General features: G+C 65.7%; 55 protein-coding genes and 2 tRNA genes (1 of these 57 cut by a window edge). 19 read left to right on the plus strand and 38 right to left on the minus strand.

What is annotated here, in order from left to right; all coding sequences use genetic code 11:
- The first annotated feature begins 65 nt into the window (after positions 1–65).
- The 3 genes from DY467_RS18335 (at position 66) to DY467_RS18345 (ending at position 2,936) form a co-directional block, all read left to right on the plus strand.
- Positions 66–1,259, plus strand: a complete 1,194-nt coding sequence (locus DY467_RS18335) for a M48 family metallopeptidase (RefSeq protein ID WP_164638059.1) — start codon at positions 66–68, stop codon at positions 1,257–1,259.
- Positions 1,260–1,438: 179 nt separating this feature from the next.
- Positions 1,439–2,212 carry a P-loop NTPase family protein gene (locus DY467_RS18340; RefSeq protein ID WP_011160028.1) on the plus strand — a complete coding sequence of 258 codons (774 nt, stop codon included), beginning with the start codon at positions 1,439–1,441 and terminating at the stop codon, positions 2,210–2,212.
- A 58-nt stretch (positions 2,213–2,270) separates the two neighbouring features.
- The gene (locus DY467_RS18345) at positions 2,271–2,936 is read left to right on the plus strand and encodes a hypothetical protein (protein WP_107346060.1); all 666 of its coding nucleotides are present in this window, start codon (positions 2,271–2,273) and stop codon (positions 2,934–2,936) included.
- A 283-nt stretch (positions 2,937–3,219) separates the two neighbouring features.
- Here the strand turns inward: DY467_RS18345 and DY467_RS18350 are convergent, their stop codons facing one another.
- A complete protein-coding gene (locus DY467_RS18350) occupies positions 3,220–3,765 on the minus strand; it encodes an adenine phosphoribosyltransferase (protein ID WP_107346061.1) in 546 nt (181 codons plus the stop codon).
- Positions 3,766–3,918: 153 nt separating this feature from the next.
- Positions 3,919–6,078 carry an anthranilate synthase component I gene (locus DY467_RS18355; protein ID WP_164638061.1) on the minus strand — a complete coding sequence of 720 codons (2,160 nt, stop codon included), beginning with the start codon at positions 6,076–6,078 and terminating at the stop codon, positions 3,919–3,921.
- A 296-nt stretch (positions 6,079–6,374) separates the two neighbouring features.
- On the opposite strand from DY467_RS18355, the gene DY467_RS18360 reads away from it, so the two are divergent.
- The 3 genes from DY467_RS18360 to DY467_RS26245 all read left to right on the plus strand — a co-directional run bounded on the left by DY467_RS18360 (position 6,375) and on the right by DY467_RS26245 (position 7,270).
- Positions 6,375–6,569 carry a type II toxin-antitoxin system HicA family toxin gene (locus DY467_RS18360; protein WP_107346063.1) on the plus strand — a complete coding sequence of 65 codons (195 nt, stop codon included), beginning with the start codon at positions 6,375–6,377 and terminating at the stop codon, positions 6,567–6,569.
- Positions 6,569–6,775, plus strand: coding sequence for a type II toxin-antitoxin system HicB family antitoxin (locus tag DY467_RS18365; RefSeq protein ID WP_164638063.1), 207 nt, complete (start codon positions 6,569–6,571; stop codon positions 6,773–6,775). The genes DY467_RS18360 and DY467_RS18365 overlap by 1 nt, the downstream gene beginning before the upstream one ends.
- Before the next feature lie 318 nt (positions 6,776–7,093).
- On the plus strand, positions 7,094–7,270 hold the full coding sequence (locus DY467_RS26245) for a hypothetical protein (protein WP_199851773.1): 177 nt from the start codon (positions 7,094–7,096) through the stop codon (positions 7,268–7,270).
- Between the two features lie 37 nt (positions 7,271–7,307).
- On the opposite strand, the gene DY467_RS18370 is transcribed toward DY467_RS26245, so the two are convergent.
- The 10 genes from DY467_RS18370 to DY467_RS18415 form a co-directional block, all read right to left on the minus strand.
- On the minus strand, positions 7,308–7,526 hold the full coding sequence (locus tag DY467_RS18370; RefSeq protein ID WP_011160033.1) for an alkylphosphonate utilization protein: 219 nt from the start codon (positions 7,524–7,526) through the stop codon (positions 7,308–7,310).
- A 132-nt stretch (positions 7,527–7,658) separates the two neighbouring features.
- On the minus strand, positions 7,659–8,348 hold the full coding sequence (locus DY467_RS18375) for an OmpW/AlkL family protein (protein WP_164638065.1): 690 nt from the start codon (positions 8,346–8,348) through the stop codon (positions 7,659–7,661).
- Positions 8,349–8,580: 232 nt separating this feature from the next.
- Complete coding sequence (locus DY467_RS18380; RefSeq protein WP_164638067.1) at positions 8,581–8,841, minus strand: hypothetical protein; 261 nt, start codon at positions 8,839–8,841, stop codon at positions 8,581–8,583.
- 178 nt (positions 8,842–9,019) lie between these two features.
- Entirely contained in the window at positions 9,020–10,930 is a 1,911-nt protein-coding gene (locus DY467_RS18385; protein ID WP_164638069.1) for a propionyl-CoA synthetase, read from the minus strand.
- Between the two features lie 180 nt (positions 10,931–11,110).
- Positions 11,111–11,869, minus strand: coding sequence for a tetratricopeptide repeat protein (locus DY467_RS18390; RefSeq protein WP_164638071.1), 759 nt, complete (start codon positions 11,867–11,869; stop codon positions 11,111–11,113).
- Positions 11,870–12,068: 199 nt separating this feature from the next.
- Entirely contained in the window at positions 12,069–12,872 is an 804-nt protein-coding gene (locus tag DY467_RS18395; RefSeq protein ID WP_107346069.1) for an SDR family NAD(P)-dependent oxidoreductase, read from the minus strand.
- Between the two features lie 98 nt (positions 12,873–12,970).
- On the minus strand, positions 12,971–14,746 hold the full coding sequence (locus tag DY467_RS18400; RefSeq protein ID WP_164638073.1) for a B12-binding domain-containing radical SAM protein: 1,776 nt from the start codon (positions 14,744–14,746) through the stop codon (positions 12,971–12,973).
- Positions 14,747–14,886: 140 nt separating this feature from the next.
- A complete protein-coding gene (locus DY467_RS18405; protein ID WP_164638075.1) occupies positions 14,887–15,297 on the minus strand; it encodes a DUF1850 domain-containing protein in 411 nt (136 codons plus the stop codon).
- Positions 15,258–17,378, minus strand: a complete 2,121-nt coding sequence (locus DY467_RS18410) for a TRAP transporter permease (protein WP_164638077.1) — start codon at positions 17,376–17,378, stop codon at positions 15,258–15,260. Before DY467_RS18410 ends, DY467_RS18405 begins: the two co-directional genes overlap by 40 nt.
- 150 nt (positions 17,379–17,528) lie before the next feature.
- The gene (locus DY467_RS18415) at positions 17,529–18,476 is read right to left on the minus strand and encodes a TAXI family TRAP transporter solute-binding subunit (RefSeq protein WP_107346073.1); all 948 of its coding nucleotides are present in this window, start codon (positions 18,474–18,476) and stop codon (positions 17,529–17,531) included.
- Between the two features lie 155 nt (positions 18,477–18,631).
- Here DY467_RS18415 and DY467_RS18420 point away from each other — a divergent pair, with 155 nt between their 5' ends.
- Positions 18,632–19,897 (plus strand): MFS transporter, encoded by a 1,266-nt coding sequence (locus DY467_RS18420; protein WP_164638079.1) that lies wholly within the window; start codon positions 18,632–18,634, stop codon positions 19,895–19,897.
- A gap of 18 nt (positions 19,898–19,915) precedes the next feature.
- Here the strand turns inward: DY467_RS18420 and DY467_RS18425 are convergent, their stop codons facing one another.
- Positions 19,916–20,272, minus strand: a complete 357-nt coding sequence (locus tag DY467_RS18425; protein ID WP_349627658.1) for a response regulator — start codon at positions 20,270–20,272, stop codon at positions 19,916–19,918.
- 9 nt (positions 20,273–20,281) lie between these two features.
- Complete coding sequence (locus DY467_RS18430; protein ID WP_164638081.1) at positions 20,282–21,286, minus strand: HWE histidine kinase domain-containing protein; 1,005 nt, start codon at positions 21,284–21,286, stop codon at positions 20,282–20,284.
- A gap of 178 nt (positions 21,287–21,464) precedes the next feature.
- Between DY467_RS18430 and DY467_RS18435 the strand changes: the two genes are divergently transcribed.
- From DY467_RS18435 to DY467_RS18445, 3 genes are all read left to right on the plus strand, one after another.
- The gene (locus DY467_RS18435; RefSeq protein ID WP_205502529.1) at positions 21,465–23,069 is read left to right on the plus strand and encodes an alkaline phosphatase D family protein; all 1,605 of its coding nucleotides are present in this window, start codon (positions 21,465–21,467) and stop codon (positions 23,067–23,069) included.
- 136 nt (positions 23,070–23,205) lie between these two features.
- Positions 23,206–24,213, plus strand: a complete 1,008-nt coding sequence (locus tag DY467_RS18440) for a Bug family tripartite tricarboxylate transporter substrate binding protein (RefSeq protein WP_164638084.1) — start codon at positions 23,206–23,208, stop codon at positions 24,211–24,213.
- Positions 24,214–24,454: 241 nt separating this feature from the next.
- A complete protein-coding gene (locus DY467_RS18445) occupies positions 24,455–25,669 on the plus strand; it encodes an EAL domain-containing response regulator (protein WP_164638086.1) in 1,215 nt (404 codons plus the stop codon).
- A 13-nt stretch (positions 25,670–25,682) separates the two neighbouring features.
- On the opposite strand, the gene DY467_RS18450 is transcribed toward DY467_RS18445, so the two are convergent.
- Positions 25,683–26,141: a hypothetical protein gene (locus DY467_RS18450; RefSeq protein ID WP_246701578.1), complete on the minus strand. Its 459-nt coding sequence runs from the start codon at positions 26,139–26,141 to the stop codon at positions 25,683–25,685.
- Positions 26,142–26,414: 273 nt separating this feature from the next.
- Between DY467_RS18450 and DY467_RS18455 the strand changes: the two genes are divergently transcribed.
- A complete protein-coding gene (locus DY467_RS18455; RefSeq protein ID WP_164638088.1) occupies positions 26,415–26,714 on the plus strand; it encodes a hypothetical protein in 300 nt (99 codons plus the stop codon).
- A gap of 19 nt (positions 26,715–26,733) precedes the next feature.
- Here DY467_RS18455 and DY467_RS18460 read toward each other — a convergent pair whose 3' ends face one another.
- Positions 26,734–27,945, minus strand: coding sequence for a hypothetical protein (locus tag DY467_RS18460; protein WP_107346080.1), 1,212 nt, complete (start codon positions 27,943–27,945; stop codon positions 26,734–26,736).
- 131 nt (positions 27,946–28,076) lie between these two features.
- On the minus strand, positions 28,077–28,703 hold the full coding sequence (locus DY467_RS18465; protein ID WP_164638090.1) for an NUDIX hydrolase: 627 nt from the start codon (positions 28,701–28,703) through the stop codon (positions 28,077–28,079).
- Positions 28,704–28,782: 79 nt separating this feature from the next.
- Between DY467_RS18465 and DY467_RS18470 the strand changes: the two genes are divergently transcribed.
- Positions 28,783–29,208 (plus strand): PaaI family thioesterase, encoded by a 426-nt coding sequence (locus DY467_RS18470; protein ID WP_104512854.1) that lies wholly within the window; start codon positions 28,783–28,785, stop codon positions 29,206–29,208.
- 13 nt (positions 29,209–29,221) lie between these two features.
- On the opposite strand, the gene DY467_RS18475 is transcribed toward DY467_RS18470, so the two are convergent.
- Complete coding sequence (locus tag DY467_RS18475) at positions 29,222–29,968, minus strand: HAD-IA family hydrolase (protein WP_164638092.1); 747 nt, start codon at positions 29,966–29,968, stop codon at positions 29,222–29,224.
- Between the two features lie 115 nt (positions 29,969–30,083).
- On the opposite strand from DY467_RS18475, the gene DY467_RS18480 reads away from it, so the two are divergent.
- Complete coding sequence (locus tag DY467_RS18480) at positions 30,084–30,236, plus strand: hypothetical protein (RefSeq protein WP_159060705.1); 153 nt, start codon at positions 30,084–30,086, stop codon at positions 30,234–30,236.
- 6 nt (positions 30,237–30,242) lie between these two features.
- Here the strand turns inward: DY467_RS18480 and DY467_RS18485 are convergent, their stop codons facing one another.
- The 12 genes from DY467_RS18485 to DY467_RS18540 form a co-directional block, all read right to left on the minus strand.
- On the minus strand, positions 30,243–30,632 hold the full coding sequence (locus DY467_RS18485) for a response regulator (RefSeq protein ID WP_164638094.1): 390 nt from the start codon (positions 30,630–30,632) through the stop codon (positions 30,243–30,245).
- A gap of 259 nt (positions 30,633–30,891) precedes the next feature.
- The gene (locus DY467_RS18490; RefSeq protein ID WP_246701576.1) at positions 30,892–32,379 is read right to left on the minus strand and encodes a sensor histidine kinase; all 1,488 of its coding nucleotides are present in this window, start codon (positions 32,377–32,379) and stop codon (positions 30,892–30,894) included.
- A gap of 172 nt (positions 32,380–32,551) precedes the next feature.
- Positions 32,552–32,627: transfer RNA gene (locus tag DY467_RS18495), tRNA-Phe, on the minus strand.
- Positions 32,628–32,762: 135 nt separating this feature from the next.
- Positions 32,763–32,945, minus strand: a complete 183-nt coding sequence (gene yacG / locus DY467_RS18500; protein WP_164638098.1) for a DNA gyrase inhibitor YacG — start codon at positions 32,943–32,945, stop codon at positions 32,763–32,765.
- Positions 32,935–33,558 (minus strand): Maf-like protein, encoded by a 624-nt coding sequence (locus DY467_RS18505; RefSeq protein ID WP_012497704.1) that lies wholly within the window; start codon positions 33,556–33,558, stop codon positions 32,935–32,937. Before DY467_RS18505 ends, yacG begins: the two co-directional genes overlap by 11 nt.
- Before the next feature lie 96 nt (positions 33,559–33,654).
- Entirely contained in the window at positions 33,655–34,821 is a 1,167-nt protein-coding gene (locus tag DY467_RS18510; protein ID WP_164638100.1) for an AAA family ATPase, read from the minus strand.
- A gap of 328 nt (positions 34,822–35,149) precedes the next feature.
- On the minus strand, positions 35,150–35,617 hold the full coding sequence (locus tag DY467_RS18515) for an arsenate-mycothiol transferase ArsC (RefSeq protein ID WP_164638165.1): 468 nt from the start codon (positions 35,615–35,617) through the stop codon (positions 35,150–35,152).
- A gap of 58 nt (positions 35,618–35,675) precedes the next feature.
- Entirely contained in the window at positions 35,676–36,167 is a 492-nt protein-coding gene (locus DY467_RS18520; protein ID WP_011160062.1) for a UPF0262 family protein, read from the minus strand.
- On the minus strand, positions 36,164–37,459 hold the full coding sequence (gene hisD, locus DY467_RS18525; RefSeq protein WP_107346087.1) for a histidinol dehydrogenase: 1,296 nt from the start codon (positions 37,457–37,459) through the stop codon (positions 36,164–36,166). The genes DY467_RS18520 and hisD overlap by 4 nt, the downstream gene beginning before the upstream one ends.
- A gap of 124 nt (positions 37,460–37,583) precedes the next feature.
- Complete coding sequence (locus DY467_RS18530; RefSeq protein ID WP_164638102.1) at positions 37,584–38,039, minus strand: DUF2948 family protein; 456 nt, start codon at positions 38,037–38,039, stop codon at positions 37,584–37,586.
- A 19-nt stretch (positions 38,040–38,058) separates the two neighbouring features.
- Positions 38,059–39,348 carry a UDP-N-acetylglucosamine 1-carboxyvinyltransferase gene (gene murA, locus DY467_RS18535; protein WP_164573108.1) on the minus strand — a complete coding sequence of 430 codons (1,290 nt, stop codon included), beginning with the start codon at positions 39,346–39,348 and terminating at the stop codon, positions 38,059–38,061.
- A gap of 149 nt (positions 39,349–39,497) precedes the next feature.
- Positions 39,498–39,791 (minus strand): DUF3551 domain-containing protein, encoded by a 294-nt coding sequence (locus tag DY467_RS18540; protein WP_164638104.1) that lies wholly within the window; start codon positions 39,789–39,791, stop codon positions 39,498–39,500.
- Positions 39,792–40,030: 239 nt separating this feature from the next.
- Between DY467_RS18540 and DY467_RS18545 the strand changes: the two genes are divergently transcribed.
- The gene (locus DY467_RS18545) at positions 40,031–40,318 is read left to right on the plus strand and encodes a hypothetical protein (RefSeq protein WP_164573110.1); all 288 of its coding nucleotides are present in this window, start codon (positions 40,031–40,033) and stop codon (positions 40,316–40,318) included.
- Between the two features lie 63 nt (positions 40,319–40,381).
- Here the strand turns inward: DY467_RS18545 and DY467_RS18550 are convergent, their stop codons facing one another.
- Entirely contained in the window at positions 40,382–42,073 is a 1,692-nt protein-coding gene (locus DY467_RS18550; protein ID WP_164638106.1) for an FAD-dependent oxidoreductase, read from the minus strand.
- 31 nt (positions 42,074–42,104) lie between these two features.
- Positions 42,105–42,395: a hypothetical protein gene (locus DY467_RS18555; protein WP_246701577.1), complete on the minus strand. Its 291-nt coding sequence runs from the start codon at positions 42,393–42,395 to the stop codon at positions 42,105–42,107.
- On the opposite strand from DY467_RS18555, the gene DY467_RS18560 reads away from it, so the two are divergent.
- Both DY467_RS18560 and DY467_RS18565 read left to right on the plus strand, forming a co-directional pair.
- Positions 42,389–42,835 carry a nuclear transport factor 2 family protein gene (locus DY467_RS18560; RefSeq protein ID WP_164638108.1) on the plus strand — a complete coding sequence of 149 codons (447 nt, stop codon included), beginning with the start codon at positions 42,389–42,391 and terminating at the stop codon, positions 42,833–42,835. The two genes, DY467_RS18555 and DY467_RS18560, sit on opposite strands and share 7 nt — an antisense overlap.
- A gap of 186 nt (positions 42,836–43,021) precedes the next feature.
- Positions 43,022–43,096, plus strand: a tRNA-Thr gene (locus DY467_RS18565).
- 252 nt (positions 43,097–43,348) lie between these two features.
- Here DY467_RS18565 and DY467_RS18570 read toward each other — a convergent pair.
- Complete coding sequence (locus tag DY467_RS18570; protein WP_164638110.1) at positions 43,349–47,140, minus strand: hypothetical protein; 3,792 nt, start codon at positions 47,138–47,140, stop codon at positions 43,349–43,351.
- 462 nt (positions 47,141–47,602) lie between these two features.
- On the opposite strand from DY467_RS18570, the gene DY467_RS18575 reads away from it, so the two are divergent.
- Entirely contained in the window at positions 47,603–47,992 is a 390-nt protein-coding gene (locus DY467_RS18575) for a hypothetical protein (RefSeq protein WP_164638168.1), read from the plus strand.
- Positions 47,993–48,117: 125 nt separating this feature from the next.
- Positions 48,118–49,407 (plus strand): DUF2130 domain-containing protein, encoded by a 1,290-nt coding sequence (locus DY467_RS18580; protein ID WP_164638112.1) that lies wholly within the window; start codon positions 48,118–48,120, stop codon positions 49,405–49,407.
- Between the two features lie 36 nt (positions 49,408–49,443).
- Here the strand turns inward: DY467_RS18580 and DY467_RS18585 are convergent, their stop codons facing one another.
- From DY467_RS18585 to DY467_RS18605, 5 genes are read right to left on the minus strand one after another with little or no spacing between them, the layout of a single operon-like run.
- Positions 49,444–50,688, minus strand: coding sequence for an acetyl-CoA hydrolase/transferase family protein (locus DY467_RS18585; RefSeq protein ID WP_164638114.1), 1,245 nt, complete (start codon positions 50,686–50,688; stop codon positions 49,444–49,446).
- 25 nt (positions 50,689–50,713) lie between these two features.
- On the minus strand, positions 50,714–51,880 hold the full coding sequence (locus tag DY467_RS18590; protein ID WP_164572752.1) for an acyl-CoA dehydrogenase family protein: 1,167 nt from the start codon (positions 51,878–51,880) through the stop codon (positions 50,714–50,716).
- A 55-nt stretch (positions 51,881–51,935) separates the two neighbouring features.
- On the minus strand, positions 51,936–53,225 hold the full coding sequence (locus tag DY467_RS18595) for a TRAP transporter large permease (protein WP_164638116.1): 1,290 nt from the start codon (positions 53,223–53,225) through the stop codon (positions 51,936–51,938).
- Positions 53,226–53,236: 11 nt separating this feature from the next.
- The gene (locus tag DY467_RS18600; RefSeq protein WP_164638118.1) at positions 53,237–53,788 is read right to left on the minus strand and encodes a TRAP transporter small permease; all 552 of its coding nucleotides are present in this window, start codon (positions 53,786–53,788) and stop codon (positions 53,237–53,239) included.
- A gap of 32 nt (positions 53,789–53,820) precedes the next feature.
- Positions 53,821–54,846: a TRAP transporter substrate-binding protein gene (locus tag DY467_RS18605; RefSeq protein ID WP_164638120.1), complete on the minus strand. Its 1,026-nt coding sequence runs from the start codon at positions 54,844–54,846 to the stop codon at positions 53,821–53,823.
- A gap of 201 nt (positions 54,847–55,047) precedes the next feature.
- On the opposite strand from DY467_RS18605, the gene DY467_RS18610 reads away from it, so the two are divergent.
- A protein-coding gene (locus DY467_RS18610; protein ID WP_164638122.1) for a CaiB/BaiF CoA transferase family protein crosses the window boundary here: on the plus strand, positions 55,048–55,705 show its 5' portion. The gene runs 539 nt beyond the window's last position; 658 of the gene's 1,197 nt are visible here — the first part of the coding sequence; it begins with the start codon at positions 55,048–55,050; its stop codon lies beyond the right edge, outside the window.

Genomic DNA, 55,705 nt, shown 5'->3' on the forward strand with positions numbered 1-55,705 from the left:
CCCCGACCCCTCCCCGCAAGGGGGAGGGAGGTTCAGGCCGGCGCTGCGAGGATTGGACACCCATCATGGCCGCCTACGGTCTCTATACCCACATCGCCGCCAACAAGACCCGGTCGGTCGTGCTGCTGATCGGTCTGTTCGTGCTGGTGTATGTGCTGGTCTATGCCGGCGCGCTGATCGCCGAGGTGGTGATCGATGGCGAACGCACGGTGCCGGACTATCTGCGCGCCGCCACCGCTGACCTGATCAAGGCGGCGCCGTTCGCCACCATCGGCGCGGCGCTGTGGATCGTGATCGCCTATTTCTTCCACCAGAAGCTAATCGACGCCGTGACCGGCGGCCATACGGTGACGCGGGCCGAGCAGCCGCGGCTCTACAATCTGCTCGAGAACCTGTGCATCTCGCGCGGCATTCCGATGCCGAAGCTGAAGATCATGGACAGCGAAGCGCTGAACGCCTTCGCCAGCGGCCTCAATCCCAAGCAATACGCCGTCACGGTGACGTCGGGGCTGGTCGAGCGGCTCGACGATGCCGAACTCGAAGCGGTGCTGGCGCACGAGCTGACCCACATCAGGAACGGCGACGTGCAGTTGATGGTGATCGCGGTGATCATCGCCGGAGTCGTCGGGTTCTTCGGCGAGTTGATGTTCCGGCTGTTCTTCCAGGGCGGGGTACGGATCGGCGGCGGCTGGTCGGGCGGCGGCTCGTCGTCGTCCTCTTCCTCCTCGTCGTCGGGCGATCGCAAGAGCGGCGGCGGCGCGATCATCGTGGTGATCCTGGCGATCGTGCTGATCCTGCTGGCCTGGCTGCTGTCGCAGGTGGTGAAGCTGGCGCTGTCGCGGTCGCGCGAATTCCTCGCCGACGCCGGCTCGGTGGAACTGACCAAGAATCCGGATGCGATGATCTCCGCACTGCGCAAGATCGAGAACCGCGGCGAACTGCCCGGCGCGACCTCGGCGGTGATGGAGATGTGCGTCGACAATCCGCGCTCCGGCTTCTCCGATCTGTTCGCCACCCACCCTTCGGTCGAGGCCCGGGTCGACGCGCTGGTGAAGTTCGCCGGCGGACACTACCAGCCGCCGCTGCCCGCTTTGCCGGCGGAGCAGGATGACAATGACACCGCCGCCGAGCCTGAGGGTTCGACGGTCGATGGTGAAGCGCCAGCTTCCGCCGAGCCGACGCACGGACCTTGGAGCGACACGCCCGCGCCGGCGCCGAAACCATCGCTGCTGCGCGGGCCTTGGGGCCGGCGCGGCTGACCGCCCCAAATCAGCGGCACCGCCTCGCATCTGAACGATTTTGTTGAGGACCCGTCGGCGTCATTGCCCGACCGATTGAATTATCCCTTGTTTCTGCCATGTTCGCGCCCAAAGCAGAGGTCTGCACCTTGGCCGGCACGGCCGCGGTGGGGGATCGAACCGGCCGGTAAAGGAATCTCATGGCGAAGCCAGCAGTGATCGTCGTCGGCGCAGACAAGGGCGGCGTGGGCAAAACCACGGTGTCGCGCACCCTGCTCGACTATTTCAGCGCCAACAACGTCCCGACCCGCGCCTTCGACACCGAGTCGCCGCGCGGCACGCTGAAGCGCTTCCATCCCGACATCACCGAGATCGTCGACATGACGTCGACGGCCGACCAGATGAAGATCTTCGACACGCTGAACTCGGCGGTGCCGTCGGTGACCGTGATCGACGTCCGCGCCGGCCTGTTGTCGCCGGCGCTGGCTTCTCTGCGCGACATCGGCTTCCTCGATGCGGCGCGCTCCGGCCAGATCACCTTCGCGGTGTTCCATATTCTCGGCCCGTCGATCGCCTCGCTCGACGAAATCGCCGAGACCGCCAACTTCATGATCGGCGCGAAGTACTTCCTGACGAAGAACTTCATCAACAACACCAGCTTCTTCGAGTGGGACCAGGCGACCTACAATTCGTACTTCCACCGCATCAAGGACGCCACCGAGCTGACGATTCCGAAGCTCAACGAAATGGCGTACGAGCAGGTCGAAGTGTCGTCGGTGCCGTTCCTGAAGTTCGTCGCCAACAAGGGCGTCAGCGGCGAGCCGGCCAACTACTCCTTCGTGCTGCGCGGCTATGTCCGGCATTGGCTCGCCAATGTCTGGAGCGAGTTCGACCGGATCAAGCTGACCGACATCGTCGGCAAGGACAAGAACGGCCGCGGCACCCCGGTGACCGACGAGCCGGGCGAGAAATAGTTCGCACCGCTGAGGAATCCGGCTATATCGGACGGCCCTCCCCGACCGATACAGCCTGATGTCGCGCACTCCGGTTTACATCGTCTGTTCGCCGCGCCCGTTCGTCGGCAAGACCCTGATCGCCCGCGTGCTCACCGAATATCTGCTGCTGCAGCGCGGCTCGGTGCTGGCGTTCGACATCAACGTCAAAGAGCCGTCGCTGCTCGACTATCTGCCGCGCGTCACCGAGACCGCGCAGGTCGACGATACCTTCGGCAAGATGGCGCTGATGGATCGGCTGATCCTGAACGACGGCCTCGCCAAGGTGATCGACCTCGGCTTCCACGCCTTCGACGAGTTCTTCGACACCTTCGCCGAGATCGGCTTCATCAAGGAAGCGGTGCGGCGGCAGGTGGCACCGGTGGTGCTGTTCCTCGCCGACACCGACCGCAATTCGGCGCGGGCCTATGACCACCTGCAGGATATCGTGCCGCCGCGGCAGCTGATCACCATTGACAACGAGCACATCCTGCTCGGCGAGCTGCCGGCGGTGTACGCCCACGGCCGGGTGATGCGGATCCGCGGGCTGCCGCCGTTCCTGAAGACCTATATCGACCGTGTGAACTTCTCGTTCACCGGCTACCTGCGCGCCGAGCCGGACGCCTCCACCGAACTCAACCAGTGGATCCGCACCAACTACACGACCTTCCGCGCGCTCGAGCTGGAGCTGACGCAGGGACGGTAGCGCTGCAGTCGCAGCCCCACGGACAACCTGCTCTTCCCCGCAGATGACCTGCTCCCTCGCCACCATAGGCGAGCCTTCTTTGCAGTATTGCAGCGGGAGCGTTCATCCCCGATCTCGCCTTGCAGCCGGCGGGCTCCCTCGCCCCGCTCTTGCGGGGAGAGGGCTGGAGTGAGGGGCTGCGGCTTTCCAGCGGATGCCGCAGCTTACTGATATGCAGTGCCTGGCCCCTCACCCGGATTGCTGCGCAATCCGACCTCTCCCCGCATGGCGGGGAGAGGTTAAGTCAATGCCCTTCGAACGCGACCAGGGTGCGGACCGGGACGCCCATGGCGCGGATCTTGGCGGCGCCGCCAAGCTCCGGCAGGTCGATTACGAAACAGGCCGCGACGACTTCGGCGCCGATCTGGCGGAGCAGCTTGATGGCGCCTTCGGCAGTGCCGCCGGTCGCGATCAGGTCGTCGACCAGGATCACCTTCTCGCCGGGCTTCAGCGCGTCGACGTGGATCTCGATGATGTCGGTGCCGTATTCCAGCGCGTATTCCATCGACACGCAGGTATGCGGCAGCTTGCCCTTCTTGCGGATCGGCACGAAGCCTGATGAGACCTGATGGGCGATCGCGCCGCCGATGATGAAGCCGCGTGCCTCGATGCCCGCCACCTTGTCGATCTTCGAACCCGCCCAGGGCTGCACCAGCTCGTCGATCGCCCGGCGGAACGCCCGCGGTTCGCCGAGCAGCGTGGTGATGTCGCGGAAGATGATGCCAGGCTTGGGATAATCCGGAATCGCCCGGACGCTGGCTTTCAAATCGTTTGCAAACTCGGGGGTCATCGGCGCGGGTCTTTCGTTACGGATGGGCGCAATTCGTCATCGGAAGGCGGGAGGCGCAATCGGGCAATTCGGCTGAGTTACCGCCGGGGGTGGTAGCAGAGCTCCCCCGGCGGGCCTTCGATCTGGATCAATCGGCGCCGCAGGCCATTTGGCCTAGACTGGCTGGCCGAGCCGGAAGGCGTTTTCGACGATCCGCAGCCCGACCTCGCCGCCGAGCGACATCAGCGACTCGGGGTGGAATTGTACGCCGCCGACCGGCAGGGTCTTGTGCTCGATCGCCATCGCGATGCCGTCGTCGGTGGAGGCGGTGACGGTCAGATCCTTCGGCATGTCGCGCATGTCGACATACAGCGAATGGTAGCGGCCGATCGTGACTTCGTTGGGCAGCCCGCGCATCAGCGTGCCGCCGCGCACCTGGATCCGCGACGGCCGGCCATGCGCCGGCTGCGCCAGCTGGCCGAGCGTGCCGCCGAAATATTCGCCCATCGCCTGGACGCCGAGGCAGACGCCGAAGATCGGCAGATTCTTGGCAAGCGCGGCGTCGATCGTGTCCTTGATCTTGAAGTCCTCCGGCCGGCCGGGGCCGGGCGACAGCACCAACAGATCGTAGGCGTTTTCGGCCAGCATCTTCAGGCCGTGGACATAGCGCACCACGGTGACCTGGGCGCCGACCTGGCGGAAGTAATCCGCCAGCATGTGCACGAAGCTGTCGTCGTGGTCGACCAACAGCACCTTCTTGCCCGAGCCGGTGGCATCCGGCGCTACCGCCGACAGCGGCTTAGCCGGATCGCCGCGCAGCGCCTGGAACAGCGCCGCGGCTTTGACCTGGCATTCCTTGTCTTCCGCCACCGGATCGGAATCGAACAGGCAGGTGGCGCCGACGCGAACTTCGGCGAGGCCGTCTTTCATCCGGATGGTGCGGATGGTGAGGCCGGTGTTGATCGAGCCGTCGAAGCCGACCACGCCGAACGCGCCAGCGTACCAGCGGCGGGGGCTGCGCTCGTTGTCCTCGACGAACTGCATCGCCCACAGTTTCGGCGCACCGGTGACCGTCACCGCCCAGGCGTGGGTGAGGAAGGCATCGAGCGCGTCGAAGCCCGGCCGCAGCATGCCTTCGACATGGTCGACGGTATGGAACAGCTTCGAATAGGTCTCGATCTGGCGGCGCGCCAAAACTTTGATCGTGCCCGGCACGCAGACCCGCGCTTTGTCGTTGCGGTCGACGTCGGTGCACATGTTCAGCTCGAACTCGTCTTTCTCCGAGTTCAGGAGCTTCTGGATCTGCTCGGCGTCGCTGATCGCGTCGCTGCCGCGGGCGATAGTGCCGGAGATCGGGCAGGTCTCGATCCGGCGGCCGTCGGAACGCACGAACATTTCCGGCGAGGCCGACACCAGGAATTCGCCGTCGCCGAGATTCAGCAGGCCGCCATAGGGCGACGGATTGATCCGGCACAGCCGCTTGAACACTTCGGCCGGCGACCGCTCACACGGTTCGCCGAACAGCTGGCCCGGCACCGCCTCGAACAGGTCGCCGCGGGCGAACGCCGCGCGGGCCTTCTCGACCACCTTGGGATAGTCGCCCGGGGCATGATCGGCGAAGCCCTGCCGGCCGGTCTGGGTATAGACGCTCTCGGCGGTTTCGTTCGGCAGTCCGGCGGTGGACTGGCCCTTCCAGGCAAATTCATACGAGATGCTGACGCCGCGGCCGGTGGCGCGGTCATAGGCCAGCAGGCGATCCGGCACGTACAGCACGATGTCGCGCTGGTCGGCCTCACGGGCTCGCTTCTGCTTCAGGTCCTCGAACTGGAACACAAGGTCGTAGGCGAAGGCGCCGTACAGGCCGAGCATCGGATCGGCTGGCGAGGCGAAGGCGGCGACGACGGCGCGCACCAGCGAGATCGCGCTGGCGCGGCGGGTGCGCTGCTCCTCATCGACCGGCGCTTCGCCGCGGACGATATGGCCCCTGATTTTGGTGGCGCAGGCCTGCTCGACGACGACGCAGGGCTCCTCAAGCTTGTCGGACAGGAACGCAATCAGCACCCGGCCGCGCGGATTGAGCGCCTCGATGGTGAATTTCTCGGCCTGGGTGGTGAGCGCCAGCGGCGGATCGGCAAAGCCGAGGTCGAAGCTCTCGTAGCGGCCCGGCACGGTCGTGCCGGACGACAGCATCACGCCGCGGCGATGATCGAGCAGGTCGATCAGCTCGTCGAGCGCCTGACCGCCGGTGAAAGGCTGGGCGCTGCGCGTCACCGCGAGGCCCGTGGCGGTCTTGTAGTCGCTGGTCGCGGGAAGCGAGAAAACGGTCCTGTTCATGGCATCCTCTTAAGCAACTTGCCGGAGGAACGCCACACAGGACAAACGAAAGCCGCCTCGCGTGGCGGCCTCAGGACGATCGGAAATTAACGGGATCGCACGGCCACCTCTGGTCAGGAGGTGCGCCACCAACGACGTCTAAGCAGCGGGGTCGGGCGGAACGTGCGCATGGATCGGAGACGACCACTGCGGCCGTGCGGAGTCAAGGGGCTGCGGACGCCGCGGGATTGCGACCAAAGCAGCAGGTCGCGGGGCGAGATCTAGGCTAATTTGGTCCAGCCGGCAGGGGCCAACCGATGAAGGTTCGAGACGTCATTCTGCTGATCGAAGCCGACGGGTGGATCCACATCGCCACCCGAGGAAGTCACCGGCAGTTCAAGCATCCCTGGAAGCCTGGCCGGGTCACCATCGCCGGCAAACCATCCGACGATCTTGCTCCGGGCACGTTTGCCAGTATCCTGAAACAGGCTGGTTTGAAGGAGCAGCGCTGATGCGCTACGCGGTGGTGATCGAAAAAGCAGAGGGCAACTACTCTGCCTATGTGCCTGATCTGCCCGGCTGTGTGGCCACCGGCGACAGCGTCGCTGCCGTCGAAATTGAGATCCGCGAAGCGATCCGGTTTCACATCGAGGGCCTGAAGGAAGACGGCCTGCCCGTCCCTGCTCCAACCAGTCTGGCGGAGTACGTCGAGACATAACCGGTTTTGGCTTTAGGAACGCCCCCGCGGGTTCGGCGTTCTCCTTGCGCATGCCGGGTGACAACCGGCCGCAACGGGGACGGCGGACGTGGCTCATTTTGCCGGTTTCTGGCCACGACACCAACGCATCGGTACGCGCTGACGCCTAACCCGTTCCCGGCATGCATCCTTTAAGGTAGTTACTTCCTTGGGTCACCGTGGGGACAACGGCGACAACTTCCTGCCATCGCAATCACGCCGTATTCGCACGCAACTTCCGCCCCAATCGGAAGATCGGATTTCGGTTCCGTGACGTGTCGACTATCAGTGAGTGACCCGATGCCGAGCAGACTGGATCAACAGATCGACCGGATCGTCGCCGAAAACGGCGGCAGCCTGCATGACGCGCTGCGCGCGCTGATGCAGGTCAACGAACATCTCGAGGCGGAATTGGAAAGGCTGCGCGCCGTGATGGTGTACAGCCAGGCCTGTGCCGACGGTCAATCGCTGCACTAAGCGATCGTGGCAAGCGCCCTGCACCGGGCGCGCTCCCTCACGCCTTCTTCAAGAACTCCGTGCGCAGCACCAGGCCCTTGATCTTGTCCGTGCGGCCTTCGATTTCGTCTTCGCTGTCGGTGAGGCGAATGCCGCGGATCATCGTGCCGCGCTTCAGCACGGTCGACGAGCCCTTCAGCTTCAGGTCCTTGATAAGGGAGACGTTGTCGCCATCGGCGAGCAGCGCGCCGTTGCAGTCCCTGACTTCGATGCTCATGTCGGTTCCTCGTTTCGGTGGCGCAAGCCAAAGCAGGAATGCGGCGTTCGCGCAATGCCGCGGCGGGTGCATCCAAATGAAAAGCGCGAGGCGGATCGCTCCGCCTCGCGCTTGGTGTTGAAGCCGAAAAGCTCAGAACCGGTAGGTGATGCCGGTGCCGATCAGCCACGGATCGAGGTTGACCTTGCCGGTGATCGGGGTGCCGTTCGCCAGTGTGCCGCTCCACTCGGGGCGCAGCCACAGCTTCTTGACGTCGACGTTGATGCCCCAATGCTGGTCGATCATGTAGTCGAAACCGATCTGCACCGCCGGCGCAAACGCGTCCTTGAGGTGGCTGTCGATCACGGTGCAGCAGGCCGCGCTCTGGCTGAAGAAGAAGGTGTAGTTCACACCGGCGCCGACATACGGCTTGAACGCGCCGAAGTCGGTGAAGTGATACTGCAGGGTCAGGGTCGGCGGCAGCAGCCAAGCCTTCCCCACGTCGATGCCGGTCAGGGGGCCGGCGCCCGAGACGCTGTGGCGGGTGACGCCGAGGATCAATTCGGCCGCGATGTTCTTGGTGAAGAAGTAGGTGATGTCGAGCTCGGGGACGATCGCGTCGGAGGTCTTGAGCGACGAGCCGGCAACCTGGTCGACATAGCCCGAATCCCGGGGCACCACGCCCAGCGCGCGCAGGCGGATCATCCACGGGCTGGATTCCGCCACAACCGGCGCCTTGTAGATCGGGCGGGTGGCGAGATCGGCGGCGTCGGCATTGGCCGACACGAGGTTGAATGCCGCCGCCAAAGCCAGCGCCGACACTGCGGTCAGAAACTTGGTCATAGATGCCCCTTTTGAAGCTCGGTCGCGTGAGCGGGAAACCCACGCTCAAGGTGCACAGATGCCGCCGGGGGCTAAGAAGATTTGATCTGAATCAAATCGGGAGGCGCCCGCTGCGTCATTGCGACGCGCGTGACTTTCCGGTCACAGATTCACGTCCTGCAGCGGGCAAAGCGGTATCGGTTCGCGCAGGAAATTCCCGACTCCGTGCACAAAGCGCAAGTGCCGCAGAGGCTTACGGACGTTCCGGATTGCGCATCATGTACTCGCCGAGATTGCGCTGGGCGCGATTCGCACGGGTGATGGCGTTGGAGCGCTGCACGTCGCGATCCTTCCGGCACGCGACGTATTCGGACGATCCTGCAACCACGCCGTTCTGCCGGCAGTAGGCATCGTCGTCGCCGATGTCCGCCGGAGCATCGTTGCGGCTTGCGCAGCCAGCGAGCGCGAGGGCGACGACGGACAGGGCGAGCAGGCGTTTCGAGGTTGACGGCATCAAAGGTCCCCAGAGCACGGGTCATTCCGGGGCGCTCGCGAAGCGAGCGAACCCGGAATCTCGTGGCAACAACATCGGGATTCCGGGGTCGCGCGTCACACGCGCGCCCCGGAATGACGTTGCGAGGCTTTGTCTAACCCGAATTGCGGAGTTTGTAAGTCCGCAACTCCGAGCTGGCTCAGCTGTGGCTCTTCAGCGCCGAGGAGATGTCGTCGAGCGCGGTCGGGTCTTCGATCGTGGCCGGCATCGTCCAGGCATCGCCGTCGGCGATCTTCTTGATGGTGCCGCGCAGGATCTTGCCCGAGCGAGTCTTCGGCAGCCGCGGCACGGTGATCGCGAGCTTGAACGCCGCCACCGGGCCGAGCTTGTCACGCACCAGCTTGACGATCTCCTTCTCGATCTCGGCCGGGTCGCGGTCGACGCCGGTCTTCAGCACGATCAGGCCGCACGGCACCTCGCCCTTGATCGGATCGTTGATGCCGAGCACGGCGCATTCGGCGACGTCCGGATGCGAGGCGAGGATCTCTTCCATGCCGCCGGTCGACAACCGGTGGCCGGCGACGTTGATGATGTCGTCGGTGCGGCCCATCACGAAGACGTAGCCGTCCTCGTCGACATAGCCGGCGTCGGAGGTCTTGTAGTAGCCGGGATAGTCGGCGAAGTAGCTCTCGCGGCAACGCTCGTCCTGCTGCCACAGCGTCGGCAGGTTGCCGGGCGGCAACGGAAGCTTGATCACGATCGAGCCCATCGAGCCAGCGGGCACCGGCTTGGCGCCCTCGTCGACGACTTCAAGCTTGTAGCCGGGCATCGGCACCGTCGGCGAACCGTGCTTGACCGGCAGCAGGCCGAGGCCAACCGGATTGCCGGCGATGCACCAGCCGGTTTCGGTCTGCCACCAGTGATCGATCACCGGCACCTGCAATTGCTGCTCGGCCCACTCCACCGTCGGCGGGTCGGCGCGCTCGCCGGCCAGGAACAGCGTGCGCAACTTCGACAGGTCGTATTTGCGGATGAAGCTGCCATCCGGGTCTTCCTTGCGGATCGCGCGGAACGCGGTCGGCGCCGTGAACAGCGCCACCGCGCCGTGCTCGGAAATCACCCGCCAGAACGCGCCGGCATCCGGGGTGCCGACCGGCTTGCCTTCATACATGATCGAAGTCGCGCCGTGAATCAGCGGGCCGTAGATGATGTAGCTGTGGCCGACCACCCAGCCGATGTCGGAGGCGCACCACCACACCTCGCCCGGCTTGATGCCGTAGAGGTTTTCCATCGTCCATTTCAGCGCGACGAGATGGCCGCCATTGTCGCGGACCACGCCCTTCGGCTTACCGGTCGTACCGGAGGTGTAGAGGATGTAGAGCGGGTCGGTGGCATCGACCGCGACGCAGTCGGCCTTCTTACCGGCGGACATCGCCTGCTCGCGCAAGCTCGCCCAGTCGTGATCGCGGCCCGCCTTCAGCTCGCAATCCTGCTGCGGCCGCTTCAGGATGATACAGGCTTCCGGCTTCACCGAAGCGAGCTCGATCGCTTCGTCGAGCAGCGGCTTGTACTTGACGATGCGGCCCGGCTCGATACCGCAGCTTGCCGACAGGATCAGCTTCGGCTTGGCGTCTTCGATGCGGGTGGCGAGCTCCTTGGCGGCGAAGCCACCGAACACTACCGAATGCACCGCGCCGATGCGGGCGCAGGCCAGCATCGCCACCATCGATTCCGGCACCATCGGCATATACAGGATGACGCGGTCACCCTTCTGAACGCCGAAGTCCTGCATGATCGCGGCGAGCGTCTGCACTTCGCGCAACATCTCGGCGTAGGTGTACTTGCTCACCGTGCCGGTCAGCGGCGAATCGTGGATCAGCGCGAGCTGATCGGCGCGGCCGCCGGCGACATGGCGGTCGAGCGCGTTGTAGCAGGTGTTGACCTTGGCGCCGGGAAACCAGCGACCATACAGGCCGAGCGAGGGATCGAACACCTTCTTCGGCGGCTCGATCCAGTCGATGCTCTGCGCGACCTCTCCCCAGAACCCTTCCGGGTCGGCCAGCGAGCGGGCATGAACCTCGCGGTAACGGCTCTTGTCATGGATAGTCATGGCGTCACGCTCCCGTGGATCTCAGGCGGTTTGCCCGCCATGTCCGGCTTTTAGGCGCGGCATGCAACCCCGCCTTTGTTCCTAATCAAGCCGCTTCCTTTGGTTCGGTCCCGGCCCGCGCGGCATTGTGGCGAGCTGCCAACGGGTTGCAAGCGCCCGCCGGAGGGCAGCGGCCGCCGTCTAGCTGCCGCCGCCACCCGACAATTGCCGCAGGCGTGCTTCCAGCACGGCACGCAGATCGTAGCCGGGGCGGCCGAAGCCGGCCTCGCGCGCGTCAACGAAGGAAGTGTGCGCCTGCTTCACCGCCCGCAGGGCCGCCGGCTGGCCGGCGCTGTCGCGGAGCGCCCGGCGGTACAGCGCATCGATGCGGCGATCGAGATCGGCCAGCGCCGGATCGGCACAGATCGCCTTGTCCACAGCCTTGCGGGCGCGGCGGCAGTCGAAGCTCGGCTTGCCGGCGACCGCCTGCTGGGCCCCGACCCGCTCGACCTCCAGCGCCAGCGCCTTGTGGTTGGCGCGCGCCGCGATGTGATCCGGCTTCAGCTTCAGAGCAGCGGAGAAGTCGGCCAGCGCCTTACGGGTGTCACCCTCGCCGCGCCACAGCTCGCCGCGGGCATTGAGCGCATCGGGCTGCTTCGGATCGACCCGCAGCGCGTCGTCGTAATCGGCGATCGCCCGATCGACTTGACCGATCCGGGCATGAGCGGCGGCCCGCGCCAGCAGCGCCTTGCAGCGCTCGCCCTTCTCGGTCTCGCGGCTGTCGATCACCTTGCTGCACTGCGCGATGGTGTAGCGATCGTCCGGCTTAGCCGCCGCAGCAAGGCAGGCGCCCGGATCGGCCGTCGGATCGTCCGGCGGCTCGCCACCGGTTGCGAAAGCGGGCGATGTAGCAAGGGTCGCTGCGATCAGGAAATTCGCGGCAATGAAAACAGCGCGCATCAAAATGTCTCGTAGCAAACGGCCTCGGCGTATCGTCAGACCCCGGTCCAATACAGCTGCGCTCTCGCCGCTTTCAGCGTCATTGCGAGCGGAGCGAAGCAATCCAGAGGCCCCGCATGCAGCGCTGGATTGCTTCGTCGCTTCGCTCCTCGCAATGACGACCTTGAGGCAAGCGCTCAGCGCAATCAATCGCTTGCGCTCAGTTCACCTTCAGCGTCAGGCCGCCGTCGACCACCAGTTCGATGCCGGTGACGTATTTCGACTCGTCGCTGGCGAGGAATAGCGCGGCATTGGCGACGTCCCAGGCTTCGCCCATGTGGCCCATCGGCACCTGGGCGTCGCGGGCGCGCCACATCGCATCGACGTCACCGCCCGAATAACTGGCCGCAAGGCCGGCGGAATGCGCCACCATCGGGGTCTTCATCAGCCCCGGCAGGATCGCATTCACGCGGACATGGTCTTTGGCGTATTCCACCGCGGTGTTGCGGGTCAGTGCGTTCATCGCCGCCTTGGAGGCCGCGTAGCTGACATAGGAGATGCCGAGATAACGGATCGACGCAATCGACGAGATGTTGATGATCGATCCGCCGCCCTGCCGCTGCATCACCGGAACGACGTACTTCATCGCCAGATAGGCGCTCTTCAGGTTGATCGCGAATACGCGGTCCCAATCGGCTTCGGCGACTTCGACGACGCCGCCGGTCTCGGCAATGCCGACATTGTTGTCGAGCACGTCGATGCCGTCCCACGCCTTGACGCAGGCCGCCACCATCGCCTCGACGTCGGCGGCGCGCGAGACGTCGGCGGCGAACGCGATGCCGCGGCCGCCTTCGGCCTTGATGATGTCGACGGTTTCCTCGGCTGCCGCGAGATTGCGATCGACGCAGAACACCTGCGCGCCCTCGCGCGCGAACGTCACCGCGGTCGCTTTGCCGTTGCCCCAGCCGGGTCCGATCGAACCGGCGCCGACCACCAGCGCGGTTTTGCCTTCAAGTCGTGGCATATTCTGTTGTTCCACTACACGCTACGGCCGCGCCATCACGGGCGCGGGCCTACTCCGCCCTCGCCGTCGGGCAACTCGGCACCCGCGACGAGGGCTGATTACGGCGTCCCGTGCGTGAGATCAAACACCTTCTTCTGGTGGGCGACGGCCTGCTTGGCACTGGCGCTCTGGGTGAAGAGGTCGAGCGAATCCGCATCGTCGTCCGACACCGGCGTCAGTGCTTGATCGGTGTAGGCCAGTCGCTGCGGATCGCGCGCGACGCGGATGCCGATCGCTGCGACTTTGGCGAACGCAGCCAGAATGGCGCCAGTCTTACGTACGCTATCGAGCGCAAAGCGCGGCCAGAACAGCAGCGCGTTCGGCGCGGCGAGGCCGGGCCGCCGCTCCGACGGGTGCCGCTGCCGGAACAGGCCGCATTGCAGCGGATGTACATTCTCGACCCGGATCGCGGTGGAGAAGATCGCCAGCAACTTGACCAGGCTGCTGATCTTGATCCCGGTCGCTGCCGCGCGGCGGAGCAGCGTCTCGATGTGGTCGGGCGTGTAGTAGCGGCTCCACGCCTCGCGATAGATCGCTTCCCATTCGGACCGCGACATCAACGGGTGCGCGGTGCAGACGTGTTCGACGTCGTAGTTGTTGAGATCCGGGTCCATCGCAACGCCGGCGCGCCACAGCGTCTGGTGATCCTCCGACCCCGGCAGCGGCGTCAGGCAGAAAAACTCCATGACGTCGATCGGCAGTTCGCGCTTGATGATATCGATGTCGGTACGGATCGATTCCGGCGTATCGGCCGGGAAGCCCAGGATGTAACCCGCCAGCGTGATGATGCCGTGGTCCTTCCAGGCCAGCAGCATCGCGCGATATTCGGTGATCTTGTTCTGCCGCTTGTTGGCGGTGAGCAGATTGGCCGGATTGATATTCTCCAGCCCGATGAATACCCGCGTCACGCCGGCGCGCTTGGCCTTCTCGATGAAGCGCGGAATCTTGTGACACAGGGTGTCGACTTGGATCATGAAACCGAGTGGGATGTCTTCGGTCTCGCGGATCTGGATCAGGCGATCGAGGATCGCCTCCCAGTCCTTGTTGCGGGCGAAGTTGTCGTCGGTGATGAAGTACTTGCTGATGCCCTGCGCCCAGTTCCGGCGCACCATCGCCTCGATATCATCGGGCGTGCGGTAGCGCGACTTGCGGCCCTGCACGTTGATGATGGTGCAGAACGAGCATTGATACGGACAGCCGCGCCCGGCATCGACGCTGGTCGACAGGCCGAGCGTCCGCTTCACGGTGGCGAGCGGCAGATACGGCGCCGGCACGCCCTCGATCCCGGGCAGGTCGTTGAGGAAGTTATACACCGGCTGCAGTTGCCCGGCCGCGGCATCCTGCAGCACGCCATCGAACCGGCCGCCCTCGGCTTCGCCGGCGAACATCGCCACGCCCATGTCGCGGCAGTCGTCGAGGCCGATCGCCTTGCCGTCGAGCATCGCAAGACAACCGGAGACGTGAAACCCGCCCATCACCACCGGCACGCCACTTTCCCGGAACGGCCGGGCGATATCGAGCGCGCGTGGATATTGGTTGGACTGCACCCCGACCAGCCCCACCAGGCCGAAATTGCCGTTGCGGGCGAAGCGCTCGAGCAGCGCCGGAATATCGATCCGGGTATTGAACTCGTCCATCGCCTCGATCTCGAACTCGACGTCGGCACCGAGCACCTGGCGCGCGGCGACGTCGGCGGCGATGCCGTAGAGCGTGGCGAGTGAGTTCGAGGGAATGATCCCGCGCCACCAGCGCAGGACGTAACCGTCATCGTCGTAATGTGACGGTTTGATCAGCAACAGAATAAATTTCCGCTTCGCGTGCGCGACCGGCTGCATTAGCGACACCTCTCCGGCCGAACGCCCGTCGAGCGAACGATCTGTATTGCGGCGCAGTGTGCCTGTGCTTCGGCGGTGGCCGCAAGCGATTAATCGGCATCAAGAGGGCGATATTCAACCGGCAGCAATGCGCTGAGAGGCTAATCCGGGCAGCTGCTGAGCGTGGTCGGCTGCGCGCCGATGGGGTGGCCAACGATCTCGGACAGGCTGCGGCAGTTCCCTTCGCTGCACAGCCACCATTCACCCGCGAGGCCGGAATTGCCGAGCACGACCTCGCGCAGCGGCGGCCGATGCGGCTGCCATTGAAACCAGCCGTCGACCAGCCGCGCCTCGGGAGCCGGCTCCATGCCGGCACCGCTGCCTTTGACGCGGGCGGTGATCAGTTCGAGGCCCTGCGGCGTCACCCGCCAGTCCTCCTGCCATTCGGTCTTTTCGATCGAATGCGTCCAGGTCAACGTGAAGGCGGCGACCGCCAGCGTCTTGATGACGCCGGCGGACGCGACGCACAGGCTCACGCCGCAGCCACCGCGCGACGCGGACGCTGCCGCCATTGCCACGCCACCACCAGCGCGGCGACGGTGAAGCCGACATAGTCGCTGTAGGGAAATTCCCCGAGCAGACAGATGCTGGCCGCGAAGGCGACGAGGCGTTCGATCACCGTCATTCGCGTGAACAGGAAGCCGATCGACACCATGCCGAACAGGCCGATCGCGATCAGCGCCTTGAAGGTGGCGTAGGCGACCGCGCCGTAAAAACCGAGTTCGGCCGCCATCGGATCGCCCGGCTGCAGCATCAAGGCCGGAGAATAGACCGCGATGAACGGGATGACATAGCCGGCGAGCGCGATCCGCATCGCCTCCCAGCCGATCTTGTCGGGGTTCTCGCGAGCGATCGGGGCCGCCGCCAGCGCCGCTAGCGCCACCGGCGGCGACAGGTCGGCCATGATGCCGTAGTAGAACGCGAACATGTGGCTGACGATCAGCGGCACGCCGAGATTGGCCAGCGCCGGCGCCGCCAGTGCCGCGGTGATGATGTAGGTCGGGATCGTCGGGATGCCGGTGCCGAGCAGGATCGACAGCAGCATCGTCATCACCAGCGCCAGGAACAGGCTGTGCTCGCCGAGCCCGATCACCCAGGTGCCGAAGACGGTGCCGACGCCGGTCTGGGTCATCATGCCAATGATGGTGCCGACGATCGCGCAGGCCATGCCGACGGTGAGCGCCGACTTGGCGCTGTCGGCGAGCGAATCCCGGCAGGCGCGCAGCGTGGCGCGGCCGCCGCGGGTGATCGCGGCGATCGCCACCAGCGCGGCGACGATGATCACGATCCGCATGATGTCGAGGCCGTTATGCGAGGCCGCGCCGACCACCAGCGCCAGCCCGATCCAGAACACGTAGCGCAGCACGGTGTTGGAGAAACCGTGCACGATCGAAGCGCCGAGGATCAGCGCCACCGTCAGCGCCAAGCCCATCGAGCCGGCGTAGAGCGGCGTGAAGCCTTCGAACAGCATGAACACCAGCGCCGCCAGCGGCAGGATCAGGTACCAGCGATCGACCGCGGCGCGCCACGCGCTCGGGATCTCGGACTTCTTCATCCCGACCAGGCCGTGCTTGCCGGCTTCGAGATGCACCATCCAGAACGCGCTAGCGAAATACAGGATCGCCGGGATCACCGCGGCCTTGACGATCACCGCGTAGTCGACGCCGAGCGTCTCGGCCATGATGAACGCCACTGCGCCCATCACCGGCGGCATGATCTGGCCGCCCATCGAGGCGGTGGCTTCGACGCCGGCCGCAAAGGCTCGGCGGTAGCCGAACTTGATCATCAGCGGAATGGTGAACTGGCCGACGGTGACGACGTTGGCGACGCCGGAGCCGGAGATCGTGCCCATCATGCCCGAGGCGAACACCGCGACCTTGGCCGGACCGCCGCGGCTGCGGCCGAACAGGCCGAGCGACACGTCGGTGAACAGCTGGATCATGCCGGCGCGTTCGAGGAACGAGCCGAACAGGATGAACAGGAAGATGTAGGTCGCCGACACGTAGATCGGCACGCCGTAGAAACCTTCGGTGCCGAACGACAGATGGGTGACGACCTGATCGAAATCGTAGCCGCGGTGATTGAACGGCGCCGGCAGATACTGCCCGAAGAACCAGTACAGCAGACACACGCCGCACATGATCGGCAGCGCCGGCCCCATCAGCCGCCGGGTGCCCTCGAAGATCAGCACCGCCAGCAGCGTGCCGACCGCGAGATCGAGGTGGGTCGGATCGCCGTCGCGCTGGATCAGGTCGGCATAGAAGATCCACTGATACAGGCCGCAGAAGAACCCGGCCGCACCGATCAGCCAGGCCACCGCGCGGCCGAAATCGGTGCGCGCGGTGAAGTTACCGATCAACCCGAAGGTCAGCAGCAGCAGGAAGCCGACATGGACGCCGCGCACCACCTGGCTCGGCAGGATGTTCCAGGCCGCGATGACGAGCTGGAAGCTGGCGAAGGCGATCGCCACCGCATAGGCGAGATGGCGCCAGCCGCGCGGCCCGAACCCGGCCGGAAAGCCGTGCTCGAAATTGTCGAACTCGACATGGACCGGCGCTGGCGTCGGCTCGACCGCAACCTCAGGCTTCAACATCGATGACCGTTCCCGCCGCGTGGTTTGTTGTGTGGCTTGTTATCTCATTGTCATGGCCGGGCTTGACCCGGCCATCCATCTTCTTCGGAAGCGATGGATGCGCGGGTCAAGCCCGCGCATGACGATATCGCGCGAGGTTGGACCGCGCGCTTACTTCAGCACGCCCTTTTCCTTGAAATACTTGATCGCGCCGGGGTGCAGCGGGACCGGGCTGTCGGCGGCGGCGGTTTCGAGCTTGATGCCCTTGCCGGCGGCGTGGGCGCTGGCGAGTTCGGGCAGCGATTCGTAGACCAGCTTGGTCATCTGATAGGCGAGATCATCAGACACCGCGCTCGAGGTCACCAGATAGTTGACCACCGCGGCGGTCGGCACGTCCTTGTCCTGCCCCTTATAGGTGCCGGCCGGGATCGTCTCGGCGACGAACGGCGGGCCGATCTTGGCGATCACTTCCTTCGGCACCGCCACGACGTTGATGTCGGACGAATTCGACAGGTCCTTTAGCGAGGCGACGCCGAGGCCGGCCGACTGCAGCGTGGCGGCGAGCTGGCGGTTCTTCATCAGGTCGACGGATTCGGCGAACGGCAGATACTCGACCTTGCCGAGATCCTTGTAGTCCATGCCGGCGGCCTTCAGGATCGCGCGCGAATTCAGCTCGGTGCCGGATTTCGGCGCGCCGACCGACAGGCTCTTGCCCTTCAGGTCGGCCAGCGTCTTGATGCCGCTTTCGGAGGTGGCGACGATCTGGATGTAGTTCGGATAGATCGCGCCGATCACCCGCAGCTTGTCGAGCTTGGCCTTGAAGCCGGCCTCGGCGTCGCCGTCCCAGGCGGCTTTCAGCGAGTCGCCCAGCGAGAACGCGATCTCGCCGCGGCCCTGCTGCAGCAAATTGAGGTTCTCGACCGACGCCTTGGTGGCCTGCACCTGAGCTTTGACGTTGGGGATCTTCTCGCCGTAAATCTTGGCAATCGCGACGCCGAGCGGATAGTAGACGCCGGAGGTGCCGCCGGTCAGCACGTTGACGAACTGCTGAGCGCGGGCTTGCGGCGCCGCCAGGACAATGACCGCAGCCGCGGCGACACCAAACAATCTGGCCTTCATGAACAGTTTTCTCCCTTAAGTTGTTGCTTGGAAAACTGACCGGCCGAACCGCCGCGGTCAACCCGTCAAATCGGCGGTCCTGGCCAAGGGACGCGGAACCCGATGGTGGCGGCGCGGATTGTACTTTCCCGTTCAATGCAGCCGACGAGGTTCGCGTGCCGCCCAGCCCTCCCCAGCCCCTGGCGCGGCCGCTCGACGCGCTGAACTTCTTCCTCGCGGACGTGCGCGACGGCCTCGGCCCGTATCTGGCGATCTATCTGCTGGCGGTGCAGAACTGGAACGAGGCGTCGATCGGCCTGGTGATGTCGATCGCCGCGGCGGCCGGCATCGCCGCCCAGACCCCGGCCGGAGCATTGATCGACCGCTCCACCGCCAAGCGCGCGCTGATCGTGGCCGCAGCGCTGGTTGTGACCGCGGCATCGGTGGTGCTGCCGTGGCTGGACAGTTTCGCCCTGGTGGCGGCAACCCAGGCGCTGGCGGCTGCGGCCGGCGCGATCTTCGCGCCCGCGGTGGCGGCGCTGACGCTCGGCATCGTCGGACCGCGCGCCTTCGCCCGCAGGACCGGACGCAACGAAGCCTTCAACCACGCCGGCAACGCTGTGGCGGCGATGCTCGCCGGCGCGTTCGCCTATGGGTTCGGCCCCGGCGTGGTGTTCTGGCTGATGGCCGCGATGGCGCTCGCCAGCATCGTCGCGACGCTGTCGATCCCGGCCGCGGCGATCGACGATCACGTCGCACGAGGCTTGGGCGACGATCACGAGCCGGGCGCGCATCACGATCAGCCGTCCGGCTTCAAGGTGCTGCTGACTTGCCGGCCGCTGTTGATCTTCGCCGGCGCCACCGTGCTGTTTCACTTCGCCAATGCGGCGATGCTGCCGCTGGTCGGACAGAAACTGGCGCTGGTGAACAAGAACCTCGGCACCACGCTGATGTCGGTGTGCATCGTCGCCGCGCAGGTGGTGATGGTGCCGGTGGCGGCGCTGGTCGGCCACAAGGCCGACGTCTGGGGCCGCAAGCCGATCTTCGCGGTTGCGCTCGCCGTGCTGGCGTTGCGCGGCGCACTGTATCCGCTGTCCGACAATCCGTATTGGCTGGTCGGAGTGCAACTGCTCGACGGCGTCGGCGCCGGCATCTTCGGCGCGCTGTTTCCGCTGGTGGTGGCCGACCTCACCCACGGCACCGGGCATTTCAACATCAGCCAGGGGGCGATCGCGACCGCGGCAGGCCTCGGCGCCGCGCTGTCGACAGGCTTCGCCGGACTGATCGTGGTCAGCGCCGGCTACAGCGCCGCGTTCCTTGCACTGGCCGGCATCGCCGCCGCGGCGCTGGTACTGTTCCTGCTGCTGATGCCGGAGACACGGCAACAGCAGCAGGCGACGACGCCTGCCGCAGCGCCGGACGCGGTGTCATCCACCGTCTAAGTCTAGCTGGCGGAGACGTCAGCTCTCGGTAAGCTGCTTCAAGATCGTCAGCAGCCGTCGTTCGGCGGCCGGTTTACCGACATTCGGCACGCCGGCCAGTACGTCACCGCCATGGCTCTCGGGCTTGTCATAGGCGCTGGCCACCGCAAACGGCACGTTCTGCGCCTTTAGTCGTTCCGCCACCGGCGTCACCAGCTCCTTGCCGAGATTGACGTCGAGCATTGCCACCGAGGGCAGCTCGGCATCGAGCAAACGAAGTGCATCTTGCACGGTCGCGACCGGTCCGATGATCCTCCAGCCATCGCCTTCGACCATCCTAACCAGATCCATCGCGATCAAGAATTCGTCTTCGACGATCAGAACCGTCTTCTGCACGATGCACTTTCAACTCGGGAGCGATTCACTCCTCAGAGGGATGATGATCTCAGCCCGTAAACCCTCGACGGCGTAATCGAGTTCCGAACGTCCGCCGAGGCTGTAGCTTGTCACCGAGCGGATCAGCTCCGTGCCGTAACCAGTGCTGGCCGGCGGCGTGACCGCCGGGCCACCAGTTTCAACCCAGCTCAGCCGCAGTTCTTGCTTGCCGGCGTCGACCGCCCAGGTCACCCGCACCTGTCCGCCCGGCGCCGACAGGGCGCCGTATTTGGCGGCGTTAGTCGCGAGCTCATGCAGGACGAGGCTGAGCGAGCCAAGCGAGCGCGGCGCGAGCACCACCGCGGGCCCGGACTCGATCGCAATCACCGCCGGGCCCCCCTTGTAGGGCGCCAGGATTCGCTGCAGCAGTTTGAGCAGCGCGGTCTCGTCCTGGGTGACGAACGCCAGGTCTTCGGCCTCCATCAAGGCGCCGAAGCGGCCGAGGAAGTCGTCCCTGTATTGCTTGGCGGTCCGCCCGTCCGTCGTGGTCTGCCGCGCCAGCGACTGCACCACGCCGAACAGATTTTTCATTCGGTGCCGCATCTCGCCGAGCAGCAAATCCTTGGCGGCGTCACGCCGGAACCGGTCGGTGGCATCGACGATCGACAGCAGCATCGAATGGCTGGCGTTGTCGGGATGCACCAGCGTGCGCGCGGTCAGCAGCATCGTCCGCGGCCCCAGGCCCGGGAAGACGTGATCGACCTGGTAGTTGATCACCGCCGTCGCCTTGGGAATGACCTCGAGCAGCAGCCGGCGCAGCTCGGGGATGTCCCATTGGCCGTTGCCGAGTTCGAACAGCGGCTGGCCGATCGTCTCGTAGCGATCGACCTTGAAGGTTTCGAAAAACGCGCGGCTGGCATTCTGCACGGTCAGATTGGCGTCCAGGACCAGCATCGGATCGGCGACCGTATCGACGATGCCTTGCGCCTGAACGTGGCTGGTGCGCAGCAGCCGATAAAGATCTTCCATATTCATGCTGACCAAACCTGAGACACGACCGCGAAAAGCTATAGAGAAACCCGCCCGGTCACAATCCGGGAACCCGGATGATGTTGAACGTGATACGGCAGTTTGGTGTCGAGAGAGTTTCATCCGGCGCTGCTAGGCTGCGTCGAACCGCAGCCCGCAAGACGCCCTCGCAAGAGTACCACCGATGCCGCCTGATCATTTTGACCCGTTCGCACTCGACCGCCGCACCGTGCTGCGCGGTGCGCTCGGCGCCGGGCTGATCGGCATCGTACCGGCGAGTGCCGGCGCAGCCGCGCCGGCGTCATTCTCCACCGATCCGTTCACGCTCGGCATCGCGTCCGGTGATCCGGCGCCGGACGGTTTCGTGCTGTGGACGCGGCTGGCGCCGGAACCGCTGAAGGCCCGAGGCGGAATGAGCGCCCAGCCGGTCGAGGTGACGGTGGAGATCGCCGACGATCCGGCGATGACCCGGATCCTGCGCAGCGAGCGCACCACCGCCTATCTCGAACTGGCGCATTCGGTGCACGTCGAGGTCGAAGGCCTGGCGCCGGGACGCGACTACTTCTATCGCTTCCGCGCCGGCGGCGCCGAAAGCCCGATCGGCCGCGCCCGCACCTTACCGGCGCCGGATGCGACGCTGCAGCAGCTCCGCTTTGCTTCGGCCGGCTGCCAGCGCTGGGAGGGCGGCTACTATGCGGCGTGGCGCGCGATCGCCGAGGAGCAACTCGATTTCGTGTTCCACTACGGCGACTACATCTACGAATACGGCTTTGCGGCCACCGACAAGAATGACGCGCCGTGGCCACGCACCATGCCGAAGGACTTTTCGACCTGCTACACGCTGACCGACTACCGCCGCCGCTACGCGCTGTATAAATCCGATCCCGATCTGAAGGCCGCTCACGCGTCCTGCCCGTTCCTGATCAGCTTCGACGACCACGAGATCGCCAACAACTGGGCGAGCGAAAGCGATCCAAAGCAGACGCCGCCGGAGGCGTTCCTGTTTCGCCGGGCGATGGCGCTGCAGGCCTGGTACGAGCACATGCCGGTGCGCCGGACGCAGCGGCCGCGCGGACCGGACGTGCAGGCGTACCGAGGCTTTCGCTTCGGCAAACTGGCGGACATCGCGGTGCTCGACACCCGGCAATATCGATCGCGCCAGCCCTGCGGCGACGGCTTCCTGGCGGGCTGCACCGAGGCCGACGCGCCGGACCGCACCATGCTCGGCGCCGCGCAGGAGCAATGGCTCGCGACGCGGCTGAAGCAGGGCGACGCGACCTGGCGGGTGCTGGCGCAGCAGGTGCTGTTTGCGCCGTTCGACTGGCGCGGCTTTCCCAAGATCGAGGACAAAGGCGAGCCGGTGTTCGATGTCGACACCTGGAACGGCGCCACCGCGGCGCGCGACCGGCTGATCGCGATGCTCGATGAAGCGAAGGTCACCAACGCCGTGGTGCTCAGCGGTGACCTGCACCGGGCGCTGGCGCTCGAACTGCATCGCGACGCCCGCAATCCCAACTCGCCATGCGTCGGCGTCGAGTTTCTGTCGACCTCGATCTCATCGGTCGGCGGCGCACCACCGGACGACGCGACGATGGCCACCATGCATCGCAACAATCCGCAGCTGAAGTTCTTCAGCGACCAGCGCGGCTACACGCGGCACACCGTGACGCCGCAGCAATGGCTGGCGGACTTCCGCGCGATCGACAGCATCGCCGTACCCGGACACCCCGCAACAACGATCCGCTCGCTCGTCGTCGAAGCCGGCCGCCCCGGACTCATCACTCGCTAACGACGATCGTAGGAGACCGCGCCGCCGCGTGTGGCCGCGCTGGTCCTCGCCGAATCGCGCGCGTAGGATCATGCTGGCCGCTCAACGTAGCCGGCCGCGCTGCCCGCAGCGCGGGGACAATGCTCCAAGGGATGAGATGATCGAACCCCTCTATCCGCGATCGCGTATCAGCCGGCGCAGCGTTCTGCGCGGAGCTGCCGTGATCGCCACCCTGCCGCTGCTGCCACGCCGGGCGCGCGCAGCGGATTGGCCGACCCGGCAGGTGACGCTGGTGGTACCGTTCACCGCCGGCGGCACCACCGACATGCTGGCGCGGTTGATCGCTACCCGTCTCTCGGAGCATTACGGCCAGGCATTCGTGATCGACAACCGCGGCGGCGAGAGCGGCAATATCGCCGCCTCCTACGTCGCCAAGGTGCCGGCGGACGGCTACACCTTCATCGTCGGCACGCCCGGCATCCACGCCACCAATCGCCTCGTGTATCGGACCATGGGGTACGATCCGCGCACCGACTTCACACCGGTGATCGTGATTGCCCGCGTACCGAACCTGTTGTCGGTGACCAAGTCGCTGCCGGTGACCAGCGTCACCGAACTGATCAGCTACGCACGGCAGCGCCCACGCGAATTGTTCTACGGCGTCTCGGCGCTCGGCTCGACCGGGCACCTGTCGACCGAACTGTTCAAGACGATGACCGGCGTCGAGATCACCGCGGTGCCGTACAAGGGATCGGCGCCGATGCTGCGCGATCTTGCCGAAGGCCGCGTGCATCTCACCATCGACAATCTGCCGGCGTCCAAACCGCTGCTCGAGGCCGGCGAGATTCGTCCGCTCGCGGTGACCACCGCCAAGCGCTGGCCGCCGCTGTCGCATCTGCCGACCATCGCGGAAGCCGGCGTGCCGGGCTACGAGACCGCCTCCTGGTTCACCATCGGGGCGCCGCGCGGCACCCCGGCGGAAATCATCACCAGCCTCAACGCTACGGTTGCGGCCTTCCTCGCGAGCGACAGCGGAACGGCGAAACTTCGCGACATCGGCGCCGACCCGGGCGGTGGATCGCCCGAGGATATGCAGCGTCACGTCGAGGCCGAAATCGCGCGCTGGGAGAAAGTGGCGAAGACCGCCGGAATTGCGCCGCTATAGCTACGTCGCACTCATTGCAGCCTGTGCAAATTTGATCTTCGACGAAGGCGTGAGGCGTCGTGATTGCACCCGACGCGTGACACCTAAACCCATTACATCGTGCGCGTTTCAAAAGATCGCATTTGAATCATAGGCATCCATTTAACCCTACCCGGGACTTAGTGTGGGTTTCGGTTTAATTCCACATTTTGAACTCTCTCCAACCCCTAAAGTTTGGCGCGTTATTTCGGGGGGTGGACCAATGAGAGCAACGACGGAAGCGGAAGTGTGCGTACCTGCAGGCGGTTTCGGCCGCCGCAAGGTGGCGCCGCGCGCCTGTGTCGTCGATCGCAAGCCGCACTTGCGCGCTTTTTTGGCCGACGCGCTGGAGGAGTTCCGATTCGTGACGGGGGAATGCGCCGGCGCGCTGGAACTGCCGGCGCGGCTCGCCGAACATCAGCCCGACCTGCTGGTGATCGGTTCGAGCGTCGACGGCGTCGAAGCGGAGGCGATTCTCGATACGCTCGCGGCGACCTGTTTTACCGGCAGCGTGCTGACGATCGCGCCGCGCGAGACCATCATGTCGGACGCGATCCGCCAGCACGGCGCCGCGCGCGGCTTGCGGATGCTACCACCGTTGGCAACGCCGTTCAGCGTCCACACGCTGAGTCTCAGCCTCGCGCCGCTGCTGCCGCAGGAGCCGGCTCCCGAGCCGGAGATCGACGTCGCCGAGGCGCTGAAGGCCGGCTGGCTGGAGCTGTGGTATCAGCGCTGTGTCGACGCGCATTCGCTGACGCCGCAGGGCGCCGAGGCGCTGCTGCGGATGCGGCATCCGAGCTGGGGCGTGGTCTCGCCGTCGGCGTTTATGCCCGACGGCAACGATCCGCATTTCCGCGCGCTGTCGGAGTTCGTGGTGAAACGCGCGATCGCCGACTGGCACTATCTGCTCGACCATCAGGGCCCGATCGATCTGTCGATCAACCTGCCGGTCAGCTTCCTCGGCAATGAGCGCGCGCTCGACGACCTCTCAGCCTGGGTGCCGCAGCATCCGGCGTTCGGCGGGCTGATCATCGAGATCGACGCCGTCGAGATCGTCGACCATCTGGACGAAATGGCCGAGATCGGCCGGCGGCTGCGGCTGCGCAACGTCGCGATCGCGATCGACAAGGTCGGCGCGGACTGGCCGGCGCTGATGCACCTCGACACCTTTCCGTTCGTCGAACTGAAGGTCGACCGCTCGTTCGTCACCGGCTGCGCCGACGACAGGCTGAAGCGCACGGTGTGTAAGCGAATCGTCGAGCTCGCCGGTGACTACGGCGCGCGCTGCACCGCGACCGGTATCGAGACCCGCGCCGACTTCCAGGCCGCGCACGAGCTCGGCTTCGACAAGATGCAGGGCTATCTGTTCGGCAAGCCGATGGGCCTGAAGAAATTCGCCCGCGCTGCACACGCGCGTCCGGTGGCGATACAGGACTGAGCGCGTTCACGCGTCAGTCGAACGTCATCTCCTGGCACTTGGAGACGTCATCGCCGAGGCCCGACGCGATGGTGACGCAGCCGCGGACGCGGCGCTGCTTGGTATCGGCGGCCCACACCACATAGCCGCCGGCGCCGAAGAACGCGTTGGTGTTGGCCGGCTCGGTCTCGGCGCCGTCGAACTGATAGTCGCCATCGGCGTCGAAGATCCGCGGCCGGCGGAAGCAGCCGCCGTCGGTCTGAACGTTGATCACTTCCTTGTTGTCGCGCGTCATCGCCAGGCTGACGGCGCAGCGGAAATATTCCGAGGTCTTGGTGTTGAACAGATATGCGTAGGACCGACAGGTGGCGGTGACCAGCTTGCCCGGGCTCAGGCCGCGGCTGCAGGAGATGCGTTGATTGTTGCTGAGCCGGTATTCGTCGGCGGCGGCCGGCGCTGCTGCGACCAACGAAGCCAATCCGGCGATCAGCATCGCGCCGATCGAAAGGCCCTGCATCTGCATCGTCGTCCTCCCGCTGCGATCGTCGCGCGTGAACGGCGACTCGGTGGCCGAACCATAGCGGCGCCCAGACATGGGTAAAATCACAAAGTCGAACCAAACGGCGCTGACATCCGACCGACATCAGCATGCGGCATTGTTGACCGCAACTGATCGTTCGTGATTTGTTCAGAGACGGCCGCGCGGCGCGATGGTCGACCGACTCGGTTGGTCACGGCCCGGCATGCTCTGTTTGGAGCCTCAGCGATGACCGCGTTTCGCACCACCCTGCTGATCACCGCGAGCCTTGCGGCGCTGACCTCGGTCGCTCACGCCGACGCCGGCGAGCCGTGGGTGCTGGCACCGGACAAGGGCTACGGCTACACCCGCGACGGCAAGACGCTGACCTACAAGATGGGCACCAGCAACGCCAAGGAGCTGTTCAAAGGCGCCAGGAAGGTGCCGCGCGAGACGCTGTTCTTCGTCGGCGCCAACGGCCAACTTTACATGCGCTCAGGGCCGTTCCTCGAAGGCGACGGCAACTTCAAGTTCGGCGCCGATCAGTAGCGCCGAACCCGATCGCGCTTCAGCGCTGCGCGCTGGTCTCGAACGCGGCGAACAGCTCGCGTGCGCCCGGATTGTTGCTGTTGGCGTCCATCCGCGCGTCGGTGACGGCGAGCAGCTTCGCCACGGTGTTGTGGCGGATCGCCACCGGATTGCGCTCATAGCCGGAGCGCTGGAAGAAGTTCGAGGTCGGCACCACCTCGCGCATCTCCTGCGGCATCGTCACCATGTCGAGGCCGGTGCTGTCGCCGGTGAGATTCATCATCTCGAGCTCGGCGGCGGTGAGCCGCTCCGGGTAACCCTTGCGCTGCGCGAACACCACCGAGGTCAGCAGCTTGTGGGTCTGCAGCAGCGGGCCGACATCGATGTCGAGCACCAGCGCATGCACGCCCCAGCCCTGCGGGGTGCGGCCGAGTTTCTCGTGCTCGCTCCAATTGCCCGGGATCGAGCGCGCGAACGCCACCATGCGCTTCACCACCGCGATCTTGCGGTCGAGCGCCTGCCGCCGCGGCCCCGACAGCGTCGCAGCCTTCTCGCTGAGCGACTTGATGATCTGATTGCCCTGCTCGGCCAGCAGCACCAAGGTGTTGGTGGTGAGCAGCTGATTGTAGCCGATCGCGGTCGAGATCGGCCGCGAGCCGGGCCGCGTCTTGCTGAGCCCCGACTGCATGTCGTGATCGCCGTTGCCGCCGGTCTCGAACGCATAGACCCGCACCGCCTGATCGCGGGTCAGACCGGCTTCGCGGGCGGCACGCGCATAAGCGCGCTTGAACTCGACCTCGCTCGACGGACGCTGCGGCGTGAACTGATAGTATTCGGCGGCGGCGCGGACGAAGTCGGCGACCACCGGCAGCGACTTGCGCTCGCGCGGCGGTTCGGTCGACGGCTCCGGATCGATCGGCCGCTTCGGCCCGGTATAGACCGGCGGCTGCACCAGCACGTAGTCGTCCATCGTGATCTGCTCGCCGGTGCGGCGCTTGGCATTGCGGATGCGCCGTCGCTCGGCGATCGCATCCCAATAGGCGCCGGCGTCGCGTTCGAATTCGGCGCGCGCGGCCTGATACTGCTGCAGCCGGTAGCGATATTCGGCGATCGCCTGCGGCGAGGCAGCTTGCGCCATCGCGTTCGCCACCGAAGACGGCAGCGGCGCCGCGGTCTGGGCGAGCGCGTGGGATCCAAAAGCGAGCAGCGCAACCGGCGCGAGCCGGGCGAGATGGATGATCGAATGAGCCATGCCGCATCCTCGCCCGATAGGGTGAATGAACCGTTGCCCCACAGCTTGCGCCGGGCATCACAAGCTGTGAACCCGGCGATTGTTTGTTTCAGAAGACCGTTCCGCATTCGTGCGACAGCGCACGGCGCTGGCTACTTCCAGGCGAACACCGGCTGTTCGAGATCGGCGACGCGGGTGACGCGGCCGGCCAGCACTTCGCGAAACTGATAGATCAGCGCCGCGGTCGGTGCGTGGATGAAGTCGTCTTCGTAGCGGAACCGAACCACGCGGCGGTCGCTCTCCGGGATCGAGGTGAAGTCGAACACATCCGGCGGCGCGATCTCGCCGAGGCCGACGTGGTGCACCGAGGCGACTTCGTCCGGGTTCGGCGCCAGCGGCCCCGCCGCCGCGGCCCACGCCACCACCGGGGTCACGAGGTAGCCGGACCGGGTCGGATAGTCGTCGAGGATGCCGAGCACGTCGCCGGCGTGAAGCGCGAGGCCGAGCTCCTCGTGCAATTCCCGCAGCGCGGTTTCAGGCGCGGTCTCTCCGGCGTCACAGCGGCCGCCGGGCAGCGCCCATTGATAGGCGTGGGAGCGCAGCCGCGGCGAGCGCCGCGTCAGCAGGAACGCCGCGCTGCCGTCCTCCGCCGCGACCAGCGCGATCGCCACCGCGGCGCGTTTCAGTCCGGCCGGCGACAGGCCGTCATCGTGGCGCGGAAAAGCCGCGCAGCGCGCGGCGATCAGGGCTCGGGTGGCATCATCGTGCGCGTGGCTCATCTGTCTTGACTACACTGCGCGCCTGAACGAGGAAACCGTTGCCGCCGCGCAACGCCATGCGGAGACGGAGACGCGATCGATGACCGAGACCACCACTGCCCGCAGCATGAAGGCCGACGGCTGGAGCGTGATCCACGACGACGGCTTCATCGATCTGGTCGGGCCGCTGTGGCACCGCTGCGTCGACGGCACCAACGAATACGCGATCGCGACCGCGGCCAAGCACCGCAACAAGCGCGGCCTGGTGCAGGGCGGGCTGATGATGACGCTGGCGGACCGCACCTCGGGCATCGCGGCGCGCGATCAGTCCGGCGCGCCGCATCTGGCCACGGTGCAAATGGACACCCATTTCGTCGACGCCGCCGAGATCGGCGACCTGCTGATCTCGCGGCCACGGGTGGTGCGGACCACGCGCAGCCTGATCTTCACCTCGACCGAAGTCAGCGTCGACCGCCGCTGCATCATCCTGGCGCACGGCGTGTTCAAGATCGTGCGGCCGCGCTGACGGCCGCCTGCGCTCAGGCGGCGCGGCACCAGCGCGCCAGCGCGTCCAGCGTCACCAGGGAATCGCCCGCGCCCGCACCGGCCAGATGCCGATACGGCGCGTCCGGCTCGCCGAGATCGCTCAGCACCGCGAGCGCGCCGGGGAAGTCGTCGCCCTCGGTATAGAGCCCCGGCGTGACGATGGTCGGCAGCCCGGCAGCGCGCGCGGCGCGCACCCCGTTGGTGGAATCCTCGAACGCGACGCAAGCGGCGGCCGGCAGCTGCAGCGCGTCGAGCACGTGGAGGTAGATGTCCGGCGCCGGCTTCTTGGCCGGCACCACGTCGCCGGCCCCGACCGCATCGAACAGCGCCATCGCGTCCGGCCCGAGCGAGGACTGAAGCAGCGCCTCGACATTCGGCAGGCTGGTGGTGGTGGCGATGCCGAGCTTCACGCCCGCCGCCTTGGCCTCACGGATCAGCCGCGCCACGCCGGGGCGCAGCGAGGTGCCGGCAGCGACCAGCGCGGTGTAGCGGTCGGTCTTGGCCCGGTGCAATTCGGGGATCCGATCGGCCGCCCGCTCCGCGCCCTCCGGCTCCGACTTCAGGAAGTGAGCGATCCGCTCCTTGCCGCCGGTGACGTCGAGCAGCTTGCGATACAGCGTCGCATCCCAATGCCACGGCAATTGCTCGGCCGCGAAGGTGGCGTTGAAGGCCTGACGGTGCAGTTCTTCGGTTTCCGCGAGGGTCCCATCGACGTCGAAGATCAGCGCAGAAGGTATCATGGAACCAATTTACTCTCGGACGGTGCGAAGCGTCCAAAAAATGAACACAAATCGGACCTGACAATGACTTGGGCAAGGTGTAAAGCAAACTTTACAATCACCATCAAGCGCTCCGATGTCCGATATCGAACACGATTATTCTGCTCAGCGCCGCTGCGAGAAGTGCGGCGGTGAAATGAAGCTGATCGGCCGTTTGCCGCGTCGGCTGCAACATCCGCCGCGCACCGTGTTCCGCTGCTCCGCCTGCGACGACGTCGTCCAGGAATAGCCGAGCCTATCCCGGCGTCCGGTCGCCTGGCGCCAGCGCGGCATCCATCAGCGTCTGCAATTGTTTGGCGGTGAACGGCTTGGCCAGGCAATAGACGCCGTTCTCGACCGTCATTCCTTCCCGCTTCAGCATCGTCGCATCGAATTCCGGCAGCATCCCGCTGATCACGATGATCGGCAGCGCCGGCCGCGCGGCCCGCACCGCAGCCAGCACGCTCTTGTCCTGGACCTTGGGCAGGCTGAGATCGATCAGCACCAGCGCCGGATCGCTCCGGCTGAGCCAATCGAGCGCCGCAGCCCCGCTGTCGCACACCGTGACCTGATGGCCGGCTTTGCTCAGCACCAGAGTCAGCACCGTGCGCACCGCCGGCTCGTCGTCGACGACCAGCACCTCCATCACCACCTCTTGGCAGGCGTAAGGACCGTGAGCGCCGCGACGCAAAACAAAGACCGGCTATGACGGTGTCAGATTGCTGCAGTTTGCGAAACGAGCGCAACTGGTAACGCTACGAGCGCGGGCGGCCTCTGCACAGAGCGAACATACGTCATCCCCTCCGGAGCCGAGGGCGTGCTTCCTGACCTCCTGCACCACACCTCATCGGTGATGGTGTTCCCAAAGAGGCAGCCCCGTCATGCGACGCTCCCGAAACGGCTCATCACGAGGGCGACATGGTCGGCAAATCGATCTGAAACGCGGCGCCCTGCTCGCGGCCGATCAGCTCGATCGTGCCGCCGAGCGTCGAGGCCACGAGGTTGAAGGCGATGTGCAGGCCGAGGCCGATGCTGCCGCCGTCGCGCTTGGTCGTGAAGAACGGATCGAAGATCCGTTCGGCGAGATCGGCCGGGATGCCGACGCCATCGTCCGCCAGTGTGATCCGGACCCGGTCCGGCGCGATCCGCGCGGCCTCCACATGCAGCACGCCCTCGGCGTCGCCCGGGTAAGCGTGGATCGCCGCGTTGAAGGCGAGGATGCCGAGCACCTGACCGAGCGCGCCGGGGCGGCTGATCAACGTGATCCCTTCCGGCACGTTCAGCTCCACCGTCAGGCCGCGACGCGATAGCAGCGGCCTTAGCTTGTCGAAGCTGGTGGACAGCCAGCCACGCAGCTCGCCCCCTTCGCGCTGCTCGTTGGCCTGATCGACCGCAACCTGCTTGAAGGCGTGGATCATCTCGGAGGCGCGCAGCAGGTTCTGCTGCGTCATCCCCAGTCCTTGGTCGAGCCGGCCGATGCCGCGGGTCAGATCGGAGCGCCGCACCGCACCGCCTTCAAGGGCGCGGGCAAGGTCGCGGACGTCGGCTTGCATCGCGCTCGAGGTCGTCAGCGCCAGCCCGATCGGCGTACTGACTTCATGGCCGACGCCGGCGACGAGCTGTCCCAGCGCCGCCAGCTTCTCGGCTTGCACCAGATGCGCCTGGGTGGCGCGGAGCTCGCGCAGCGATGCTTCCGATCGCGCAGTCTCGCGCTGTAGCGCCTCGGTGGTGGCAAACTGGCGGCGCGCCCGATGTTCGCGGGCGCCGACGGCGTACAGCGACAGCAGATACGAGTTGCCGATCAGGAAGTGATTGATGAAGCCGAGTCCTGGCGACATCTCCGGCGCCAACCGCTCGGCGAAAGCGAAGGCCAGCCAGGTCGTCACGCAGAAGATCAGCAGCGAGCCGATCCGCAGCGGCAGCATGGTCGAGACGAACAGGATGACGATGATCATCCCGGCGGACGCGTAGGTGAAGCCGGACGGCAGCACCAGATACACCGACGGCAGTACGCAGCCCGGGATCACGCAGTACAGCAGCAGGATGGTCTCGGCCCAGCGCCGCGCCATCCCGAGCAGCAGCGTGAGCGGCAGCAGCACCATCAGTGCCGTGCCGCCGCGGATCGCCAGCGTGATCGGCACGACCTCGGGGTACAGCATCCAGTCCCAGAAGGTGTAGCCCGCATAGGTCAGCGCGCCGAGGACCATCGCCGCCTGGGTCCAGCCGATCTGGGACCGGACGTAGCTATCGACGAAGCGGCGCTCTTCCGCCGGATTGTCGAACCGCAGGCCGGCGGCTTTCAATAGATGGCGGAGCCACTGACGGCGCGGCGCCGCCACGGTCGCGACGGGGAGCGACGCTGCACGGCTGTCGGATCGTTCGCTCGATGACATCAAGGATGCACAACGGAACCGCCGTCCACCGACGGCATACAGCGACCCGCGCGAAGCCGCCAAAATCACGCTCCGCGCGCTCGTCCCAGCGGTATCATCCGGCGCAAGGCTAATGCAAGCAAAGGGGCCGGTGGAGGCCTGTGCAGAGGGAGCCGAAGCTTAAAGGGGGGAATGGTGCCCAGGGGCGGGATCGAACCACCGACACTGCGATTTTCAGTCGCATGCTCTACCAACTGAGCTACCTGGGCGTCGTCCGCCCGGTTCGAAACCGGGGGAGCGCCGGGTTATAGTCAGACACGGCGGCGCTGTCCACCCGTCGTGACGGTGTTTTGCCGGGGAAAAATTCACCGGATCGTCGTACAGCCGCCGCCCGGAATTCCGGCTCAATCCTCTTCGTCGTCGGCGGGCCGGCCGGGAATGGCGTAGGAGCCGGACAGCCAGCGATTGAGGTCGACGTCGCGGCAGCGCTCGCTGCAGAACGGGCGCGATTCGGCGGTCGCCGGCTTGCCGCACACCGGGCAGGGCTTGGCGCCGCGCGGGCGCTGCACGACCGGATCAGCCGGCATTGAGCCAGCCATGGCGGATCGGGAAGCCCTCGCCGCCGAGCAGCGAAATCGTCTCGTACAGCGGCAGCCCGACCACATTGGTGTAGGAGCCGACCAGCTTGACCACGAACGAGCCGGCGATGCCCTGCACCGCATAGCCGCCGGCCTTGCCGCGCCATTCGCCGGAGCCGACGTAGCCGGCGATGTCCTCTTCCGACAGCCGCTTGAACCGCACCCGGGTCTCGACCAGACGCTGGCGGAACGCCTCCTTCGGCGTGACCAGGCAGACGGCGGTATAGACGCGGTGATTGCGGCCCGACAGCAGCCGCAGGCACTGCGAGGCTTCGTCGGTCAGCTCGGCCTTCGGCAGGATGCGGCGGCCGACCGCCACCACGGTATCGGCGGCGAGCAGATACGAGCCGCGCAGATCGTCGTCGAGCTGGATCGACTGCAGCGCCGCCTCGGCCTTGGCGCGGGCCAGCCGGTTGGCGCAGGCGCGCGGCAGCTCGCCGCGGATCGGCGTTTCGTCGACGTCCGCCGGCCGCAGCGCATCGGGCTCGATGCCGGCCTGGTTGAGCAGCGCGAGCCGTCGCGGCGAGCCGGAGGCGAGAACGAGTTTGGGGCGGCCGAGCATGCGGAACTTTTGATTCGACGGGGTGGCGGGAGAGAGCGCGGAACCTATCGGAAGGCGAGTGCCGGGACAACAGGCGCCGGGCACAGAGCAGGACAGTCAACGCGCCGGCCAGTTCCAGGATGGACGCTCACCGTCGCGGACCAGCGTCTCGCTCAGCTCTTTCTCGAGCACGATCTCGCGGCTGTCGGCCTCGCGGCGCAGTGCCGAGACCAGCCCGTCGGCATGCGACACCACAACGATCTGCGAGCGTGTCGCGGCTGCGGCGATCAGCCGGGCGAGCGGCGCCAGCAGATCGGGGTGCAGGCTGGCCTCCGGCTCGTTGAGGATCATCAGCTCGGGCGGCCGCGGCGACAGCAGCGCGGCGACCAGCAGCAAATAGCGCAGCGTGCCGTCCGACAATTCCGCGGCTTTCAGCGGACGCAGCAGGCCGTGCTGCGCCATCGCGAGCTCGAAATAACCGTCGGCCTCGGACACTTCCAGCCGCGCACGCGGAAACGCATCGTCGATGGTGGCCGCGAGCGCGTCGTGATCGCCGATCTCCAGGATGGTCTGGATCGCTGCCGCCAGATCGGCACCGTCGCCGCCGAGCACCGGCGTGCGGGTGCCGATCTGCGGCCGCCGCGCCGGCGCATCGCGATCGGTACGCAGCTGATCGTAGAACCGCCAGTCTCGCATCCGGTCGCGCAGCAGCAACAGTTCGAGCGCCTCGCGCGGATCGGCGCCGTGAGTCATCATGCTGTCGGCGGGGCTCAGCGACCGATACACCTCGCGCCACTGGCCGCCATCGTCACGCACCCGCACGAACGGACCGCGCCGTTCGGCAAAAGCGTTGGCACGGCCGAGCAGTTCGCCGGTCCACACGCTCTCGACCTTGATCTCCGGATCGCGCGTGAACCTCGACGCGCGCGGCCCATCCGGCGGCGGCGGCAGGCCGAGATCGATCGCGTAGCCGTAATCCGGGCCAGCGAACCCGAGCTTGATTGCGATGCGGTTGCTGCGCGTCGTGCCCTGCACCGGATGAACGCCGCGCTTCATCGTGCGTGACAATGTCTCGGGCCCGGCCCACAGCGTCGACGGCAAGCCGCCCTCGGCGGCCAGCGATTGAATCACCCGCCCCTGCGCGATCTCGGCGAGCAGCCGCAACGCGCGATACAGGCTCGACTTGCCGGTGCCGTTGGCGCCGGTGACGACATTCAGCGGCCCGAGCGACAGCCGAACATCACGCAGCGATCGATAGCCCGAGACAGCAAGACGCGTGATCATTGCGATTTCCGATCGTGTACCAACGCTTGATGGATAGCAGATACCGAGCGAGCGGCCAAAGCATGGAGCCGCAGTCTGCGAAGTGGGCGCTCTTCTCCTTGCATGCTTGCGCCCCTCCCCCGCGGAACGTCAGTCCGGGGCGCTCGCGCAGCGAGCGAACCCGAAAGCTCGTTGTGCAGGAGGCCGTGCTCCACAAGCTCGGGATTCCGGATTCGCGTCTGGCGGCGCGCCCCGGAATGACAGACGTGAAAGGGCGTGGTTACTCCATGCTCACGCGAAACAGCGCAAGGCCAGGAACGCTTGGCCGGAACAGATCACCGGCTCACAACTACTCGTTCCCGCCGCTGTGGCGGCCGAAGCGTTTGTAGATGCGCTGCATCAGGGAGTCGGCGACTTCGCGGTAGGCGGCGAGCTTCTGCTCGCGGTTGCCTTCGGTGCCGGTCGGATCGTAGGTCGGCCAGTATTCGACGTCGACCGCATGGGCGCGGGTCAACTCCAGTGCCTTGTGGTGCGCCTCCGGCGACAGCGTGACGATCAGGTCGAAGTTCAGGCCCTCGTAATCATCGAGCTCTTCGAACGTGGTCGGCCTGTGCTTGGAGATGTCGAGACCGCGCTCGGCCATCACCGCCACGGCGAACGGATCGAGTTCGTGAGTCTTCACGCCGGCGGAGCGCACATACATCGTGCGCGGCGCGATGCCGCGCAGCATCGCCTCCGCCATCGGCGAGCGCACGCTGTTCATGCCGCAGGCGAACAGCACCGCGTGCGGCAGGCCGGTCCGCGACGGCGGTGTCATCACCATCGTCCGCCGCCGTTCGGCCCACGCCAGGTTTCCCCGCGCGCGCCGTGCATCATCAGCCCTTCCAGTGCAGCACGGAAATCAGCGTGAACAGCCGCCGCGCGGTCTCGAAATCGATACGGACCTTGCCGGCCAGCCGCTCCTGCAGCGTGCGCGAGCCTTCGTCGTGGATGCCGCGGCGGCCCATGTCGATGGCTTCGATCTTGTCGGGCGTGGCGGTGCGGATCGCCTGATAGTAGCTGTCGCAGATCATGAAGTAGTCCTTCACGATGCGGCGGAACGGCGTCAGCGACAGCAGATGGGTGATCACCGGCGCACCGTCCTCGCGGCGGATGTCGAACATCAGCCGGTTGCCGGTGATGCCGATGTGCAGCGTGAACGGCCCCTCGCCCGCGCCCTCGGGCGCGAACAGGTTCTTTTCGACCAGATCGTAGATCGCGATGGCGCGCTCGTGCTCGATGTCCGGTCCCGAGCGCCCGATCGATTCCTCGTCGAGCGTCACCGCGACGATGCGATTGTTGGAATCGTCTGGTTCCGGATTGCTCATCGCTGATTCAGACGCAGTCCCACCGATCGCGCATGCGCGTCCAATCCTTCGGCCTTGCCGAGCGCCATCGCGGCCGGGCCGAGCGCGGCGAGCTGTTCGGGGCCGCACTTCAGGATCGAGGTGCGCTTCATGAAATCGAGCACGCCGAGGCCCGACGAGAACCGCGCCGAGCGCGCGGTCGGCAGCACGTGGTTGGAGCCGCCGACATAATCGCCGATCGCTTCCGGCGTATGGCCGCCGAGGAAGATCGCGCCGGCGTTGCGGACCTTGGCGGCGAACGCCTCCGGATCGGCGGTCATGATCTCGAGATGCTCGGCCGCAATCGCATTGGCGAGCGGGATCGCGTCGTCGAGCTTGGCGACCTTGATGATAGCGCCGAACTCGTCCCACGAGGCGCGCGCGATCTTGACCCGCGACAGCGTGTTGAGCTGCGCCGCGACCGCACGTTCGACGTCGGCGGCGAGCACCGCGCTATCAGTAATCAGAATCGATTGCGCATTGGCGTCGTGCTCGGCCTGCGCCAGCAGATCGGCCGCGATCCAATCCGGGTTGGCGGTCTTGTCGGCGACGACGACGACTTCCGACGGGCCGGCGATCATGTCGATGCCGACGCGGCCGAACACCAGGCGCTTGGCGGCGGCCACATAGGCGTTGCCGGGACCGACGATCTTGGCGACCGGCTGAATCGTCGCGGTGCCATAAGCCAGCGCGGCCACCGCCTGGGCGCCGCCGATGCGGTAAATCTCGGTCGCACCGCCGAGCTTCGCCGCAGCCAGCACCAGCGGATTGAGCGTGCCGCCGGGCGACGGCACCACCATCACCACACGCTCCACCCCGGCGACCTTCGCCGGAATCGCATTCATCAGTACCGACGACGGATACGCCGCGGTGCCGCCGGGCACGTACAGGCCAACCGCCTCGATCGGGCTCCAGCGCCAGCCGAGCTCGACGCCGAGCGGATCGGTGAAGCGGTCGTCCTTCGGCAGCTGCCGGCGATGGAAGAACTCGATGCGGTCGCGCGCCAGCTTCAGCGCGTCGACCGTCTCGGAATCGCACGCCTTCACGGCGGCTTCGACCTCGTCCTCGCTGATCCGCATGCCGGCGGCATCCAGCGTCAGCCGGTCGAACTTCTCGGTCGCCTCGAGCAGGGCAGCGTCGCCGCGATGCGCCACGTCGTCGACGATGGCGCGGGTGGCGGCCTCGATATCCGCCGCGACCTCCCGCTTCATCGCCAGGAAGGCTTTGAATTTGGAAGCAAAATCGGGACTGGCGTTATCGAGACGAAGGGGCATGTCGATTGATCCGGCAGGCGGCTGCGGCGGGGCGGCCTCTGCTCAATGGCGCGGCGCCTTACCGCCGTCAACCCTCATAACCTGTGGGGTTTGGCGGACACCGCGGAGCGACCCTGCAGCGCACTCAGCCGAGTCCACCGAGGTTTTCCGGCGGAGCCTCGCCATCGCCGACACCGAGCGCGTCCGGACCGAGATCGGTCAGGGCGCATTCGAGGCATTCGACGTCGAGGCGCAGCATGCCGCCGCGGGAGAACATCAGCACCACGCTGCCGCCGGGCGGCTCCGGCGCGGTGTAAAATTCGAGGCCGATCAATTCGAGCGCCTCATCCTTGGCGTTCATGTCGATCGCGCGCGACTTGCAGGCCAGCACCCGCTCGAACCGCAGCGCGGCAATCAGGCGGCCGGGCACCGGTTCGCCCGACAGCGTCTGCTCCCAATCGAGCCGGTGCAGGCCGATCACCAGGCGCTTCTCGGCCTGGCGCCAGACGATGTCGCCGATCTCGACCCGGGCGTCCTGCACATGCGCGGAGATCACCGCAAGATCGTCGGGATCGAAGGCAAGCAGCTTGAGATCGCCCACGGCCGGCCCCTTCGCGGCATCAGCCGCTGATGCGCTCGATATTGGCGCCGCAGGCCGACAGCTTCTCTTCGAGCCGTTCGAAACCGCGGTCGAGATGATAGATGCGGTTGACCATGGTCTCGCCTTCGGCGGCGAGCGCCGCGATCACCAGCGACACCGAGGCACGCAGGTCGGTCGCCATCACCGGCGCGCCGCGCAGCCGTTCGACGCCGTCGATGGTCGCGGTCTCGCCGTCGAGCGAGATCTTGGCGCCGAACCGCGCCAGCTCCTGGACGTGCATGAAGCGGTTTTCGAAGATCGTCTCGGTGATGTGCGAGGCGCCCTTGGCGCGGGTCATCAGCGCCATCAGCTGGGCCTGCAGATCGGTCGGGAAGCCCGGGAACGGCGCGGTGGTGACGGTCACCGGGCTGATGCCGGCGCCGTTGCGCGAAACCTTGATGCCGTCGTTGTTGACCGTGATGGTGGCGCCGGCCTGGCTCAGCACGTCGAGCGCCGCCTGCAGCAGCTCGGGGCGGGCGCCGGAGAGCTGGACCTCGCCGCCGGCCATCGCCACCGCCATTGCATAGGTGCCGGTCTCGATCCGGTCAGGCAGCACGGTATGACGCGCGCCGTGCAGCTTGGCGACGCCCTCGATGGTGATGCGCGGCGTGCCGGCACCGGTGATCTTGGCGCCCATCTTGTTGAGGCAGTCGGCGACGTCGACGATCTCCGGCTCGCAGGCAGCGTTGTCGATGATGGTGGTGCCCTTGGCGAGCGCCGCCGCCATCACCGCCACATGGGTGCCGCTGACGGTGACCTTGGGGAACGTGATGGTCGCGCCTTTGAGGCCGCCCGGCGCCTTGGCGATGACGTAGCCGCCGTCGATCGTGATCTCGGCGCCGAGCTTTTCCAGCGCCATGATCAACAGGTCGACCGGCCGGGTGCCGATCGCACAACCGCCCGGCAGCGACACCTTGGCTTCATGCATCCGCGCCACCAGCGGCGCGATCACCCAGAAGCTGGCGCGCATCTTCGACACCAGATCATAGGGCGCGGTGGTGTCGACGATGGTCTTGGCGGAGATGTGCAGGGTCTGGCCCTGATATTCATGATCGCCCGGGCGCTTGCCCGCCGCCATGATGTCGAGCCCGTGGTTGCCGAGGATCCGCTGCAGCAGCGCGACGTCGGCGAGGCGCGGCACATTGTCGAGAATCAGGGTCTCGTCGGTGAGCAGGGCCGCGATCATCAGGGGCAGCGCTGCGTTCTTGGCCCCCGAAATCGGGATAGTGCCCCGCAACTCGTTGCCGCCGATGATCTTGATCCGATCCATGCCGATTCCCGCTGATTTGCTGTGGAATTATACGGCAGGAGCGCCGCCCGTGGCAAAAGCGTGGAATTTGAGGCGATTTCAAGGGCGGGGCGGTCGCGGCAGGCCCTGAGCGGCCTGCCGGCTTTGTCGACGAGGGGCTAAAATCCGCCTTACCAGCGCTGGCCGTAGGTCCGGTAGTCGCGGTGGCGCGGCTCGCGGAACGCAGCCCGCGGGTTGACGATGCAATCGGCCAGCCGGCCCGAGGCAGCGGCCCGGCACTGCCCATACGAGGCATAATTGCAGTCGCCCGGATAGCCGTAGCCGGGCGAGGTCAGGCAGTAGGGATAGTCGCGCGCTTCGGCCGGGGTCGCCACCGCCGAGAACAGACCGGCACCGGCCAGCACGGCGGCGAACGCGAGGGCGGCTGTGCGCGGCGTCGCGCCGCTCTTCAATTTCGATAGCATTCCTTGATCCTCCGTGATCTGCCGCACCAACCGGGCTTCGGCTTTGTCGTTCCTGTCCGGCGAATGGTTCGCAGCACCGTGATAGCAGCGCAAGCTTCGGCCGCCGCCCCGCATCACGTTTTGATACCACGAGTTTTGCCGATGTGACCGCATTCCGTCGTGCGCGCCGGAACGACGACGCTAGGCTGCGGTTGGTGAGCCAGTCGGTGCGATCGCACCATTCACCCGAGGGAGGTTCTATGACATCCCGACTGACTCGATTGACTGGTGTTGCCGCCGCCGCGCTGCTGGCGACCACCATGGCCGCGGCTGCGCAGAGCCAGACCGATTCCCGCGGCAACGCGATGGGCTCGCAGAACGTCGGCAACGGCGCCCCGCACACCGGCACAATGGCCCCCGGCGCCACCACCGGCATGGGCGGCAAGGGCATCAACGGTGCCAATCATCCCACCCCGTCTTCGACCCAGGGCGACACCGGCCCGCGCGGCAACAACAACGGCACGATCAGCGGCAACGCCGGCCGCTAACCGCTTAAGCGGATCGGAGCACTTCAGAGCCCTGGCTTCGGCCGGGGCTCTTTTCGTTGGGAATCAACCGGCCAGATAGCTGTGCAGCGCGGCGACCACCTGGGCGCCCTCGCCTATCGCGCCGCCCACCCGCTTCACTGAGCCAGACCGGACGTCGCCGACCGCGAACACGCCGGGCACCGAGGTCTCAAGCGCCTGCGCCGGCCGCTGGCCTTCATCCACCGACGGCCCGCCGGTGACGACGAAGCCGGCGCGATCCAGCGTGACGCCGCAGCCGTCGAGCCAGCCGGTCGCCGGATCGGCGCCGACGAACAGGAACAGATTGCTCACCGCCATGGTGCGGTCCTCGCCCGAGAGCCGGCTACGCAGCGTCGCCTGCCTCAGGCCGGTTTCGGGCGAACCATCGAGCGCCACCACCTCGGTGTTGAATACCAGCTCGATGTTCGGCGTCGATTCGATCCGCTCGATCAGATAGCGCGACATGCTGGCGGCAAGCCCTCCGCCGCGAACCACCATGTGCACGCGCGCGGCGTGGCCCGACAAAAAGACCGCCGCCTGCCCGGCCGAATTACCGCCACCGACCAGGATCACATCCTGCTGCTTGCACAGCCGCGCCTCGATCGGCGAAGCCCAGTAGTACACGCCGCGACCTTCGAACTCCGGCAGCCGCTCGATCTGCGGCCGGCGATAGCGCGCACCGCTAGCGACCACGATGGCGCGGGCGCGCAGCTCGCCGCCGTCGTCGAGCGCAAGCTTGAAGGTGCCGTCGTTGCAGCCGCAGACCAGCGACTTCACTTCGGTCGGGATCATGATATCGGCGCCGAATTTCTGCGCCTGATTGTAGGCGCGCGCGGTGAGCGCCATGCCGGAGATGCCGGTCGGGAAACCGAGATAGTTTTCGATCCGCGCGCTGGCGCCGGCCTGGCCCCCGAACGCGCGCTGATCGCACACCGCGACCGCCAGCCCCTCGGACGCGGCGTACACCGCGGTCGACAACCCTGCCGGCCCCGAGCCGACGATCGCAACGTCGTACAGCTTGGAGCGATCGATGTGGCCGTTCATCCCCATCGCCCGCGCCAGCTCGGACTCGCTGGGGTTGCGCAGCACCGTGCCGTCCGGCGTCACCACCAGCGGAAGATCGCGCGGAGTGGGCGAATAGCGCGCCACCAGCTCGGCGGCGTCGTGATCGGTCGCAGGATCGAGCAGATGATGCGGCCAGCCATTGCGGGTCAGGAAGCCCATCAGCCGCACCGCATCCGAGGCATTCGCCGAGCCGATTAGTACCGGGCCGCCGACGCCACCCTGGATCAAATTGACCCGACGCAGGATCAGCGCCCGCATGATCCGCTCGCCGAGATCTGCCTCGGCAACGAGAAGACCGCGCAGCCGGTCCGGCGGAATCAGCAGGCATTCGACCTCGCCCTCGGCGATGCCGTCGACCAGCGCGACGCGGCCGGACAATTGGCCGATCTCGGCCAGGAACTGCCCGGGCCCCTGCTCAGCCACCGGGGTGATGTGGCCGAGGCCGTCACGCTGGCTGACCGCGACATGGCCGGACAGCACCACGAACATCCCCGGACCGGGCTGGCCGGTCTCGAACAGCCGCGCGCCGTCGGCATAGCGCCGCACCTCGCCGAACCGCCGGATGCGATCGATCTCGGCCGGCGTCAGCTCCGGAAAGGTCTGATCGTGGCGATCGACCGGCCTGACCTGAGAGGCATCCGGCCGATCGTTCTCATAACTCGAATCCGCCATGCCTGTGCCTCTTCGCTTGGTCGCGCCGGTGTCAGTCGCCGCCAGCATCACCGCGCTGGCTGGCGTTATCATGACCGCCGGTATCCGGCGTGTCTTGCACGATCGCGACAGGGCGTGCGGGCTCCGGCTCGGCGCGGCCGCGGGCCTGCGCTTTGCGACGTTTCAGATTGGCGCGCAGCGCCTCGGCCAGCCGCTGCTCGCGACCAGAGCCTCGCGGGGGCGAATTCTGCATATCGGCCATGGTGAATACTGCTGAACTCTCGGTTCCATTGTTCGACATAATGGTTTCGGCATGTTGCCGCGAGTGAGACAGCCATGACAATCGAGGTTTCGGGCATCGCCCCGGCTGCGCAGCGAACGCTGGCGGTGTGGCACGACGTGTTCGTCAGCCGGGACTGCGACCGGATGCGGCCGCTACTCGCCGAAACGGTCGTGCTGCATTCCCCGGTGGTGCGGTCGCCGATCGTTGGCCGCGCCGCCTGCCTGCTGGTTCTGTGCACGGTCTCCAGCATTTTTCAAGGGTTTCGCTACCATCGCACCTACGTTGGCGACTCACAGGAGGTCGCACTGGAATTCAGCGCGGCGATCGACAGCTGGGATCTCAAGGGCATCGACCTGATGCACTTCAACGACGACGGCGAAATCGCCGAATTCGAGGTCCTGATCCGCCCGTTGCGGGCGCTGTCGGCGCTCGGCGAGGAAATCGGCCGCCGCATCGGGCCTCAGCTCATGCAGATCAAGCGCGGCGATCCGGTCCGCTGACCCTGGTTGGCGAGGGCTAGAACCCGCCAGCCGGCGAGCGGCTCGGATGCTGCGACCAATTCGCGAACCTTGTGGCCGGTTTTTCCCCGGCATCCGGCGCGATCCGCTTGCGCCGGCGGATGCCCTGTGGCAAGGAACGGCCGCGCCGCGCGGGAGCCCCACTGGCTGATTCCCCGCCCGGTCGATGCTGCCGTAGCTCAGTGGTAGAGCACTCCCTTGGTAAGGGAGAGGTCGACAGTTCAATCCTGTCCGGCAGCACCAGATTATCCATTTAAAATCAATCACTTAATCGAGGTCGCCGCCCATTGTGGCATGTTCCTTTGGAGCATGAAGAGGCAGAACAAAGCACGAAAGTGCGTGCCAAAACGTGCCAAATCCGTGCCTCCAATAGCCGTCAATCCTCGTGAGCGGATTGCTTACCTCCGAACGTCTTAGGCACTGCGGGACGATGCACCGATTGCAGGTGGCGATCGCCACAGTGGCGGCAGATTGTTCAAAGGCCGGGCGTTTGGCCTATTCAAACCGCTCGTCCCGCGATCGATCGTCTTCAATTTCTCGCTTGCGTTCTACCGCAACATCTCGCGCGAGCTGTTCTTTGGCTTCTTCTAAAAGCGAACAGAGACCCGCTGAGACTTCCGGCTCAAGGATATCAAGTAGCCGAGCATTTACTTCGATCAGCGCGGCACGGGAACCACTCCAGCTCGTCGGCTTGAACCGCCTGATGAACTCAGTGAGCACCCTCTTGGGATCTGGCGCATTGGCGAGAAGCGCCTTTGCTTGCTCCGACCAAACCTGAGATCCTTGCTCGATCGACTGTGCAAACGTGACGATCGAGGCCGCTAAAGTAAAGCGCACCTCACGCTCCCGGTCGCACCATGCGATGAGTTCGGCGCATGGAATCTCGTCGGCCGGATTCGAATGAAGGTAACGCAGGCGCGTGAAATCGAAGACTATTCTCCGGTTCTCCTCGTCATTTCCACCGAACAGAGCGTCGAGGACTGGCCCCGGTTGAATACTCATCAAAGCCTTGAGCAGATCGTGATTATCGAAGACATGGCTTTCATATTCCAAAAATGCCTGCCGCAAACGGCTGATAACCTCCGCGGCAATCGGAACAGCCTCTGTCCCTGACAAGCAGGCTCGCACAACACCCGCAAGTTGGTAGTCATTCCGCTGACGTTTCTTTCCAAATCTGACGCGTCGCAGAAGCTCCTGGCCGGCCACCAGGAGTTCCGGCTCATGCTGCCTTTCTGCTGATCGATCCGAGTGGAGGCGCATAAAGAGGATCTCCAGCGCCACGTCGAACCCTTCAGGTTGTTCGGCGATGGAAATTAGCAGGTCTTTCAGATCACGGCCCGCTAGCTGGTCCGACGTTCGCCCAAGCGCAAGGTCACGGTACATCCAGATCGGGACCTGCCCCGAGCTGAGAACTCGCTTCAGTCGTTCGACACCTCGCGCGTCAATCGGCACCGCTGACTGCAACACAGGTAGAAAGACCACCACGCCAGACTGGTGAAGTGCCGCGTCGAGGAGATCGTGTGCGAGGTCCCGCTCTTTTTCCCAGAGTTCGGCAAGGAAGCCCCGGAGAATTTGAGGATTCCGCTGCTCCTCAGAGAGCTTTCCAAGCTCGTCCACGAGTCGCACCCAGGTTGCGCGAGGGTCCATTGACGCGCCGGCGAGTCCACCACCGAATGCCCAGGCCCCGTTTCCGCCGCGGAGAAGGTCGGGCAGCAATTCCGCAAACGCCGCCTCGTCAATGGCAACCGCCGCGCCAAGGTCGCGCGCTATAGCTTCCAGACGTTCGTGCTGGTCTGTGATATTGCCATCGATGTCCTCGTCACCAAATTCGATCCCGCCCGACTGATTACCAAGGACGGACGCGCGGACCCGATCCGGGAGCCTGGACGGCCTCAACACGGATTCAAGAATGGTAAGCCGTGAAGCATTTTCAGGGAGCAGTTGTTCGGCGTCGAAGTATATCGTTTGACGGCAGGCTACCCATCCTTCGCGCCAGAACCCGTCCGCGGAAAACCTCCGGAAAAGTTCTTCCAATTCGGCGACCATATGCGCCGAAGTCCACAAGCCGCGGAAGCTCTTCGCCAGAACCTTGCGCAACTCAAGCTTGAGTATGCCTTCGGTGAGCGCCAAGCGTTCGATCAGAGCTAGCGCTGCGCCGTACCACTCCGCTACATCTTGAGCGCTGCTAGGCTCATAGCCGTAATCTCGCGACCGCGAGCCGAACTCGAAGGGGTAGACAGAACTGAAATGCATGGCCTCCAGCGCTGCTTCCAGAGCCGCCAGACCCAGCGACTGCTTCGTTAGCTGGTTTGATCGTAGTAGCCGCTCGATAACGCCCAGTCGCTGCTCCACAGTGGCGTGAGTTCCGGAGAGGTAGAGCGAAAACAGTGACGTGAACGTATCCCAGGCTTCCTTGGGCTCACGCTCGCTCGTGTCCTGCGTCGCTGCCCATATCAGCACTGCAGTCGTTCTTTCGAACAGAAGCGGATCGTAGGCGAGAGACCGAAGCAGCCAGCGATAGCGATACAATACCTTTGCGGCCGTCGGGGAATCACCATTGGCGGCCCGCTCCAAAACCGTAAGAGCCGCTTCGGGCTGCACGGGAGCAACGTTCTCAAACATCGCCCGGTGGCAATCATTCAAGGCTGACAGATCGCTCAGCAGGCCGCCGGGCCTTAGCCACTGCTCCACGATTGCCACGGCTCGGGAGTGGTCGTGCAGAAACGATAGTCGCCGTGAGAAGGATCGCGCGAGGCGCTCCGTTCCACCGGTCACGAGCTGCTGGTCGATAATGTCGTACGGCGTATCATCGAGTGCACGGGCGGCAAGTCTGTTCGCAATCGCATGGGGCAGCACCGCCCGCCAAACACTTCGCTGCTGGACAAGGTCGCGGTGAAGCAATTCACTGACGTGTCGGTAGAGTTCTCGCGGTGCTTGATCCGCAATCAATGCCAAACGTGGCAGCTCCGCTTCCTCCCCTGTCAGGGCTTCGCCCTCGAAGGAATACACCAACGAACACGCCTGAGCCGCACGGAGTAGTGCATGGTCTTCATCGTGGCGTTGGCGAAAGAGACGCTGGAAGAGTTCGTCGTCCGAGAGGCCGGCAATTGTTTCGGACCGTCCGACGGTCTCCGCTAGGGCGATTGCGATTCGGGCGTTGCCGCCAGAGGCCTGAGCGATCGTGCGAGCATCAACCTGCGAAAGGCCTGGATATCGACGCGCTACCAGCTTTTCGATAACCTCGGGCGACGATGTGTCGAGCGTGACAATTTCAGTTCCCTCGGGCTGATCGTCGCGCACGTCGTACTCAATCGTGAGGACGCTTACCGTGCTGCTAGGCACGGAGCACAGGTCGGAGAGCCTGCGGTGCAGATCCGGTGGGCAGTTGTCGACGATTAGAACCGCCCGGGTACGGTTCGCGATCATGTCCGAGGCGAGCCCTGTCGGCTGCGGATCGGGGTCGTCGGACAGGTTAGTGTAGACAGCAAGCGAGGGCGGCAGTGCACGCGCCCCGATTCGGGCATCAAATAGGGCTTGAACCAGTCGAGTCTTACCGACACCCGATAAGCCGACCAAGCGCACCATCTTGCCTGCCTTGGCAAGCATATCGCGCAGCTCGTCAATCGCGTCGGCTACTGGATGAGCTGTAGCGTCGCGGTGATTGCGGAGTTGGAGGCGAACCATGTCATCGTGCAGGTACTCAGCTTCGACACCTTCGCTTCCACTGCCCCAAGGACCATAGGGACGCCAACCACGGAGAGGGCGGCCGACTTTCTCCCTCACCCAAGTAATCAGACCAGGATGGCGCCTAACCCAAGTAGCCAGGCGGGTCCGGTCATAGAAGTCGACATGGAGCTGCTCCGCCTTGGGAACTCCGGCCAGGGCGTCACTCAATGCTCTTCTCCGACTCTGAAGGGAGGAATCTGCTGTTGAGCCACGCGAACTGGCGATCACATAGGAGCCGGCCTCGTCGGCGAGTTTGGCTATGACGGGACGAATAACGCCATTCGGGCGCATCTCTCTGCCGATCGCAGCCTTTGCCATGTCCTGCGCTTTAACCTGGAATCCTGCGGAGGCACGGGCGATGAATCCATCAATAGATGCGCCCGGCGGCAACGCCACGCGAACATCCAATCCGCCGTCCGAGGCAGTCTGGTTGCCCCCCCACGTGACTGCCGCGGGCGACAGGCCACGGCTGACGAGTTCGGCTTCGCACAGGCGTCCGACAAGCTCTCTCAGATCAGTGTCGTTCAGTTGGGCAACATCGTCGGGCGTGACGTCAAACATCTTGATGTTCGGGCTTTTTGTTGAGTTCGGTGAGGGGCCACGCGAACATGGTGCTAATTTATCCCGATTCGCGTCGCCCCCTATGCGACCCCACACAGACAAAACCTTCGCCGCCTCAGTGAGGTCTTCCTTGATCCGATAGTCAGCCTGACGGCGTAATCCGATGGCTTGAGCGATCGCGGTAACGCCGGCCCCTGCGGCCTAGATACCTATCCGTTGACCCTCTTTGATCGCCTCGGCGCCAAGTGTTCAGATGTTTGGGGAGTGGGCCAAGCCCGGGACGGCTGCCTTGCAAATCGCTGGTGCTCCTTGGTAAGGAGAGTTAGCAAGTTCGATCCTGTCCGGCATTTGCCAACGCGTTCCTCAGTGTACTGCAAGGCAGCGTGCGCCGATGCGTATTCGAGTTGAAATTCAGCCTTGAGTAGAATTTCATACGGCATCGCCGCTGGTGGATTTGCCGAGATGTTTCAGCTGTTTTCACGCGCCAAAACCGCCAATCAGTTCCGGGCCCGCAACGCGGCGCGGGATGCGGAGACCGATGCGGCGCGGGTGGGTTCGATCGTTTCCGCAATTGAAACCGCGCTGCTGGCGGCGCAGGCCGAACATGCCGGACTGAGCGAGCGGCTCCACGACGTGCTGGCGCGGGCGGCTATCACCGTTGGCACCGAGACCGACGAATATATCGACCGCGCTCCCGAGGACACCGCACTGCAGAACCAGTTCAGCACCGAAATCGCCAATGGCGAACGTCGGCTGCGCGAACTGGAGACCAGTATGGGCCACTACCAATTCCTCAAGACGGTGCTGGCGACGCGTTTCCCCGAGCACACGGCCGCCGACGGCGCGAAGTAGCCGATAGGTCGCCCAACCGAGCCGACGGCTCACCGGTGAGTTCCGCGCTCTTTCTCCGTGAACATTCCATGAACTCCGGCTAGACTCTGCCGTATCGCTCCCGAGCCACGAGATTCGCAAATCCCATGACCGATCTGACCATCACCTGCCCGAACTGCGCCTCGTCGGTGCCGCTGACCGAATCGCTGGCGGCGCCGCTTTTGAAGGACACGCAGGCCAAATACGAGCGGCTGATCAAGCAGAAGGATCAGGACATCGCCGGGCGCGAGCAGGCGCTGCGGGCGCAGCAGGCGGAGGTGGAGAAGGCCAAGGCGGCGGTGGCGCAGCAGGTCGCCGACCAGGTGATGGCCGCGCGGACGCGGATCGCCGCGGAGGAAGCCGCCAAGGCGAAGCGCCTCGCCGAAAACGATCTCGCCGACAAGGCGCGGCAGCTCGCCGAGCTGCAGGACGTGCTGAAAAGCCGCGACGCCAAGCTGGCCGAGGCACAGCAGGCGCAGGCCGAGTTTGTGAAGAAGCAGCGGCTGCTCGAGGACGAGAAGCGCGAGCTTCATCTGACGATCGAGAAGCAGGTCCAGGCTGGTCTCGATGAGGCGCGGCAGAAGGCCCAGCAGGCCGCGGAGGATAATCTGCGGCTCAAGGTCACCGAGAAGGAAGAGCAGATCGCCGCGATGCAGCGGCAGATCGAGGACCTGAAGCGCAAGGCCGAACAAGGCTCGCAGCAATTGCAGGGCGAGGTGCTGGAGCTCGAACTCGAAGCCTCGCTGCGCGCCAAGTTTCCGCATGACCAGATCGAGCCGGTGCCGAAGGGCGAATTCGGCGGCGACGTGCTGCAGCGGGTGGTGAGCACCGCGGCGCAGCCGTGCGGCAGCATCCTGTGGGAATTCAAGCGCACCAAGAACTGGTCGGATGGTTGGCTGACCAAGCTGCGCGACGACCAGCGCAAGGCCAAGGCGGAGCTGGCGCTGATCGTCTCCAACGCGCTGCCGAAGGGCGTGCACACCTTCGACCATATCGACGGCGTCTGGGTCACCGAAGCGCGCTGCGCGATTCCGGTGGCGATCGCGCTGCGGCAGTCGCTGATCGAGCTCGCCGCCGCGCGCCAGGCCGGCGTCGGCCAGCAGAGCAAGATGGAGCTGACCTATCAGTACCTCACCGGCCCCGCGTTTCGGCAGCGGATCGAGGCGATCGTCGAGAAGTTCACCGAGATGCAAAGCGATCTCGACAAGGAACGCCGCTCGATGATGCGGATGTGGGCCAAACGCGAGGCGCAGATCCGCGGCGTGCTCGAAGCCACCGCCGGAATGTATGGCGACCTGCAGGGCATCGCCGGCAAGGCGCTGGCCGAGATCGACGGCATGGCGCTGCCGATGCTGGAAGACTTCAGCGACGACGACGGCGACAGCGAAGCGGCGTAAGTCCGGTTCTATCCGCCCGCGCACAGGCGCGTGGACTCAGGCGATGGTCCGGGCCTGTTCGGCGAGCTGGTCGCGATGCTCCGGCGCCGCGATGGCGATCATCCGCCGCGCGCGCTCGGCGAGGCCGCAACCGCGCAGCTCGGCGACGCCCCATTCGGTGACGATCGCATCGACATCGGCCCGCGGCGTCGTCACCGTCTCGACCCGTGCGACGAGGCGGCTCGCCCCATCCGGCGCCGTCGCCGGCAGCGCGATCAGCGCTCTCCCACCCGGCGAGGCATTGGCGCCGCGGATGAAATCGAGCTGGCCGCCGATCGCCCCGATCGCGACGCCGTTCAGAGTCTCAGCGTTGATGCTGCCGTCGAGCCCGACCTGGAGCGCCGAGTTGATCGCGGTCAGCCTGCTGATCCGCCTCAGCACGCCATGATCATGCGTGTAGGCGGCCGGATGCATCACCACCGCGTTGTTTCGGTGCGCGAAGCGGTACAGCCGCTGCGTGCCGATCAGCTGGTTGGTGATGGTGACGCCGGGATCGATGCCCTTGCGCGCATTGGTGACGACGCCGCGCTCGATCAGCTCTACCACCGCGTCGTTGATCAGCCCGGAATGGATGCCGAGGTCGCGCGCATGCGCCAGCGACGACAGGATCGCGTCCGGGATCTTGCCGACGCCGAACTGCAACGTCGCGCCGTCGGCGATCAGCCCGGCGGCGTTGGCGGCGATCTGGCGGGACACGTCGTCGAGCCCGCCGGACGGCAACTCCAGCGGCGCGCGACTTGCGATGACGCGGTGATGGATCGGAGTGTCGTCCGGCCACTCCGCCCCGAACGTGAACGGCGCGTCCGGATTGATCTCGGCGATCACCACCCGGGCGCGACGCGCGGCATCGATGACATAGTCCCGCGACAGGCTGGCGCTGAGCCGGCCGTCCTCCGCTTGCGCGAGCTGCACCAGCACGACATCGGCGCGGTGCCGTCCGGTCGCGAAGTCGGCGCAGAACGCCGAGTAGTTGCTGGGAACGACATCGAGCCGGCCCGCGCGTGCCAGTTTCCGGGCATTGCCGATGACGCCGTAGCTGACGAACGAGACGTTCGGCGGCGCGGCCGCGAACGTGTCCGAGAACACCGGCCCGACCATCAGCCGGAACGGCGGGAGCCCCGCCGCCTGCGCCATCAGCGCCTCAGTCAGCGTCAACGGCTCGGCCGTGGCCTGACCGCACACCACGAGATCGCCGGCACAGATCAGGCCGGCGAAGTCGATCGACGCGCTCTGGGCTGGCATCGGCGGCGCTCGCGCCGATCCGCGATCAGTACGACTTCGCCAAGCCGAGCACCTTCTCGGCGATAAAGCTGAGCGCGAGCTGCGGGCTGACCGGCGCGATCCGCGGGATCATCACTTCGCGCAAATAGCGCTCGACGTGATACTCCTTGGCGTAGCCGAAGCCGCCATGGGTCATCACCGCCTGCTCGCAGGCCTGAAAGCCCGCTTCGCCGGCCAGATACTTCGCCGCATTGGCGGCAGCGCCGCACGGCATGCCCTGGTCGTATTGCCACGCCGCCGACATCACCATCAGCCAGGCGGCTTCGAGCTCGACCCAGTTCTTTGCCAGCGGATGCTGAATCCCCTGGTTTTGGCCGATCGGGCGGTTGAACACGATCCGGGTCTTGGCGTAGTCGGCGGCACGCGACAGCGCCAGCTTGCCGAGCCCAACCGCTTCGGCCGCGATCAGGACCCGCTCGGGGTTCATGCCTTCGAGGATATAGTGGAAGCCCTTGCCTTCCTCGCCGATCCGGTCCTCGACCGGAATCTCGAAATCCTCGAAGAACAGCTCGTTGGAGTCGACGATCTTGCGGCCCATCTTCTCGATCTCATGCACCTTGATCTTGGTGCGATCGAAGTCGGCATAGAACAGGCTGAGGCCGTGGGTCGGTGACTTCACCTCTTCGAGCGGCGTGGTGCGCGCCAGCAGCAGGATCTTGTTTGCGACTTGCGCGGTCGAGATCCACACCTTCTGGCCGTTGACGACGTAGCGGTCGCCCTTCCGCACCGCGCGGGTCTTGAGCTGGGTGGTGTTGAGGCCGGTGTTCGGCTCGGTCACGGCGAAGCACGCCTTGTCGCGGCCCTCGACCATCGGCGGCAGCATGCGCTGGCGCTGTTCCTCGGTGCCGAACACCACGACGGGGTTGAGGCCGAACACGTTGATATGCACCGCCGAGGCGCCCGACATGCCGGCACCGGATTCCGAGATCGCGCGCATCATGATCGCCGCCTCGGTGATGCCGAGACCGGAGCCGCCATAGGCCTCCGGCACGCAGATGCCGAGCCAGCCGGCGTCGGCCAGCGCCTTGTGGAAGTCGTGCGGGAAGCCGCCCTCGCGATCCTTCTTCAGCCAATAGGCGTCGTCGAAACCCTCGCAGATCTTGGCGATGGCATCGCGAATGGCTTCCTGTTGATCGGTGAGTGCGAAGTCCATGACTGGCTCTTTGTGTTGTTGTTGCTTGGACGGACGAGCGGACGTTGCGTGAGGCCTAGGGCGCCATCTGCGACGGCAGCCACAGAATGATGCTCGGGAACGCCACCATGATGGCGATCGCGATCAGGTGGGCGATGAAGTGCGGGAACGTGCCGTGGAACACTTCGGCGACCGGCCGCTTGGCGTAGCGCGCGACGATGAAGCAGTTCAGCCCGACCGGCGGCGTGATCATGCCGACCTCGGCGGTGACGATCTTGATCACCCCGAACCAGATCGGATCGAAGCCGAGCGACTTGATCAGCGGCATCACGATCGGCACCGTCAGCACCAGGATGGCGATCTGATCCATGAAAGAGCCGAGCACGATGTAGCCGCACAGGATCAGCGTGATGATCACCCAGCGCGAGGTCTCCAGCGATCCGACCCAGGCGACAAGGTCCTGGGTGACGTGGGTGAGCGTGAAGAAGTAACCGAAGATCGACGCACCGACCAGGATCGTCACGATCATGCAGGTGCCGTAGCTGGCGCTGAGCAGCGCCTTGTACAGCGTCCTCGGCGTCACCTTGCCCTTGGAGATCGCCAGCACCAACGCACCGGCGGCACCGAGCGCCGAGGCCTCGGTCGGGGTCGCGACGCCGAGATAGATCGTGCCGGTGACCAGCGTGAACAGCGCCAACATCGGGCCGATCTGCCACAGCAGCACGAAGCGCTCGCGCCACGGCACCGACGCCACCCGAGGCGCGCGTGACGGATCGAGCCAGACCAGGACGTAGATCGTCGCCATGATGGTCGCGGTGACCAGCGCGGCGGGAATGATGCCGCCGATCAGGAGCTGACCGATGTTGACCTCGGCGAGCAGGCCGAAGATCACCAGCGCCACGCTGGGCGGGATCAACATCGCCAGCGTGCCGGAGATCGCCACCACGCCGGCTGCCATCTTCGGCTCGTAACCCTGCTTGATCATGGCCGGCAGGCTGGTCGACGACAACGTCGCGGCCGACGCCGTGCTGGTGCCGCAGATCGCGCCGAAGCCGGCGCCGGCGAGCGCCGTCGCCATGCCGAGGCCACCGGGGATGCGGCCGACCCAGGCCGAGGCGGTTTTGAACAACGCGTCGGCGACGCCGGACAGCAGGACGAGCTCGGCCATCAGCAGGAACATCGGGATGGTGATCAGCTCGTAGGACGACACCGTCGACAGCGGCGCGGTCTCCAGGATGCCGAACAGCGTGCCGGTGCCGCCGACCATCAGCAGGCCGACCGAACCCGAGAACGCCATCGCGAAGCCGACCGGCGTGCCGATCGCGAGCAGGACGAACAGCAGGCCGAGAACGATCAAGGTTGTCATGTCGGCCGCCGCTATTCGAAGGACTTGGCTTCACCGACCCCGACCAGGGGCGGCAACGGATAGAGGTCGCGGCCGGTGACGAGGCTCGCCACATGGCCTGCGAGCATCAGCACGAGCCGCAGCACCAGCACGCCGCAGCCGAACGGCACCAGCGCCGCCGAAATCCAGGTCGGCCACGGGATCGCGCCGGCGAGCACGTCGTTTTGCTGGAAGTTATCGAGCGCGCGGTCGAAGCCGACCTTGCACAGCAGCGCGAACACGAACAGGCCGGTCAGCGCGGTGACGATCTCGGCGAGGCGCCGCCCCGCGAGCGAGAACCGCGGCACCAGAATGTCGACGCCGACATGAACGTGCTCACGTAGCGCGTCCGACAGCGTCAGGAAGAACACCCCGGCCATCAAATAGAGGCCGATCAGATCGTAGGTGAAGGAGAACGGACGGTTCAGCGCGTAGCGCATGAACACGTCCGCCACCACCAGCACCATGATCGCGAACATGAAGGTGACCGCGATCAACGTCAGCGCTCGTTCGAGCGCGGCGAGAGCGGCACTGGCTCGCTGCATCACGCGGTCTCCATGCGTTGTCTAGGGGACGCTTACTTGCCGGCACCAGCGGCGAGCAGGCTCTGAAACTCTTGGAGTGCTTGCGTGCCCGGCTTGCCGCGCGAGTCGATGCCGGCGGCCCATTCCTTGGCGACGCCCTTCAGCTTGTCCTTCATCTGCGCCTTGGTGGCGTCAGGGATCGGATCGAAGGTCACGCCTGCGTCGTTGAGCTGCTTGCGGGTCTGCTGCTGTTCCTTGTCGACGTCGGCGCAGACCTTCGGCTCGATCGCCTCGGAGGCTTCTTCCATCGCCTTCTTGACGTCGTCCGGCAGCTTGGCCCAGGCCCGCTCGCTGATCGAATAAGCGACGATGAACGAGCCGAAGCTGACACCGTCGGTGGCGTGCTTGACCAGCTTGTCGAGGCCGTAGGACGCGATGCTGTCGGCCGGGAACAGCACGCCGTCCATGGTGCCGCGCGCCAGCGACTCATAGGCGTCCGGCGCCGCCATGCGCACCGGCACGGCGCCAAGCGCGCGCAGGGTCAGGTCCTGCGCACCGCCGGTCGAGCGCAGCTTCAGACCCTGGATCGTGTCCATCGAGTCAACCTTCTGCTTGACCGTGAACACCTGATACGGCGGCAGAACCACGGCCATCAGCAGCTTGATCTTGTTGGGCGCGTATTCCTGCTTGGCGAGCACGCCGTCACGTGCGCTCTTCCAATAGGCCATCGTGCCCTGACAGCTCGTGGCGAACGACTCCGGCAGTTGCGCGACTTCCGACAGCGGCATCTTGTCGGAGGCGTAGGACGGCGCGATGTAGCCGATGTCGACGACGCCCGACTGGGTCAGACGCAGCAGGTCGGTCGCCTTGCCCATCTGCTGGTTCGGATAATAGCTGAAGGTCACCGCGCCGTTGGTGCGCTTGGTGACGTCGTCCATCCACGGCTTCAGCATCAGGCGGACGAGATAGTGCCCGGCGGGAAACGAGTCGGCGACCTTGAGTTCGAGCGCCTGAGCAGGCGCCAACGCCATCGTCACCGGCAGCGACAACGCCACCGCCCAAGCCACGCTTGTCCGCATCCGCAGTCCTCCCTGTGTCCGTCCGCAGCAGCGGCCGGGGCGGCTTGTGCCGCTTTGATGGGGGGATCGTACATACAGGTGAATTTTTCAGTCAATATGATGGACAATGCATAGAGGCATGCGCCGGGCGAACACCCAAATCGATTGACCGCGTTATTTTTTGAATTCTAGCTACACAGACGTGAACTGAAGGATCGCGCGTTGGGACCTCTGGCTGGCATTACGATACTTGACCTGACCTCGGTGCTGATGGGGCCCTATGCCACTCAGACGCTCGCCGACATGGGCGCGGACGTCATCAAGGTCGAGAGCCCGGAGGGCGACATCGTCCGGCACATCGGTCCCGGCCGCACGCCCGGCATGGGCGGGATGTTTCTCAACACCAATCGCGGCAAGCGCAGCATCGTCATCGACCTCAAACAGGACGATGGCCGGCAGGCGCTGCTGCGGCTCGCCGCGCGGGCCAACGCGCTGATCTACAACGTGCGTCCGCAGGCGATGGCGCGGCTCGGCTTGAGCTACGAGCAGGTCGCCGCGGTTAATCCGGGCATCGTCTATCTCGGCGCGTTCGGCTACGGCCAGGACGGTCCCTACGCCGCCAAGCCGGCCTATGACGACCTGATCCAGGGCGCTGCCGGCGTCCCGACCCTGCTCGCGGCGGCCGGTGACGGCACCCCGCGCTACGTGCCGATCACCATCGCCGACCGCATCGTCGGGCTGATGGCCGTCAACGCCATGCTCGGCGCACTGCTGCATCAGCAGCGCACCGGCGAAGGCCAGCGCATCGACGTGCCGATGTTCGAGTCGATGGCCTCATTCGTGCTGGTCGATCATCTCGGCGGACTGACGTATGAGCCGC

Origin of the sequence: Rhodopseudomonas sp. BR0G17, from assembly GCF_010907025.1 — a bacterium.
GTDB lineage: Bacteria > Pseudomonadota > Alphaproteobacteria > Rhizobiales > Xanthobacteraceae > Rhodopseudomonas > Rhodopseudomonas palustris_H.

Excerpts from the sequence above, each read along its gene's own strand:
- DY467_RS18335 (WP_164638059.1), top strand. The coding sequence starts at position 66 with ATGGCCGCCTACGGTCTCTATACCCACATCGCCGCCAACAAGACCCGG.
- DY467_RS18340 (WP_011160028.1), top strand. The coding sequence starts at position 1,439 with ATGGCGAAGCCAGCAGTGATCGTCGTCGGCGCAGACAAGGGCGGCGTG.
- DY467_RS18345 (WP_107346060.1), top strand. The coding sequence starts at position 2,271 with ATGTCGCGCACTCCGGTTTACATCGTCTGTTCGCCGCGCCCGTTCGTC.
- DY467_RS18350 (WP_107346061.1), bottom strand. The coding sequence starts at position 3,765 with ATGACCCCCGAGTTTGCAAACGATTTGAAAGCCAGCGTCCGGGCGATT.
- DY467_RS18355 (WP_164638061.1), bottom strand. The coding sequence starts at position 6,078 with ATGAACAGGACCGTTTTCTCGCTTCCCGCGACCAGCGACTACAAGACC.
- DY467_RS18360 (WP_107346063.1), top strand. The coding sequence starts at position 6,375 with ATGAAGGTTCGAGACGTCATTCTGCTGATCGAAGCCGACGGGTGGATC.
- DY467_RS18365 (WP_164638063.1), top strand. The coding sequence starts at position 6,569 with ATGCGCTACGCGGTGGTGATCGAAAAAGCAGAGGGCAACTACTCTGCC.
- DY467_RS26245 (WP_199851773.1), top strand. The coding sequence starts at position 7,094 with ATGCCGAGCAGACTGGATCAACAGATCGACCGGATCGTCGCCGAAAAC.
- DY467_RS18370 (WP_011160033.1), bottom strand. The coding sequence starts at position 7,526 with ATGAGCATCGAAGTCAGGGACTGCAACGGCGCGCTGCTCGCCGATGGC.
- DY467_RS18375 (WP_164638065.1), bottom strand. The coding sequence starts at position 8,348 with ATGACCAAGTTTCTGACCGCAGTGTCGGCGCTGGCTTTGGCGGCGGCA.
- DY467_RS18380 (WP_164638067.1), bottom strand. The coding sequence starts at position 8,841 with ATGCCGTCAACCTCGAAACGCCTGCTCGCCCTGTCCGTCGTCGCCCTC.
- DY467_RS18385 (WP_164638069.1), bottom strand. The coding sequence starts at position 10,930 with ATGACTATCCATGACAAGAGCCGTTACCGCGAGGTTCATGCCCGCTCG.
- DY467_RS18390 (WP_164638071.1), bottom strand. The coding sequence starts at position 11,869 with ATGCGCGCTGTTTTCATTGCCGCGAATTTCCTGATCGCAGCGACCCTT.
- DY467_RS18395 (WP_107346069.1), bottom strand. The coding sequence starts at position 12,872 with ATGCCACGACTTGAAGGCAAAACCGCGCTGGTGGTCGGCGCCGGTTCG.
- DY467_RS18400 (WP_164638073.1), bottom strand. The coding sequence starts at position 14,746 with ATGCAGCCGGTCGCGCACGCGAAGCGGAAATTTATTCTGTTGCTGATC.
- DY467_RS18405 (WP_164638075.1), bottom strand. The coding sequence starts at position 15,297 with ATGGCGGCAGCGTCCGCGTCGCGCGGTGGCTGCGGCGTGAGCCTGTGC.
- DY467_RS18410 (WP_164638077.1), bottom strand. The coding sequence starts at position 17,378 with ATGTTGAAGCCTGAGGTTGCGGTCGAGCCGACGCCAGCGCCGGTCCAT.
- DY467_RS18415 (WP_107346073.1), bottom strand. The coding sequence starts at position 18,476 with ATGAAGGCCAGATTGTTTGGTGTCGCCGCGGCTGCGGTCATTGTCCTG.
- DY467_RS18430 (WP_164638081.1), bottom strand. The coding sequence starts at position 21,286 with ATGAATATGGAAGATCTTTATCGGCTGCTGCGCACCAGCCACGTTCAG.
- DY467_RS18435 (WP_205502529.1), top strand. The coding sequence starts at position 21,465 with ATGCCGCCTGATCATTTTGACCCGTTCGCACTCGACCGCCGCACCGTG.
- DY467_RS18440 (WP_164638084.1), top strand. The coding sequence starts at position 23,206 with ATGATCGAACCCCTCTATCCGCGATCGCGTATCAGCCGGCGCAGCGTT.
- DY467_RS18445 (WP_164638086.1), top strand. The coding sequence starts at position 24,455 with ATGAGAGCAACGACGGAAGCGGAAGTGTGCGTACCTGCAGGCGGTTTC.
- DY467_RS18450 (WP_246701578.1), bottom strand. The coding sequence starts at position 26,141 with ATGCTGATCGCCGGATTGGCTTCGTTGGTCGCAGCAGCGCCGGCCGCC.
- DY467_RS18455 (WP_164638088.1), top strand. The coding sequence starts at position 26,415 with ATGACCGCGTTTCGCACCACCCTGCTGATCACCGCGAGCCTTGCGGCG.
- DY467_RS18460 (WP_107346080.1), bottom strand. The coding sequence starts at position 27,945 with ATGGCTCATTCGATCATCCATCTCGCCCGGCTCGCGCCGGTTGCGCTG.
- DY467_RS18465 (WP_164638090.1), bottom strand. The coding sequence starts at position 28,703 with ATGAGCCACGCGCACGATGATGCCACCCGAGCCCTGATCGCCGCGCGC.
- DY467_RS18470 (WP_104512854.1), top strand. The coding sequence starts at position 28,783 with ATGACCGAGACCACCACTGCCCGCAGCATGAAGGCCGACGGCTGGAGC.
- DY467_RS18475 (WP_164638092.1), bottom strand. The coding sequence starts at position 29,968 with ATGATACCTTCTGCGCTGATCTTCGACGTCGATGGGACCCTCGCGGAA.
- DY467_RS18480 (WP_159060705.1), top strand. The coding sequence starts at position 30,084 with ATGTCCGATATCGAACACGATTATTCTGCTCAGCGCCGCTGCGAGAAG.
- DY467_RS18485 (WP_164638094.1), bottom strand. The coding sequence starts at position 30,632 with ATGGAGGTGCTGGTCGTCGACGACGAGCCGGCGGTGCGCACGGTGCTG.
- DY467_RS18490 (WP_246701576.1), bottom strand. The coding sequence starts at position 32,379 with ATGTCATCGAGCGAACGATCCGACAGCCGTGCAGCGTCGCTCCCCGTC.
- yacG (WP_164638098.1), bottom strand. The coding sequence starts at position 32,945 with ATGCCGGCTGATCCGGTCGTGCAGCGCCCGCGCGGCGCCAAGCCCTGC.
- DY467_RS18505 (WP_012497704.1), bottom strand. The coding sequence starts at position 33,558 with ATGCTCGGCCGCCCCAAACTCGTTCTCGCCTCCGGCTCGCCGCGACGG.
- DY467_RS18510 (WP_164638100.1), bottom strand. The coding sequence starts at position 34,821 with ATGATCACGCGTCTTGCTGTCTCGGGCTATCGATCGCTGCGTGATGTT.
- DY467_RS18515 (WP_164638165.1), bottom strand. The coding sequence starts at position 35,617 with ATGACACCGCCGTCGCGGACCGGCCTGCCGCACGCGGTGCTGTTCGCC.
- DY467_RS18520 (WP_011160062.1), bottom strand. The coding sequence starts at position 36,167 with ATGAGCAATCCGGAACCAGACGATTCCAACAATCGCATCGTCGCGGTG.
- hisD (WP_107346087.1), bottom strand. The coding sequence starts at position 37,459 with ATGCCCCTTCGTCTCGATAACGCCAGTCCCGATTTTGCTTCCAAATTC.
- murA (WP_164573108.1), bottom strand. The coding sequence starts at position 39,348 with ATGGATCGGATCAAGATCATCGGCGGCAACGAGTTGCGGGGCACTATC.
- DY467_RS18540 (WP_164638104.1), bottom strand. The coding sequence starts at position 39,791 with ATGCTATCGAAATTGAAGAGCGGCGCGACGCCGCGCACAGCCGCCCTC.
- DY467_RS18545 (WP_164573110.1), top strand. The coding sequence starts at position 40,031 with ATGACATCCCGACTGACTCGATTGACTGGTGTTGCCGCCGCCGCGCTG.
- DY467_RS18550 (WP_164638106.1), bottom strand. The coding sequence starts at position 42,073 with ATGGCGGATTCGAGTTATGAGAACGATCGGCCGGATGCCTCTCAGGTC.
- DY467_RS18560 (WP_164638108.1), top strand. The coding sequence starts at position 42,389 with ATGACAATCGAGGTTTCGGGCATCGCCCCGGCTGCGCAGCGAACGCTG.
- DY467_RS18570 (WP_164638110.1), bottom strand. The coding sequence starts at position 47,140 with ATGTTTGACGTCACGCCCGACGATGTTGCCCAACTGAACGACACTGAT.
- DY467_RS18575 (WP_164638168.1), top strand. The coding sequence starts at position 47,603 with ATGTTTCAGCTGTTTTCACGCGCCAAAACCGCCAATCAGTTCCGGGCC.
- DY467_RS18580 (WP_164638112.1), top strand. The coding sequence starts at position 48,118 with ATGACCGATCTGACCATCACCTGCCCGAACTGCGCCTCGTCGGTGCCG.
- DY467_RS18585 (WP_164638114.1), bottom strand. The coding sequence starts at position 50,688 with ATGCCAGCCCAGAGCGCGTCGATCGACTTCGCCGGCCTGATCTGTGCC.
- DY467_RS18590 (WP_164572752.1), bottom strand. The coding sequence starts at position 51,880 with ATGGACTTCGCACTCACCGATCAACAGGAAGCCATTCGCGATGCCATC.
- DY467_RS18595 (WP_164638116.1), bottom strand. The coding sequence starts at position 53,225 with ATGACAACCTTGATCGTTCTCGGCCTGCTGTTCGTCCTGCTCGCGATC.
- DY467_RS18600 (WP_164638118.1), bottom strand. The coding sequence starts at position 53,788 with ATGCAGCGAGCCAGTGCCGCTCTCGCCGCGCTCGAACGAGCGCTGACG.
- DY467_RS18605 (WP_164638120.1), bottom strand. The coding sequence starts at position 54,846 with ATGCGGACAAGCGTGGCTTGGGCGGTGGCGTTGTCGCTGCCGGTGACG.